The following is a 57,169-nucleotide window of genomic DNA, read 5'->3' on the forward strand; positions in this document are numbered from 1 at the left end:
CTTCGTATCGAAATAGACGAACAGGGATCCGTTGGAGACGCCTGCCTCCCTGGCGATCGTGGCTGTCGCAGCGCCCAGCCCTTGAGCGGCGATGACCCGCGTCGCCGCCGCCAGGATCGCGTTGCGACGGTCCGCGCTCCGTGGTCTCGGCATACACCGAGCTTATAAGAGAGTGTCTAGTCGGTCAACACAACGGCGGTCCGATGCCACCGAGGGTGTTGGCGTGCGCGACGGTGTCGTCCGAGCGATCCGCCAGTTGCCGTCTGAGCGCACGCGGGACTTAGCTCGGGCGCGGGACGCGTGCCGGCCGGCTTTCGGCATCCCGCCGATCAGCGGTGCACTGTGGCGCCGAACTCCCTGGATGCGCCGGAACCATCGGCCCATCGCCACTCGGAGGTACGGGCGGCCATCCGGACGACTCGGTCGGACCGTTTCGAACACTTGACCGACTGGACACTCTTTATTATATTGGCGGTATGGCGAGACCGAGAAGCCAGGACCGGCGCAATGCGATCCTTTCGGCGGCGACTCACGTCATCGCCAGCCGGGGCCTTGGGGCGCCCACGGCGGCGATCGCCGAGGCGGCCGGGGTCTCGAACGGGTCATTGTTCGTGTACTTCGACACCAAGTCCGCGCTCCTCAATGAGCTTTTCATTGAGTTGAAGGCGGAAATGGGAACTGCCGCCGTCCGTGATTTGCCCACGGACGCGGCCCCGTACGAGCAGGTCTTTCACATGTGGACACGGTGGCTTGGCTGGGCCACCGCCCATCCGGAGAAGCGTCGCGCGTTGGCCCAGCTCGAGGTCGCCGACGAGATCAGCGAAGAGAGCCATCAATTGGTTCGCGAGTCCCAGCGAGGGATGGCGCAAGTGCTCACCCGCAGTCTTGCCGAGGGTCCCATGCAAGACCAGCCGATGGGCTTCGTACTCACCCTCGTCACCGCAATGGCCGACGCCACCATCGACGCGATCATCCGAGAGCCGGCCGCGGCAGAGGCCCTCGGTGATGCCGCGTTCGAGGCGATCTGGCGGGTGCTGGGCGGGACCACCGGCTCACAGGCTTCCGCACGAGGTATCGCAACGTCGTCCCCTAGCGTCGCGTGATCCTGTTGGGTGTTACTTGGTGTTGTGCTCGACAAGTTGCTTGATGCCGGTCTGGACCCAGCGGACCTCGGCGAGGATCTCGTCGGCGGTAGCGGTCCAGGTGCACGGCCGCGCGTCGGTGTTCCAGGTGCGCGACGTAGTCACGGATGCTGGCGATCAGGGCGGTCACCGAGGTGAACGTGCCGCGGCCTCGAAGACCTGTCGTGCCTCGTGCTCGCTCATGACGAAGGGCTTCTCGACGAGCACGTGCTTGCCGGCTCGGAGCGCGGCGATGGCGTGCTCGGCGTGGAACGGGTTGGGCGTCGCGACGTAGACGACGTCGACGTGCGGGTCCTCGAGGAGGGCCTGGTAGCTACCGTGCGCCCGGCCGACGTCGAAGGTGACGCCGTGCGCGCCGCCGCTGGCGAATGACCGGGCCTTGTCGATGCTTCGTGAGCCGACGGCGGCCACCGGGAACCCCGCGAGCGTGAGGTCGCGGGTGAAGATCTGGGCGATGACCCCGGTGCCGAGGATGCCCCAGCGCAGATGATCGGTCATGGTCTCAGCGGTGCTCGTCGGGCCTGTGCAACCACACCGTGGTCTCGGGTGGGAGCACGCCGGATTCGGCGAGGTCGGCGCTGGCGAGCAGCACGGTGCCCTCGGGCAGCGGCAGCGGACGGGTCCCGAAGTTCGTCGCTGAGATCCATCGGTCGCCGCGAGTGAAGGCGACGAAGTCGTCATGCTCGCCCAGCCATTGCAGCGGTGCGGCGGTCTGCAGGCGGTGCCGGAGTTCGACGGCCCGGCGGTATAGGGACAGCGTGGAGCGGGTGTCGGCCTCCTCGGCTTGGACCGAGTAGGCCGCGAACCATGCCGGCTGGGGCAGGTGAGGGTCGGCCTCGCCGAATCCGAGCGAGATGCCGCTGGACGTCCATGGCAGTGGCACGCGGCTGCCGTCGCGGCCCGCTTCGGCGCCTCCGGTGCGGAAGAAGGCGGGGTCTTGGCGTCGGTCGGCGGGGATGTCGGCAACCTCGGGGAGGCCGAGTTCCTCGCCCTGGTAGAGATACATGCTCCCGGGAAGCGCGAGGGCGAGCATGATGGCGGCGCGGGCGCGGCGGAGGCCGCGTGCCCGGGCGTGATACTCCTCCTCGCCGCGCCAGGAACGGAGACCCTTGCTCAACCAACTATTGCGGTGGCTGTTCGTCTCAGGCGGCGCGGCGATGCTGATCCGATCGCTCGGTGCACGAGTCGATCGATTCAGTGACGGACGCCTCGCGCGGACCGGCTGGCTCCTGCTCGTCGGCAGCTGGGTCGTGGTGATCGCAGAGACGTTCTTCCCCGTCATGTCGATACCGCCGTGGGGAATCATCTCGTTCTTGCTCAGCCTCGCGGTCTCCATCGGGGCGCTTGCCGTCGCCGCCATGCTCGCGCTCGTGATCCTGTCGCGGCGCACACCCCCGGACCGCGGATCATCGACCAATTCGGCCGTCCCCGTCCTCCTCATCGCGATCGCCGTGGTCTCCTTCTTCGCGGAGCGAACCGCCGGAATCATCGCAGCCGTCGAAGGGTGAAACGCCGGTTGGCGAGCTTCCTCTCCCGGTGAACAGCGCTGATGCTTCGCCTACCGTCGCACCGCACTATCGTTGAAACCCTGCTCAAACCTTCTCGGTGTCTCCGCCATCCCCGACTCGTTCCCCTAGAGGTCCTAGCTACTTCGACCTGAAAAGGTAGATCGACGGTTGTCGGCGTGTACGGCCGTCTGGACGACGAGCGGTTCTTCGCCCCGTTCGTACCGCACTTCTCGCCACGGATGGGCCGCCCGAGCGTGCCGATGGAGACGTACCTGCGGCTGATGTTCCTCAAGCACCGCTACCGCCTCGGCTATGCGCGGAGGTGTCCGACTCGATCTCGTGGCGGCGGTTCTCCCGCAGCACCGACCGCGGTTCCCGGGGAGATCGCCGCCATGGCCTCTGGCTAGTTTACGCCGTTCCTGCTGCTGATCCAGGCCATCTGGCTGCTGGCGCCAGGCCTCGTCATCGGTGCCGAACTCGCGCGGCGGGACCTCATCGCCCGATACCTCGTGGTGCCCGTCGCCGGCGGCGTGTTCAGCTACGCCGCCGTCTGGATCTACCTCGCCAACCGCGCCGCCGGCGAAATCTACAGCTACCTCACCGCCGTGGGCGCCGTCGCCCTGCTCGCGCTGCGACCGCCGGTCGCGGTCCTGCTCCAGGTGCTGTGCGTGCCTGCTGTGTGGGCGCTGCTGCGCGCCCTGCGGCTGACCGGCTACCGACTCATCGTCGTACTCACCATGTTCCTGTTCACCGGCTTCTTCGTGTACAACAGCGTCTTCGTCTGGCCCAAGCTCCTCGCCGCGAGCATGACGCTGACCGCGTTCGCGCTGCTGTTCTTCGGCCGACCGGCACGCTCCATGTGGGCGCTCGCCGGTGTGGCGGCCGGAGCCGGCATGGTGGCTCACGCCGGCGTGGCATTCACGCTGCTGCCGATGGGGCTCCTGCTGCTACGGCGCCGCTACCGCCCCTCCTGGCAGCACCTCGGGCTCACCGCCGCCGGCGGCGCCCTGCTGCAGGCGCCCTGGATGGCGTACCGGAAAATCATCGATCCACCCGGTGACCAACTGCTGAAATGGCACCTCGCCGGCGTGTGGCAGCCGGCCTTCGGCCCGGACCAGCGCTCGCTGACCGAGCTTGCCGGGGCGCGGTTCACGCCGCAGTGTGCGGCCCGGTGGCCACTACCCGGCGTTACTGGCGCAGTGCCGGATGGCGCACGCACGCGGGTCTGGTGATCCCACCGGTCATCGTCGCTCATACCGCCGAAGGACATCTCATCAGGCCGCACAGTGTCACCGGCAAACTCGTCACGGTTGCAGGGATCCGACAGCGATATCGCCTGCAGTACCTGATGCCGGGACACCGTGCCGACCGGCCAGAGGCGAACGTCCGAACGGAACCGACCCACGGCTCTATCAACCGCGACGGCTTTGACGCCGCCAATCGGCTGAACCGATGCCCTCGCTCCAACGACGCGCACGGCGGCGAAGTGGCGCAAGCAGCCTCCGATTCAGTGTCAGGTTGGGCGAACCATGCGTAGCCCGGCGGCCTCGGCTCCGCGCATGTTCACGTCGCCGGAGATGCGCTGCAGGATGCGGGCGTATCCGGTGCCGGGCGCGACGCCGTTGGCTGCCGCGGCGACATCGACCAGGCGGGCCTGCGGGTGGTACGCCATGAACATGGGGTGTACCTCGACGTCGGTGACCCGCCACGTTCCGGGGGTGACTTCGGTGAACGTGAACCGTGGCACGGCGGAGTCCTGTGTGTTCTCCGCTGTGCCGTCCGAGAAGCGACACAGGAGATTGCCCAGGCCGTATGCGACCCATTTGTCGCCGATCTTCTCGAACGGCTGCACGACGTGGACGTGCATGCCGATGATCAGGTCGACATCGGGGCTGGCGAGCAACTGCCTGGCCTGGCTGACCTGGTCGGCATCGGGCGCGTTCTGGTATTCGGTCCACCCCCAGTGCATGGACAGGATGACGATCTCCGCACCGGCCTGCTTCGCCGCGTGCGCGTCGTGGAGGATCTTCGGGACGTCAATGGGGTTGGCTATCCACGGCTTGCCCGGCGGCCGCTGGATACCGTTGAAGCTGAATGTGTACGCCAGCTGCGCGACCTTCACGCCGTGCACGCTGAAGACGTTGGGCGTGGCGGCTTCCGCCGCGGAGCGCGCCGATCCGCTGTGGTGCAGCCCCACCCGGTCGAGGTTGTCCAGCGTGCGCCGCACGCCCTCCTCTCCGTGGTCCAGCGTGTGGTTCGAGGCCGTGGAGCAGGTGTCGAAGCCGGCGCCGGCGGCCGCGTCGACCAGTTGCGGGGGCGCGCTGAAGGTCGGCCAGCCGGTGAACGGGCCCTCCGGTGGGGCGAGCGGCTGCTCCACGTGACAGACCGCCAGATCCGCCGACCGAACGATCGGGGCGACCGCGGCGAGGATCTGCGTGAAGTCGTGGCCGGGCTTGCCGGCCGCGCGTGCATCGGCGGCGGCCTGCGCGGTCAGGTCGGGCGGCACGAACAGGTCCCCCGCCGCGACGACGCTGAGCGTCCTGGGGCGGGCCAGGGAGGCGGCGGGTGGTGACACCGATCGCCCGACTGCGGCCGGCTCTGCGGCGTTCGTACAGGCACCGGCCCCGGCGACGAACGCGGCGGCAATGAGAGTCAGGCCGACCAAGGCAGCTTGCTTGATTCGCACGCACGGGATCGTGACAAGCTCCGCGTGTCCGGTACCCCTCGCCACAAACGATCCACCCGAAACACCACCCCGCGCATCGCTCGCCGAGCACACGGAAGGCAGCGACGGCGACCCGCCGCCCACGCCCGCCGTCACCGGCCCGCCCGGGGCACCGAGAGCCGACGGTGTCGCAGGCGGGGCGGCGCCGGCGAGCCCACGCCTGCGCGGAACGAGCAGGATGCCCCGTGGTGATTGTCCCAGAACCGGCTCCGGTCGCCGGCTGAGCGCCGCCGCCAGGAACCAACCGCTCGCCGAGACCCGGCATACCGGCCATGGCCGCAGGGTATGTCCCCCGCTCGGTGCGCCGGCGAGAGGGGTTCATGGTGAGCAGCGAACAAATGGTCGTCGTCGGGGTGGACGGCTCGGACAAGAGCCTCGCGGCCGTGCGATGGGCCGCCGTGGACGCCGCGGGCGGCTTCGAGGCGCTGCCGGTCGGCTCCGCGGGCGAACGGCTGGCCGCACACGCGCACTGCCCGGTGCTCGTCGTGCACGACGCGCGGCGCTGTGCCGGCCCCGCCGCCGGCATACGCCGGTGCCGGGTGCTCGGGTCCTTACAGATCGAGGATAAGTCGAGGGGTCTTCGCACGGGACACGCAGATCATCATGGTCTTCCCTGCCGCACGTTCGGCTTCGGTGAGTATGGAGTCGCGGTGGTCGGGCTGGCCGTCGATGACGGCGACCTCGCAGGACCCGCAGGTGCCTTCCTGGCAGGAGTAGACGACGGGGATCCCGGCTTCCTCCGCGACGTCGATGATCGACTCCTCCGGCGGGACCACGAGGGTGATGCCGGTTTGGGCGAACTCGACCTCGAAGCCGGAGTCGGTGCCATCGTTGCCTCTGGCGAGGGGTGCGAAGCGCTCCGCGTGCAGCGACCCGGCGGGCCAGACGCCGCACGCTTCCTCGGCGGCCTTGAGCAGCGGCTCGGGGCCGCAGCAGTACACCGCGGTCCCGGTCTCGGGCTGGGCGAGCAGGCCGGCCAGGTCGAGCAGTCCACATTCGTCTCGGGGCCGGACGTGGATCCGCTGGGCGTCGATGGCGGCGAGCTGTTCCGTGAAGGCCATCGAGGCTGCGGTACGCCCGCCGTAGAGGAGCGTCCAGTCCGCTCCGGCTCGGTTGGTGGCTTCGATCATCGGGATCATCGGGGTAATGCCGATTCCGCCGGCGATGAAGATGTAGCGCCTCGCGTCGACTAGGTCGAAGTTGTTGCGAGGGCCGCCGACGAGGACCTTGTCCCCGACGGCCAGGGAGTCGTGGACGAAAGCGGACCCTCCCCGGCTCTGCGGCTCGCGCAGCACCGCGACCTGGTAGGTGGTGCGGTCGGCGGGCGAGGAGCACAGTGAATACTGCCTGACCACCGCGGGGTCGCCGAGGTGGAGGTCGATGTGTGCTCCGGCCTGCCAGGCCGGCAACTGGCTGGCGTCCGGTGTGGCCAGGGTGAGGAGGACCACCTGGTCGGCCACGAGTTCCTTGCGGAGTAGGACGGTCTCGAAGGTGTCGGTGGTAGGCATGCCTCTCGGTCAGCTCCTCTCCCGGCGGGCCTCGCCGATGTGCCGGTAGAAGTCCAGGAGCTCGGGGCGGTCGACGGCGTGCGCCTGGGCGGCGGTGATGATGCCCCGCAGGATGGTCTTGACCGGGACCTCGAGCTTCTTGCCGGTGTGGGTGTGCGGAATGCCCGGGGCTTGGATCACCTCGTCGGGCACGTGCCGGGGCGAAACCCGGTTTCGCACGGCTGCCTTGATGGCGCTCGCCAGCGCCGCGTCGAGCGTGATCCCCTCGGCGAGCGTGACGAACATCGGCATCCAGTAGCCGCCGTCGGGTTCCTCCAGGCCGACGACCAGTGCCTCGCTGACCTCGGGCAGGTCCTCGGCGGCCTGGCAGATGTCGGCGCTACCCATGCGGATGCCGGCCCGGTTGAGGGTGGCGTCGGAGCGGCCATGGAGGATCACCGACCCGCGGCTGGTGAGAGTGACCCAGTCGCCGTGCCTCCACACGCCGGGGAATTCCTCGAAGTAGGCGGTGCGGTAGCGGCTGCCGTCGGGGTCGTTCCAGAACCGCAGCGGCATTGACGGCATGGGCGAGGTGACGACGAGCTCGCCGACCTCGTCCAGGAGCGGCTCCCCGGTGGCCGACCACGCGTGCAGGTCGGCGCCGAGGCAGCGCACCGCGATCTCACCTGCCCGGATCGGTTCAGTGGGAACCGACCCGGCGAAGCCGCTGACGACGTCGGTTCCCCCCGAGGTGGACCCGATCAGCACGCCCGGGCCGAGCTCGGCGGCGGCCCATTCGTGTACCGGGGCCGTCAGCACCGAGCCGGTGCAGCCCACGGAGCGCAGGGCGGAGAGGTCGAAGTCGGCCGCGGGGTGGACTCCGGCGTCGCGGGTGGCGTTCAGGAACCCCGGGCTGATCCCGAGGTGGGTGATTCCGGCGCGCTCGGCGAGCCCCCACAGGTTGGCGGGGGTGGGGGCGCCGTCGAAGCAGTGGACGGTGGCTCCCTGGAGCAGTCCAGCGGCCCGCAGGTTCCACATCATCCAGTTCAGCGTGGTGTACCAGAAGAACTGGTCGCCGGCACCGATGTCCAGGTGCAGGCTCAGGGTCTTGAGGTGCTCCACTACGACGCCGGCGTGGCCGTGAACGATACCCTTCGGGGGCCCTGTCGTCCCGGAGGTGAACAGGACCCACAGCGGATGGTCCGCCGGGAGCGGAAGAGGAGACAGTGCCGCGTCCGCCGAGGGAGCGGCGGCCTCAGCCCACGCGATGGTCTCGTCGTGACGCCCGGGCCCATCTCGGTGCCCGTTCCCGATGAGCACACTGGCCCGCAGGCTCGGCAGCCCCTCGCGCAGCTGTGCGACCTCGTGGGTCCGGTCGACCCAGCGGCCTCGGTGGTGGTGTCCGGCCGCAGCGACGAGCACCGAGGGGCCCATCTGGCAGAAGCGAGCACGCGCGGCCTCGGCGGCCAGGTCGGTGCCGCATCCGGCCCAGATCGCCCCGAGGCTGGCCGTGGCGAGGAAGGCGACGATCGCCTCGGGAATGTCAGGCAGGTATCCCACCACCCGGTCGCCCGCCCGGACTCCGAGGGCGGTGAGCGTGGCGGCAAGGGCGGCGACGTGGGCCTCCAGCTCGTCCCAGGTCAAGGTCCGGCTGGTCTCGGTCTCGTCGTGCCCGACGATCGCCACCCCGCTCCGCGGAGTCCGGAAGACCTGGGAGGCGTAGTTGAGACGCCCGCCGGGAAACCACTTGGTGTCCGGCATGGCAGCGTCGTCGACGATCCGGTCGGGCGGGGTTTCCCAGGCCACACCGCAGAACTCGGCGACGCTGCCCCAGAATCCCGGCAGGTCTCGCACCGACCATTGCCACAGGTCGTCGTAGGGGGCGCCGGGGGGCGGCCCACCGCGATCGGCGGCCAGCCGCGCGAACGACGTGATCGCCGCTCGGCTGGTGACTCCGTCCGAAGGAGCCCAGAGTTGGGCGGGCTGGAGGGTCGTCACGACTTCGCTCCCGCGTGCCAGGGGCGCGGTCGACGAGGCATTCCCACCCGCGCGCGTGGCACCGGAATCGGGTCGGCTCCGGCGACGACCTGGTTCGAGACCGAGCCGATGCCTTCGATGACCAGGGTGACGACGTCGCCGGGCTTCAGCGGTGGCGGATCCTCGACTCCGGTGCGGGCCCAGTGCTCCAGCAAGCAGCCACCGCCGCACGTGCCGGAGGCGAGCACCTCGCCGGTACGCAGTTCCACTCCACGTGACGCGAAGGCGACCATCTCCTCGAACGACCACGACATGTTGGCCGAGCTGTCTCCTCCCGCCGGCAGCGGGACGCCGTTGAGCTCGGCGTGCATCTCCAGGACGAGGCGGTCGCCGTGGCGGTAGGGCTCGAGCTCGTCGGCGGTGACGATCCACGGGCCGAGCGTGTTGGCGAAGTCCTTGCCCTTGACCGGCCCCATGCCGAAGGGGATCACCGGCGCCATCAGGTCACGCGCCGACCAGTCGTTGAAGAGGGTGTAGCCGGCGATGTGCCCGGCTGCCTGCTCGGGTGTCAGGTCCCTGCCGGGCTTGCCGATCACTGCGGCCAACTCCAGCTCGAAGTCGAGCTGCCGGCATCCCGGTGGCACCTCGACCGGGTCGTCGGGGCCGATCACCGCGTTCGCGTTGGAGAAGTAGAACAACGGCTGGTCGTACCAGGCGGGGTGGGGCCGTTGCGCTCCGAGCACGCCCAGGCTGCCTTCGAGGTGCTCCTCGAAGACGAGGAAGTCGCGCAGCGCCCCGGGTTGGACCGGGGCCAGCAACCGCACCTGCGACAGGGGTACCGGATCACCGTCCGTGGCCCCGGCCACCAGCTCGGCTCGCTCCTCCACGGAGACAGCCAGCACCTCGGACAGGTCGGTTCCCGCGGCGAGGGGCTGGACGTGGCCGTCCCCGACGATTCCCAGCCCTGTCATGCCGTCCAGCTCGATCCGGGCGATCTTCATGCGCGATCCCCCGACTGACGTTTGGCCGGCACCCTCGGCGCGGCGGCGCACAGGTGAACGGTGGCCATCAGGTCGAACTGCTCCAGGCGGCCGGCTCGCGGCCTCGTAGGGTCGAGTTCTTCGTAGACGTTGGTCACGTTGGCGGCGATGCGTTCGTGCTCGGACATCTCCGGGAAGCCGTCCAGGTCGATCGAGGAGATCGCCTCGGCGACGTCAAGTCCGGCCTCGAACCGCTTGGTCGCCTCCAGCTCGACGTACGCGAGATAGTCACGGACCCGCCCCACGCCGCTCTTGTCGGTGACCGGTCCATGGCCCGGGACGATGGCGGTGACGTCGAGGTCCAGGAGCAGGTCGCAGGCGGCGATGCAGCGGGACACCGGGCCGTCCCACACCAGCGGCGCCCCACCGATGAAGACGATGTCGCCCGTGTAGACGACTCTGGCGTCGGGAACATGAACGACCGTGTCGCCGGCGGTATGGGCCGGGCCGACCTCCACCAGCCTCACCCGGCGCCCGCCGACGTCGAGGTCGAGCTCACCGCTGAAGGTCCGGGTGGGCGGGGTGGGGGTGATCCCCGCCGGGTCGAAGGATCCGGCGACCGCGCGGACGAACTCCCCGATCCGGTCGTCACGAGCCCACAGGCTTGCCAGCTCGACGGCCGTGGCGGGCGTCATCGAGGCCGCGGCGGCCTGCGAGGCGATGATCTCGACCCCCGGTTCGGCGACCAACTGGTTGCCGAACCAATGGTCGCCATCGGAGTGGGTGTTGACCACTGTCCGGATCGGGTGGCGGTCGGTGAGCGGGGCGAGTCTCTGGAGCATCTGGGCGGTGTGGGGCAGGTCGAGGAGGGTGTCCACCAGCAGCGAGCTGCCCGTTCCGCGGACCAGGCCGGTGTTGCTCTGGCCCCATCCTCCCGCGCCGACCAGCCAGGCGTGGCAGTCCACGCCCAGGTCGTGCGGGCCGGAAGCGCCGCCGCTCATCACGCGGCGCCCTTGGCGGGGATCATCCGCACCGGCAGCGCGGCGAACTTGCGCACGGTCTGGCTCGGGTCGCGCACCGGCTCGCCCGCTCGTTCGAACCGCTCCACGCGGGTGGTGAGCTCGGTGAGCATGGCGGCCGCCTCCAGGCGCGCCAGCGGCTGCCCGAGGCACAAGTGCAGGCCGGTGCCGAAGGCGACATGGGTGCGGGCGTTCTCCCGGGTGATGTCGAGGCGGTCCGGCTCGGGAAACTGGCGGGGATCGCGGTTGGCCGACCCGTACAGCACGCCCACCGACGCTCCGGCCGGGATCGTGACTCCGCCGAGGTCGACCTCGGCCCGCGTGTGCCGGTAGAAGACCCGGAACGGCGCCTCGTACCGCAGGAGCTCGTCGACCGCGTTGGGGATCAGGTCCGGTCGCGACCGCAGCAGCTCCCACTGGTCGGGGTGCTCGATGAAGGCGTCGATGGCGTTGCCCAGCAGTGCCCCGGTCGAGTCGATGCCGGCCATCCAGATTGAGGCCAGCGTCATCAACCGTTCCGGGCCCTCGGGGTCCAGCCGGCCGTCGGTGCCGCCGTCGCTCATGATCAGGCGGCCCAGGCAGTGCGCCGGCATCGCGGCGATGCCCTCAGCGACCAGCCAGTTCAAGGCTTCGGTCAGCAGTTCGAAGTGATGCGGTGTTCCGGCGGGTTCCTCGGCGCGCGAGACCGCGTCGCTCCATTCGGCCAGGGTCTGGCGGCTCGGCGGGGTGAGCCCGGTCAGCAGTTGCATCGCGCGGTCGGGCATCGGCTGTGCCACCACCTGCACTGCGTCGAACTCGCCCAAGCCGGCGACCTCTGCAGCGATCCGCGCGGCGGCGGCTTCGATCTCTGGTCGCAGCGCCTCGATGGGGTCCTTCATGAACGCCGGCTGCAGCGACCGGCGGATGCGGTTGTGGTCCGGCGGGTCGCTCTCGATGAGCGGGTAGCGCTCGGTGCGCAGCGTGGCGGCCGCATAGGTCACCCCGTCGCCGGACACGAAGTCGTCATGGCTGCGCAGGACCTTGACCACTTCGGTGTAGCCGGGTACGAGCCAGATGTCACGGCCGGGGACGAAGACGACCGGGCCCTGCTCGCGGAGCCGCGCGTAGACCGGGTACGGGTCGGCCAGCGCAGCCGGCCGGTAGGGGTCGAGTTCGCTCGGCTGGATCGGCGCCTGTATCGATAGGTTGGTCATGGAGGAACCTCTTCCTCGAAAACTGCACCCGAGTGCAGAGTGATGTGAGTCACTCTGCACTCGGGTGCAGAACATGTCAAGGCATCACATCGAACGTGAGGGGTAGCGCATGACCGCAGCGGAGCCCGGACGGGTGCAGCGGCCGGGGCAGCAGCGCGCCGAAGCCACCCGCGACCTCCTCTACCAGGCGGCGGCTGCGCTGTTCGTCGAGCAGGGGTACGAGAACACCACCATGGCCGAGATCGCCCAACGGGCCAGAACCTCGCGACGTACGGCGTTCAACCACTTTCCCAGCAAAAGCGACATCCCCATGCGATGGGTACGGCGTATGGCTGACCTCGCCATCGACGTGACAGGTGCCCCCGAGTGCGACCAGGCCACCGAGCGGATCCGCGGCTACTTCCGGTTCATCAGTGAGATGGTTGAGGCCGAGCCGGAGTTGTCCGCGCAGATGCTGCTGGGCTGGACAGCTGCGGCTGGCCCCATCCGCTACGAGTCGCAACTCCTTGCCGACCTGACGCCGATGCTCCAGGAAGGGCAGGCTCGCGGCCAGATCGATGCGGCCGCTGACGCCGCCACGATCGCTCGCACGCTCAGTGACATCCTCATGGGCGCCTCCTTCCGATGGGTCCGCGAGGGCGACGACGGGCCGTCCCTTCAGGAACTCGTCGAGGCCGGGATCGACCTGGTCCTCCGTGCCATCCAGTCAGGCCGCCCGCAGCAGCCCAACCATCAACTTCGCTGATCAATTGCACCCATCCGCTTTCGTCCGTGAAAGCAGATCCATGCGCCGCGGCGTCGAGCCACTTTTCGACATGCGTCGGCCATACACCGCCGGCGGCGATCAATGCTGGCTCATGGGAAGCGTTACGGACAGTTCGGTGCCACAACCGGACGGGCTCATGACAGCGATGGTGCCGCCCAAGGCCTTGACCCGGTCCTCGAGACCGATCAGGCCCGAACCTCTGGCGGGGTCGGCACCTCCGACGCCGTTGTCACGGATCGACAGGGCGAGCGTGCCGTCCGAGTGCTTGACGCATACCTTCGCCACCGAAGCGCGGGCGTGTTTGACCACGTTGGCGAGCGCCTCCGACACGACGTAGTACGCCGCCACCTCGACGGCCTTGGGAAGGCGGCCATCGATGCGGATGTCGCCTTGGACGGGAACCACAGAACGGCGGATGAGTCCCCTGAGCGCAGGCTCAAGGCCACCTTCGGACAGGATCGCCGGATGAATGCCCCGCGCGAGCTCGCGGAGATCATCGGCCAGTTCCTTCAGGCCCTTCCTCATGTCCGACAACTCGGCCTTCAGCTTGGACAGCTCCGGCGGGGTTTCCGACTCGGCGTTCGCCATGCCGAGGGCCAGCGAGATGATCCGTTGCTGCACGCCGTTGTGCAGATCGCGGTCCAGCCGCCGCCGCGTCTCGTCCGCTGCGGCGACGATGCGTGCGCGGGAGGCGGTCAGCTCGGCCCTGCTCTCGGTGTTGGCGATGCTGCTGGCCAGCAACTCGGTGAACTCGCGGATGCGGTCCTCGGCGTCCGCCGGAAACGGAGCGCCGCGCGTCGACGCGGCGATCGCGACGCCCCACAGCCGCTGGTCGACGATGATCGGAGTACCGACGGCCGAGCGAACGCCCGCGTCTTGCGCGGCGACCCCGATAGAACTGGCTGCCTGGCTGTAGTCGTCGAGGCGCGACGGGCGGCGCGACCGGAAAACCAGTGTTGAGACGTCGTTGCCACCGAGCGGATAGTTGGCAGGCACCTGCAACAGGCCCGGGACACGGCGCCAGCGGGCGACCGTCGTCGCGGTGGCGTCCGTCTCGTAGCGTGCGACGAGCGCGATGTCGGCGTGCAGGATACCGCCGATCGCGGCGGCCACCGCGGCGAACACCTCGGCCGGCGGCGCGTTCCGCGCGACGAGCATCGCCACTCGCCGCAACGCTGTCTGCTCGCCGACGAGGACGCCGCGCATCGCCTCGGAGGCCACTTCACGGCTCTGGGCGACAGCGACGACTTCGCCGATGGCGGTCGCCAGGACGAGATACAACGCGGCCTCCGCCATGTCGGTGACACTCGTGCGCCCGGCCGGATGCGTCGAATCCAGGTAGTACCAGTCGAAGGCGAGGAAGCTCGCGAGCGCCACCGGGACACCGAACGCGGCGCCGGCGAAATACGTGATCGCCACGATGCCGGCGATACCAAGTACGACGACGACCGGGATCGTGAGATAGGGCCCGGCATAGGAGACCAGGACAGCGACGAGCGGGAATGCGACTGCAGCTGCCAGCAGGGCACGCGCCGGTCTGACACCTGCCCGGAACACACGGCCGAACGTCACCCTGGTCATACGCCGCACTCACGCGTTATCGAGTCGATCCCGCACGCGCTTCCCAGACCATTGTGCTCTCATTCCGCTACTGTTGCCTGCGCGTGACGCTACCGGCGGACGACCGCGACCGGGCATGGCGCGTGGTGCAGGACGGCCCGGCTGACGGAGCCCAGCCGCAGTTCCGCGAACCCGCCGTGGCCTCGGCTACCCACCACCACGGCCGCCGCGTGCCGCGACGCGGCAAGCAGCGCCGGCACTGGACGCCCGTCGACCGTCTCGCTGGTGATCACCAGGTCTACGCAGACATCGCGGGCCGGGCAGATCCTGGCCGCCGCCGTGCTGGGCGCCGTCATCGGGCTGGAGCGCGAGTTCAATGACGCCCGCCGGCGCAGGTCGTGCCGGCCCGGCGCCGGTCAGGGGCCTCAGTCGTGCGCCGTCGCGGCGGCTCGCTCCCCGGCCCCGCGCGGCGCGGCCGGGCCCCGATCCGTCGCCAGGGCCAAGCCCGTGCCAGGGTCGAAGTAGTACGCGGCGGCCATGTCAACACCCAGCGTCAGCCGGTCGCCGATGGTCGCGGGGCACCGTGGGTTCACCTTCGCCGTCCACAAACGCTCATCGCCCTCGACGCCTAGCGCCCGACCGGCCGCCGGGCCCGAGGCCGCACCCGGTGCTTCGAACACGATGTGCTTCTCGTTGCCCAGCGACTCGACCGCGAGCGCCGTCACCGTGATGGCTGGACCGTCATCGGTCGGCGGCCAGGCGAAGGCGTCCGGCCGGAGACCCACCACGATGCTCTGGCCTGCGTAGCCCGCCAGCGCCGGTACCTGCGCGAGCCCCTCGGCCGGCACCGGCCAGCGGTTCCCGCCGACCGCGAGCACCAGCCGGTCACCGCCGGATGCCTCGGCGGTGATCAGGTTCATGCTCGGCGAGCCCATGAAGCCGGCGACGAACACATTTGCCGGCCGGAAGTACAGCTCGTCGGGCGTGCCGACCTGCTGCAGGCGGCCGTGGTCCAGCACCGCGATCCGGTCGCCCAGCGTCATCGCCTCAACCTGATCGTGGGTGACGTAGATCGTGGTGGTCCGGTAGCGCTGGTGCAGCCGGGTCAGCTCGGCCCGCATCGACACACGCAGCTTGGCGTCGAGATTGGACAGCGGCTCATCCATCAGAAACACCCGAGGCTCCCGCACGATCGCCCGGCCCATCGCCACCCGCTGCCGCTGGCCGCCCGACAGCGCTTTCGGCTTCCGGCTGAGGTACTCCTCCAACCCCAGCACCTGTGCCGTCTCCAGTACGCGGCGCTGGGCGGCGGCGCGCGGCACGTGCCGGAGCCGCAGCGCGAATGACAGGTTGTCGTCGACGGTCATGTGCGGATACAGCGCGTAGTTCTGGAACACCATCGCGATGTCGCGGTCCTTGGGTGCCAGGTCGTTGACCACCTTGCCGTCGATGGACACCACGCCCTCGGTGGCATCCTCCAGGCCCGCGACGATACGCAGGACGGTGGACTTGCCGCAGCCGGATGGTCCCACCAGCACCAGGAACTCGCCGTCGGCGACCGCGAGGCTGACGTGGTCGACGGCCACCGTCTCGCCCGCGAACACCTTGCTGACGTCTTCCAGCTTCACCTCGGCCACGGCCGCTCACCTCCGAAATCCAGTGCGGGTGAGACGTCTCTCAACGTGTCACGTCCGCAACGGCGGCGACATGGCCGAATTCCCTGAGGCGCCGGGACTTTGAGCGCGCCGGTCGTGCCCTCTCGTGCCGTAGGCGGCGGACGTCCGGCCCTGCCACCGCGCAGCCAGCCGGTGGACGATGTCCAAGCGGCGGCGATGCCGCACGCCGGTCATCCTCCGGAGCCCTCCCCTGGCTCGCACGGCGGGCGCCGGCGCCGGACCAGCATGGCGATCCCCGCGCCCACGGCGAGCAGCAGAGCGACGCCGCCGCCGGCCAGCCACGGCCAGGCGACGGACCGGCGGACCGGCCCGGTGCCGGCGACGACGGGGCTGTCGCTCGTGGCGGCCGGGGGCGACGCTGGCGAGACAACGGTGCCTCCGCCTGCGCCGCCGCCGGTGCGGGCACTCGGCGACGGGCCAGGCGGGGCACCCAGCCGATACCTGGTGACCGTCGCGCCGGTCTTCGCGTCGGTGCGCAGCAGGTAGACCGCGGCGTCGGGGCCGACGCGCAGGTCGGTGGTGACCGCGCCGTACGTGTGCCGGGTCAGGGTGATCGGGGGCGCCGCGCCGGTGGGCACCAGCCGCAGCACCAGCACCTCGACCTTGGGCGGCTCGTTCTCGTCGTCCGGCCACCGCACGACGTTGAACGCGACGACCGGGTCGTCACCGCTGAGCCCCGGCACCATCCCGACGCCTTCCAGGTCGGTGACGCTGGTGATCCGCCAGGACCGGATCGGCTGCCCGGCGGGACCGCGCAGGGCCACGTCCAGCCGGTGTGGGGCCGTCCAGGTGACCAGCAGCGAACGGCCGCCCGGCAGGGGCTGGTCGGGCCGGGTGAGCCGGCGCTGGTCGTCGAGGCTCAGCGGCTCGCCCGCGCGGGTCGTCACCGGCTCCCAGCCGCCGTTGGACGGGTCCACGACGTAGAGCACGCCGTCGGGGCCAATACGGAGCGGGCCCATCACGGCCAGCGGCGCCACCCACCGGACGGTGCCGGAGACGGATCTCGAGTACAGCTTCGGGCCGAGCAGCGATCGGGTGTAGTAGATCGTGCCGCCGGTGACGGCGAAGTCGCACACGCCCGGCTCGAGCGCCACGGTGCGGCTCGGCGCATCCGGGTGGCCGCGGCTCCAGGCGAGCAGCCGATCGTTGACCTCGTCGAGCATCCAGATGGTACCGTCCGGGTCGATCTGGATCGACCAGGGACCGAAGATGTCGCCGTCGCCTGACGGCTTGGAGAAGCCTACCTGGGCGGTATTGGCCTGCACGACCATCGGCCCCGGAGGCGTGAGACGGCCGAACTCATGCGTGCCGAGCGGCACTTCGACGGGCGTTGCCGCGGCGACGCCCGCAACGGCAGGCAGGATGGCCACGGCGGCGGCCACGGTCGCGGCCATCAGGAGGCGCCCGAACGGGCGCCGGTATCGCGTCAGCATCTGATCCTCCTTCGGATCGGCCCACGCGGGGAACGGCATGCCAGCCCGGCGTTGCCGGTGCTCAGCGACGGGCCGCCGTCAACGGGCGGCGATGTCGATGGCGACGGTGTACTCGTAGCTGCCGCCGGCGACGGCGCGGACGACCTCATAGGCGCGCACCAGCGGCTGCGGGTTGCCCTGGCCGGCCCGGCCGACACCGATGCCGTACGTCAGCACGCCCTCGTAGTCCCCGGCCGGTGCGTAGTCGGCCATGACCGCCATTCCCAGGGGCCGCACCGGCTGCGTGACGACGGTGGAGGCGGTGCCGTCGGCGGTATGGGCCCGCGCCTGGCGGAAGGTGATCCGCAGTACCCCGTGGCCCGCGACCGGGATCGGCCGGCCGCTGCCGTCGCCGGCAAGCTCGTCGGCGAATTGGAAGGTGTACCCGGGCATCGCGGTGCTGAAGGTGAACGACATCCGGTTGAACGGCCGTTCGCCACGATCGCTCGGATGGTCCCCGGCACCGATGCGGATCAGGGCCGGCGTCGGCGGGACCCCGTACTCGTGCCGCACGACGCCGGGCCGGGCCGCGTCGTTCGGCCAGTGCCACTGGTACGCCACGCGCGCCGAGACCACCCGGGCGGGTGAGCCGGCGCCGGTGGCCGGGCCGGTGGTGGCCGGGCCGGTGGTGGCCGGGCCGGTGGTGGGCGACACGGTCACGGGGGGCTCCGTCGCAGGCGCCGCCGACGGGACGGGCCCAGCGGTGGCGGTGCCACTGACAGTTCCACCGCGGGCGCAGGCCGCCGGAGTGGCCACGACGAGCGCGGCGGCGGCGAGGACGGTCAGACTACGCAGGGAGATCATCACGCCCTCCAATCAATGTGGATGGATTCCTGCGACCGAACTCCACCACCGGACGGAGAGAAATCCCAGAGCCGTCCGTCCCGGCCGCGCGGAGACCTTCGTCCCTGTCGCGCGGCCGGGTGCGAGGCGTCGGAACAAGGGACGTTGAGGCGCCCGCGGCGGGACCTTCGGCCCGGCCGGAGCGCGGGCCACCACCGCACGATAGGCCCGACACGGACGAGAATGGAGAGGACCTCGTCGGCGCGGTGACGTCCGCCCGCTCGGCCTGACCGGATTCCGTTCGTGGTGATGCGACGGATGCCGGCACAGCGACGGCTGGCCGCGCTGGTCCGGGCCGGCGCACCGGTGGCGTCGCCCACGAGGTGATCCGCACGGACACGATCGCGGACGACGCGGCCGTCGGCCACCGCGACGGACACGTGCGGTGCGCGGCGGCCCAGCACCCGACGCAGGTGAGATCTGGTCGTGCTCAGCGCCCCGTTGTGTCCGGGCCGGTGGCACGTCGCGCCGAGACCTGTGTCACTGGCAAGCGATTGGCGACCGGGCGCGAAGTGCTCGGTCACCGCGGTTCGTAGCACCGTGTGCCGGTCGCTGCCGTGCGGGACTCAGTCGCGCCGCCGGTAGCTCACCCGCCACACGGCCGTCGAGGCGACGACCTGAACGATGGCGACATTCGGCACGACGATGTGGGCGAAGCCGCCGTCGAAGGCGACCCAACCGTCGCTTACAAGATCGATCTCGCGGCCGTCATGGTCGCGCACCGAGTAGCCGTCGACGAGTTGGATCGTGGCCTCGCGGATCCAATGCAACTCCATACCGCCATTGTCCGCCGCCACTACGCGATCGACGGCTCCACGACCTGGCCCGCGCCGACTGCAGCTGCACCGCGACGCTGCGGCCGGCCGAGATCCTGCACTGCGGATGCCGGACACGGACCATCCACGCTTTGAGCCCCACCCCGTCGCGCCGGCCCGACCGTTCCGTCGTCCACTCGGCCAGCTCGCGCCGCGGCCGGGCGCACACAGTCGCCGGCCGGTCCGGCCGGCCGGCGACGTGTGCGATGGTCACGCGGCCGGTGGCACCGCCGCGACCGCGCCGCTCGACACAATGGTCGCGACGGGCGCCCCGGCGATCCGCGCGGTGGCCGCCGCATTCTCGTGGGCAAGGAAGTTGCCGAGTTGCGTTACCACGGCCGGCGGACGGGACGCCGGGTGGCTCTACCGGTCCTGTATGCCAGATACGGCGAGCAGTTCGTGGTGATCGTCGGAGACGCGCCCCACAAGCGATGGTGGCGCAACTTCACCCAGCCCGCATCGGTCCAGGTCCGCCGCGGCGGCCAACTCCGCGCCGGGACCTGCCGGCTCGTCGCACCCGACGACCCGTCATACGAGCCGGCTTGGCGTGCCTACGACCAACGCCAACACGTCCAACGGGAGCAAACCGATCAACTCCTGCTGATCGAATTCGCCATCCAGTAAGCCCCGACCAGCGCTCAGGCCGCACCGTCAGCCGCCACGGGTGCGGCGGACTCGGGTGGAGGCGACGACGAGCAGGGCAGTGATCGCTTCGTCGCCGATCTTGCCCGAACCGGCCACGCGAACTGGAGGGTACCGATGCGCTGTGTCGGCGCCTGGCCGGGACGTTCGTTGCCCGCAACAGGTAGATCGCCTCCGACGCCACGCACCGGTTTGCCGCTGTCCCGTTTCCCGCTGGACCGCGCCCGAACGACCGTGGCCGGGAGCTTGCCGCGCTGAAAACAGGTCGACCGGCCCTGGCGAAGCCCCGGGGTTGGTGAACGCTTGAAGCATGTTCAGCGTGGCCGACATCGACGGCTCGGCCTCGCACTCGCCGCGGTCGACCTGGAGGCCGCGGAGTCCAGCTGCACGTCGTGCACGCGTTCCTCCGGCCTGCAGGCCCGCTCGGCCCCTTACCGCTCGGGCCGCCGGACGGCGGCCCGCGCAACGACGCCGCCCGGCTCGGCCGGCCAGGCCGTGCTCCACCACGCGGCCTGCCCGGTGGCCGTGGTGCCGGATCCCTGTTGACCGGACCCGAGGAGGCCCGTGATGGCCGCTGCCACTCCCCTGCTCATCGACATCGTGACCGTCGACAAGCCCGACGACACCAACGTCATCGTCGGGCAGGCCCACTTCATCAAGACCGTCGACGACCTCCACGAAGCCCTCGCCGGGGTGAGCCCGCACCTGCGCTTCGGCATCGCCTTCTGCGAGGCATCCGGCCCCTGCCTCGTGCGCCACTCCGGCAACGACGACGAGCTCACCAAGGCCGCCACGAACATCGCCCGATCCATCGGTGCCGGCCACAGCTTCGTCATCCTGCTCCGCGACGGATTCCCGCTCAACGTCCTCAACCCGGTCAAGGCAGTGCCCGAGGTGTGCGGCATCTACTGCGCCACCGCGAACCCGCTCGACGTGCTCGTCGCGGTGACCGAGCGCGGCCGGGGCATCGTCGGCGTCGTCGACGGCTCGCCACCCGCGGCCGTGGAATCCGACGACGACATCACCGAGCGCCGCAGCTTGCTGCGCACCATCGGGTACAAGCTGTGAGAGGAGCGCCGCCATGGCACCCACCGATCGGACCCGCCGGTTCGGCTACGCGATCGCCGTGTTCATCAACCTCGTGATCCTGTACGTACTCAATGTCCGACCCGAATGGCAAGCCGCACCGTTCTTGACCGACGCGACCCCGCGGGTACTCGTGCTGGTCAACCTGTCGCTGCTGGCCGGCATCATCGCCAACGCCATCTACATCGCGGCCGACGGCCCATGGGTGAAGACGCTCGGCGACCTCACCACGACGACGATTGGTCTGGCCGTGCTCATCCGGATCTGGCAGGTGTTCCCGTTCGACTTCACCGCGTGGACGTTCGACTGGGCGCTCGCTGCGCGAATCGTGCTGGTCGTGGCACTGATCGGGACCGGCATCGCGCTCTTCGCGCAGGCCGTGGCGCTGCTGCGCCTGGCGGTGGGGCGCCTCGGGCACCCCGGTGGTCACGCGCTGCCCTGAGCCGCGTATCAGGGCCGACCAGGTCATCCGAGGGTGGCCTCCGGCCCTGCCGTGCCGAACGGGGCCCAGCGCACGCTCGCATCGTGGGGCACCGCGTGGTGTCCGTCGCCGTCATCGCCCTTGTGACCGTGGCATCCGCCGGAGAGCGCGGCGCCACGCCGCGTGACAGCAGTGGCGACGCGCTGAGCGTGGCCGCCTCGTCGACCGTGCCGTCGGCAACGTGATGTGGCCTGCAGGTGTCGGCGACGCTCACCGGCCCGGGGGTTGATGGCCGATGCTGAAGTAGGCGGCGCGGCGGCGCTGGTGGCGGCGGGCCGGTACGGCTGCGGCTTTGGGCGGGCGGTGCGGTGCGCCGTAGAAGAGGCGTTTGCCGGTCTCAATAAGGGCCAGGTAGCAGACGATCATGCCGGCCAGGACGGGGAAGAGGATGCCGGGCAGCGGCTGGAAACCGAGCGTGGGTCCCAGTGGGCTGCCCGGCAGCAGGGCACCGGCGGTGACCACGCCGAAGGCGGTCAGGGTCAACGGCAAGCTGGGTTGGCTGCGCAGGAACGGGACACACCGGGTGCGGATCGCGAAGATGACCAGGGTCTGGGTGGCGAGGGACTCGACGAACCAGCCGGCGTGGAACAATTCCGGGCCGGCGTGGAAGACCCACAGCAGGATGGCGAAGGTGGCGAAGTCGAACACCGAACTGATCGGGCCGAAGTACAGCATGAACCGGCGGATGAACCGGATGTCCCAGTGCGACGGCCGGCGCAGCTGCTCCTCGTCGACATTGTCGGTGGGGATGGCCAGCTGGCTAATGTCGTAGAGCAGGTTGTTGAGCAGGATCTGCGAGGGCAGCATCGGCAGGAACGGCAGGAACAGCGACGCCCCGGCCGCGCTGAACATGTTGCCGAAGTTGCTGGACGTTCCCATCAGCACGTACTTGATGGTGTTGGCGAAGATCCGCCGGCCCTCGACCACGCCGTCGGCGAGCACGTCGAGGTCCTTCTCCAGCAGGATCACGTCGGCGGCGTCCTTGGCCACGTCGGTGGCCGAGTCGACCGAGATGCCCACGTCGGCCGCATGCAGAGCGAGGGCGTCGTTGACCCCGTCGCCGAGGAACGCCACCCCGCCAACCGCCGACCGCTGCAGCCGGACCAGCCGCGCCTTGTGCTCCGGGCTGACCCTGGCGAACACGGCGGTCGCCGGGATCGCGGCGGCAAGCGCGGCGTCGTCGAGGCGGTCAATGTCGGCGCCGGTAAGCGCACCGGTGACCGGCAGACCCAGGTCCTGGCACACCTTCACAGCGACGGTCGCGTTGTCCCCGGTAACGATCTTGGCAGCGATGCCGAGCCCGGCGAGACGTTGCAGGGCCTGCGCCGCATCCGGTTTGGGCGGGTCGAGGAAGACCAGCAGGCCGGACAGGCGCAGGTCCCGCTCGGCCTCGGCGGTCAGCGTGGACACGTCCCCGGCCGGCCGGGTGGCCACGGCCACCACCCGGTTGCCGGCGGCGAACTCGGCGGCCAGCACGTCACGAGCCCCATTGGGAACGTTCGCGCAGCGGGCCAGCACCGCTTCCGGCGCGCCCTTGGTGACCAGCACGCGGTGCCCGGCGCCGTCGGCGGCCAGGACGGAGACCAGCCGACGGTCGTGGTCGAACGGCAGCGTCGCCAACCGCCGGTACCTGTCCAGCCCGATGCGGTACGCCGCGGCGGCCGGTGATGCCCACAGCGCCAGGTCGAGCGGGTTGCCGCCAACCGCCTGGCCGTCGACGACATCGGCCTCGGTACATAGCAGCCCCCACCGCAGCGGGTCGTCACCCGAGCCGCCGGTCGGTACGGCGCGCATGAAACTGATCCGCCCCTGGGTCAGGGTGCCGGTCTTGTCGGTGAACAGCACGCTCACGTCGCCGAGATCCTCGATGCACACCAGCCGCTTGACCAGGACCTTGCGGCGCCGCATGCGCCGCGACCCCGCGGCCAGGCTGGTGGAGACCACCGCCGGCAGCAATTGCGGAGTGATCCCGACCGCGATGGCGAGGGAGAACAGCAACGCGTCCAGCAGCGGCTTGTCCAACACGACGTTGATAACGAAGATCGACGTCGTCAGCGCGCCCGCCACATAGACCAGCAGCATCGAGAACCGACGCAACCCGGCCTGGAACTCGGTCTCGGTCTGCCCGGTGCTCAGCCCGGCGGCGATACGGCCGAATGCCGTACGGCCGCCCGTGGCGACCACCACGCCACGGCCCTGCCCGCCGTGCACCACCGTGCCCATCAGCGCCGCACAGGACAGATCGGCCAGGGCGCCCCCGACAGCTACGGGCGGCACGGATTTCTCCACCGGCACCGGCTCACCGGTCAGCACCGACTCGTCGCACTCCAGCCCGGTGACCTCCAGCAGCCGGATGTCGGCCGGAACCACATCGCCCAGCCGCAACTCAACAAGATCACCCGGAACCAGGACCGTCACGTCCACCGGCTCCGGCCGACCATCACGGATCGCAATCGTGCGGTGGCGAATCTGCGAATGCAGGGCCTGGGCCGCCCGCTCCGCGCGAAACTCGTTGACGAACCCCAACCCCACCGACAACGCCACGATCACACCGATGATGATCGCGTCGGCACCCTCGCCGAGGAACGCCGAGGCCAGCGCCGCGGCCAGCAGCAGCCCCAACAGCGGTGAACGGACCTGATGCCACAACACCGGCAGCGCCCGAGCCCGGTGCGAAACGACGGCGTTCGGCCCGTACACGGCAAGCCGCGCCGCGGCGTCACCGGCCGTCAGCCCTGTTTCGTCCACCCGCAGCCGCGCCAGGACCTCGGTCCCTACCAGGCCCGCCGCCTCGGCGATCCCCAGGTCCCGCCGGTCCCGCACCACGACGCCCGGACGCCTCGCCCTCACCACAACCGTCCCCAAGCCGGCCGACGCCCGCCGTGTATCTCCACCAGCTCATCCCACACCCGCACGCAGGCCCGGCGAAGAGCCCTTCGGCCCGCGGCAACCGGGTCGACACCGTCGCCATGACCCGCCGTGTGCGGCCTGGTGCGCCGCATCACCGGCCCGGGGCGACCGCGCTCACCGGCCTCCCTCATCCTGACGACCCCGCTCCTACTCCCTCGACGGGACTGTCAAGATAACGGCTCCGGCGCCAACCGTCTTTGCGCCAGAGCCGATCTTTTTACAGTTCCCGAGCCCAAGGGGTACTGGACGGGTGAGGTACCGCTGATACGGGGCGTGGGCTCAAGCGATCAACGACCAAGGCGTGATCGCCGGCTACGCCACCGTCGACGACGACCCCGGCTCACTCCGGCCGATCCGGTGGGACACCAACGGCACGATCGCCGTACTCACCAGCCCGACCGGCGGTACCGCGCAGCCGATCGCCGTCAACAACCACGGCACCATCCTCGGCGTCTCGTCGGGTTCCCCGGTGCTCTGGGATGCCAGAGGTCATCTCACCGAGCTACGGACTCCCGGCTTCCCCGAGACCATCAACGACGACGGTGTGATCGTCGGCTACCGCAACCGCCTCGCCCCACCGACCTCTGACCTGCAAGCGATGCGCTGGGACACCAGCCGACACGCCTTCGCACTGCCCTACCCACCCGGCTACACGTCAGCTCGGGCTCAATTCCTCAACGACCACGGGATGATCGCCGGATACGGTCACAAGCCATACGACCAGGACCACGCGATCCTGTGGCGTACACAATAGTTCGACCATCCAAGAGCCGTCTGGCCGGTGTTGCGCCGCCCCACGATAAGCATGCAGGCAGTGTTGAGGACGACAACGACGGCCGTGGTCGGTCGTGCTCGCGGACGTTGAAAAATGGCTCTGTCGACGATCTTGTGATCGTGGGTGTGTGCGTGTCGCCGGGCCGTCCAACATGGACTGTGGTAGATGATCGCGGTGCGATATTGGGCTGACCGCACCGCATGCCCGGTACAGCCCGCCGTTGCGCTCGGCCCTGACCGCGATCGCGGTCGCCCTGGCCGGTCGTCCCGGCGCCCGGCTGGCCGCGGCGCTGGGCCCGCGAGCTGGCCGCGATACCTTGCTCGAGCTGCTGCGTGGCCTGCCAGACCCGGACGCCGGTGAGATCACCGTCCTCGGCGTCGATGATTTCGCCCTGCGCAAAGGCAGGATCTACGGATCGGTCCTACTGGACATGCTCACCCACCGCCCGGTGGACGTGCTGCCGGACCGGGAAGCCGCCGCCCCTGAGGTGAAGCGAGGGCTCTCCGTCAGGTCACGCTTCGGCGCAGGCTGATGCGGTAGGAGTAGTGCTCCGGCAGGAAATGGCTGATCGCCAGTTCCACCGGGCGATCTTCGGTGTCGAGGTACAGGCGATCGATCCGAAGCAGCGGGTGTCCTTCGTCGCAACCCAACGAGGCTGCGGTCGATGTATCGGCTACTTCAACGGTGATGCTTTGCTGTGCTTCGGCGATAGGAGCCTTCAGCTTGGCGTCGAGAAGCCCGATGATCGTCGCCTCGCTGGTCGATCCGGCGCTCAGAAGGCCCGGCATGGACGAAATCGTGGCCGCGACGTCCGGCGGCAGATGGACCGTGGTGAGGCAGAACGGTGTGGTGTTGTGCAGCCGTCTGAAAGTGATGCTGTGCACCGCGTCGGAGGCCAGCCTGAGCCGGCTCGCCGCGGTGACGTCGACGTGGCGGTGGAGCGGAACCGTCACCTCCAGATGTGTATCGGCCGACAGGCTCATCAGGTCCTCCACCGAGCCCATCTGGCGGATGTACCTGCCATCCTTCGGTGCCGCAAAAGTGCCACGGCCGGGAACCCGGTGCACCATTCCTTCGGCCACCAGGTCCTGGAAGGCGCGACGGACCGTTTGGCGACTCAACCGATAGTGCTCGGCCAGCTCGGCCTCGGTGGGCAGCCGTTGTCCGTCCGCGAAACGGCCCTGCAGAATCTGGCCGCGTAGCTCACGCGCCAGCGCCTGGTAACTGCTCTCCGGTCGACGGGTGCTCATGTACTGGTTTCGTCTCTATCGAGGACTGGCGCCGTGCCGTGCCAGCCGGACCGTTGATCGCCTGGCGCTCGGCAGGTGCAAGGACAGGACGGTCCGGCATTCTACGGCCTCGTTCGACGCGCACTTCCCAGGGCCTGCCGCGCCGCTGCGCGCGACGGCCGCCGGGCTAGGCGAGAACGGCCACGAATCGCCAGTCCAGGACGTCGTTCTCACCGCCGATGGCTACCGTCCGCACCCGGGAGCGAAGATGAGCCAGGCCGCCGCCCCGAGCCAAGGGCTCCAGGCCTCTGACGCAGGCCCACGACAGTCGTGGCCGTGGTCAACGTGTCGCCCAGGCAGGGTGCGCGCCGGAACACGACCCCCCCCCCCCCGGGTAGAACAGATTCGCCGTAACGGTGTGGGTGGCGATTGTGGACTGTCCGATGGCTACGTCCCAGACCAAGGCCGGGTAGGCGAGCGCCGATGCCGACCGTAGGACCCGTTGTGACAGCTCTCGATCGAGGGCGAGCGGCAGACGACAGCCGACCGTTGCCTGGTGTGCGGCCGCCAGACCTTCGGTGAGGGTAACGGAAGGACCGGCCAGGGCAGCACGCGCCGCCGGCTTCGCGGCTGGGGTCACCGGGTCCTCGAGGTCGTACACCACCTCGTCAGCACCCAGGCGGTGAGCCTTTGCAAGTTTTGCCGGTTCCGACGCCGGCACAGACAGGCACGACCGACGCGCCACACCCTCGCTCGACACAAAGGTCCTCTCTGCGAGGCAAGGCTGTGTGGCCTCTCTCAGGAACGTGCGGAGCAAATGTCCGGCCAAATATCACCAAGCGTGGTGCTGGTGTCAACCCCGCCGCTCGCGGACGTGACAGACACCGTACCCGCCGGTATGTGACGAGCCGCTCCCGGGCTTGACACCCGTCTTGGCGCGCAAGAATATGGCCGTACAAATGGTGAACCTCATGAAGGGCGTCCGCGCCGTTGACTCAGCATCGTAGGGCTGACCCTGCTGCCGGCGGACTCCTCGCCGGCATGCGGGTCGTCGAGGTGTCCACATTCGTCGCGGCGCCGCTCGGCGGGATGACGCTGGCCCAGCTCGGCGCCGACGTCATCAGGGTCGACCCGATCGGCGGCGCGCCGGACCACACGCGCTGGCCCCTGGCGCCGTCTGGGACCAGCCTTTACTGGGCGGGGCTGAACAAGGGAAAGCGGTCGTTGTGTGTGGACCTCCGCTCGCAGCAGGGGCAAGAGATCGTCACCCGACTGATCACAGACTCAGGCAGCGACGGTGGAATCGTGCTCACCAACGCGGTCGGCCGATCCTGGTTGTCCTACGATGCGCTGGTCAAGCACCGGGCTGACCTCATCCACCTGCAGATCAACGGCCACCACGACGGAACACCGGCGGTCGACTACACCGTCAATGCGGCGGTGGGCTTCCCGCTGGTGACCGGGCCTCAGGGGCACGCCGACCCGGTGAACCATGTCTTGCCGGCGTGGGACATCGCGTGCGGCCTGTATGCAGCGCTGGCGATCGTGAGTGCCGAGCGTCATCGGCGTCTGACCGGGCAATCCCAGCGTCTGAGTGTCGCGCTCTACGACGTCGCTCTGGCCATGGCCGGCAACCTCGGCTTTCTCGCCGAGGCCGAGGTCGGCAAGGCGGCGCGGCCACGTCTTGGAAACTACCTCTACGGCGGGTTCGGGCGCGACTTCACGACCCGAGACGGTGGCCGGGTCATGGTGGTGGCGTTGACCGGCCGTCACTGGCGAGACCTTGTCGCCGTCACGGACCTGGGCGAGGCGGTCTCGGCGCTGGAAGGTGCCCTCGGCGTGGACTTCTCTCGCGAGAACGACCGCTTCGCGTATCGCGAGGTTCTCGCCGGGCTCCTGCAACGTTGGTTCGGCGATCGAACGCTCGCGGTCGTCCAGCGACAATTGACGGCCACATCGCTGCTGTGGTCCACGTACCGCACGTTTTCAGAGCTCGTCGACGAGCACGTGGCAGGGATCCGGACCAATCCGATGATGGGGGTCATCGACCAACCCGGCGTTGGTCAGCACCTGGCACCCGGGTCCCCGCTCTCCACAGGTGGGCCAGAGCGGCCTCGGCCGGTGCGCGCTCCCGTGCTCGGTGAGCATACGAACGAGATTCTCCGCGATGAGCTGGGCCTGTCGGAGTCGGACATCGATGCTCTGCGAGCTCGCGGAACAGTGGCCTCAGGGAAGGTTCGACGTTGAGCACGAGCAGAGGCAGGGCCGCGGGCCACCTGCAGCAGACCGATGGATTGACCGAAGATCAGCAGGATCTGCTGAAACTGGTGCGCGAGTTCGTGAACGAGCAGATCATCCCCGTGGCCAACGAACTGGAGCACGCCGACGAGTACCCCACCCAGATCGTCGAGGGCATGAAGCAGATGGGCATCTTCGGCCTGATGATCCCTGAGGAGTACGGAGGGCTGGGTGAGTCGCTACTGACGTACGCGTTGACGGTCGAGGAGATCGCGCGCGGGTGGATGAGCGTCTCAGGCATCATCAACACGCACTTCATCGTTGCGTACATGCTCTTGCGGCACGGCACCGAGGAGCAGAAGCGGAAGTACCTCCCGCGCATGGCCGCCGGCGACGTGCGCGGCGCGTTCTCGATGAGCGAGCCGGGCTGCGGCTCGGACGTCTCGGGCATCAGGTCCAAGGCGGTGCGCGGCGACGACGGCACCTGGACGCTGACGGGGCAGAAGATGTGGCTCACCAACGGCGGTTCGGCCAACCTCGTGGCCGCACTGGTCAGGACGGAGACCGGCGCGGACTCGGTCTACCGGAACATGTCGACCTTCCTCATCGAGAAGCGGCCCGGTTTCGGCGAGACGGCCCAGGGGATCGTCGTTCCCGGCAAGATCGAAAAAATGGGCTACAAGGGGGTCGATACCACGGAACTCGTGCTGGACGGCCACCGGACGGACGACGGTCAGCTGCTTGGCGGCGAGCCTGGTCGCGGCTTCTATCAGATGATGGACGGCGTCGAGGTCGGGCGGGTGAATGTCGCGGCTCGGGCGTGCGGGGTCTCGATGCGGGCGTTCGAGCTTGGTATCGCATACGCCCAGCAACGCGAGACGTTCGGGAAGAAGATCGCCGACCACCAAGCGGTGCTGTTCCGGCTGGCCGAGATGGCGACGAAGGTCGAGGCCGCACACCAGATGATGGTCATGGCCGCCCGAAAGAAGGACGCGGGGCAGCGTAACGACCTCGAGGCCGGCATGGCCAAATATCTCGCCAGTGAGTACTGCACGGAAATCGTCGAGGATTCCTTCCGCATCCACGGCGGCTACGGCTACTCGAAGGAGTACGAGATCGAGCGCCTGTACCGCGAGGCGCCGATGCTGCTCATCGGTGAGGGTACCAGCGACATCCAGCGGATGATCATCGGACGCCGGCTGCTGGAGGACTACAAGCTTTCGCAATGACCTACTGCCTCGGCTGACACGCAGATCTTTCACGATCCCGGTATGCGACCAGCGCGTCCAGATCGCAATGGTCGTAGTGCTCGTGGGAGATCAGCACGCCGTCGTCCAGATGGTCACGAGTACTCCTTCATCGTCGCCGCGACCGGGGAGGCCGGCGGGCCCACGGTGCCGGCCCCGTGCGCGCGGGCGGCTACGCCGTCCAGCGTGGGCACGGCGGCAAGCAGGCGCTTGGTGTACTCGTGCCGTGGATGATGGAAGATCTGCTCGACGTCGCCCGACTCGACGACCTTGCCGTCCTTCATCACCAGCACCCGGTCGCTGACGTGGTAGATCACGCCGAGGTGGTGGGAGATGAAGACGTACGAGATCCCGAACTGTGCCTGCAGGTCGGCCAGCAGGTCCAGCACCTGGGCCTGGATGGACACGTCGAGCGCCGACACCGGCTCGTCGCACACGATGACTCTCGGCCGCGGCGCGAGCGCCCGGGCGATCGCGACGCGCTGCCGCTGCCCGCCGGACAACTGTGCGGGCCGGCGGTCCAGCACCTGCGCGTTGAGCCCCACCTGGTCGAGCAGCTCAAGCACGCGTGCCCGGCGCCCAGACCGGGGCAGCCCGGCCACCGCCAGCGGTTCGGCGATGATCCGGTGCACCGGATAACGGGGATCGAACGAGCTCAGCGGATCCTGGTACACCACTTGGATCCGCCTGCGGAGCGTGCGCTGCTCCCTGGCGTCGATCTCGCTCCAGATCGTGCCGTCGACGTCGACGGTGCCGGAGTCCGGGCGTTCGAGGTCCAGCAACAAGCGCGCGGTGGTGGTCTTTCCCGAGCCGGACTCGCCGACGATGCCCAGTGTCTCGCCCGCGTGCAGCCGCAGGGACACGTCGTCGACCGCGGTCAGCACGCCGTGACCGGCCACGCTGAACGTCTTGACCAGGTTCTTCGCCTCAAGCACGATCTCGGCGCCGATGATCGGCCGCGGCTGGGCGACGGAGCCGCCCGCGGTCGGCGACAGCCTGGTGCCGCGCGCGTGGGCGACCGGCACGGCGGCAAGCAGCTGGCGGGTGTACGGATGTCGCGGATCGTCGAGCACCTGCCGGGTCGGGCCGTGCTCGACGAACACGCCGTCCTTCATGACCAGCACGTGATCGGCCACCTGGGAGACCACGGCCAGGTCGTGGCTGATCAGCAGCAGCGCGGTCCCGGCGGCTTTGCGCTGCGCGAGCAGCCGCAGGATCTGCGCCTGGACGGTCACGTCGAGCGCGGTCGTGGGCTCGTCGGCGATGAGCAGCACGGGATCGGCCGCGATCGCCGACGCGAGGAGAGCCCGCTGGCGCAGCCCGCCGGACAGCTGGTGCGGATACTGACCGGCCCGGATCTCGGGCTCGGGCACGCCGACCTCGCGCAGCAGGTCGATCACCTTGTCATCGACCGCGGAGCGCGGCACCGTGCGGTGCGTGCGCAGCGTCTCGCCGACCTCGGCGCCCACCTTGCGGGCCGGGTCGAGGGATACCAGCGCGTCCTGCAGCACGAACCCGATGCGCCTCCCCCGCAGCCGGCGCCACCTGCCCTCGGGCAGGCGCCGCGTATCGATCCCGTCGATGTGCAGCCGGTCCGCCCGCACGGCCGAGTCGCGTCCCGCCAGGCCGATGAGGCTGCGCGCGGTGACGCTCTTGCCCGACCCCGACTCGCCGACCACGGCCACGCTCTGGCCGGCGGCGATGGTGAAGGAGATGCCGCGCACGGCGTGCACCGCCGAGCGGCCCGACCCGAACGTGACGCGCAGGTTCTCGACGTCGACGAGGACCGGCGCCGCGGGGCGCGGCTCGGCCGGGGTCGGCTCGGTCGTGTTCATCGCGGGGTACGCCCTTCGACTCGTAGCTGCAGGAACTGGCCCGCGACCGTGATCGCCAGCACCGTGCCGGTGATGGTCAGCCCCGGGAAGATCGCCGGCCACCAGGCGACGGTGAAGTACGCCCGGCTGCTGGACAACATCGCGCCCCACTCGGCGGTCGGTGCCTGCGGGCCCAGGCCGAGGAAGCTCAGCGAGGAGCCGGTGCCGATGGCCGCGCCGACGCCGATGGTGGCCAGCACCAGCACCGGCCCGAGCGCGTTGGGCACCAGGTGCCGCAGCACGACCTGCGGGCGCGACCAGCCCAAGGCCCGAGCGGCCTCGAGGTAGACGGCGCCGCGGATTCGGATCACCTCGCCGCGCACCACCCGCGCGTAGCCGGGCGTGGTGATGAGCGCCAGGCCGATGATCGAGTTGCGCACACCAGGACCGAGCACGGCGATGACCAGCAACACCAGCAACAGCCCCGGTATCGACAGGAAGATGTCGAGCAGCCGGTTCACGACCGCGTTCACCACCCGTCCGCCCTGCGCGGCCAGGACGCCGATCACCGCGCCGCCGGCGAGGGCGAGCGCGGATGCGCTCAGCCCGATCAGCAGGGACAGCCGCGCGCCGGTGACCAGGCGGGCGTAGATGTCGCGCCCGTTCTGGTCCGTGCCGAACCAGTGCTGGGCGCTGGGCGGGTTGAGCGTGTGCTCGATGTCCGCGGCGTTGGGGTCCGTCGAGGAGAGCAGGTGCGGCCAGGTCGCGGCGAGGACCAGCACCAGGATGAAGGCGAAACTCAGGGCGACGCCGGGCCGCCACCTGGCGAGGGCGGTCATCGCTCGTCCCGTTCTCGGGGCTCGGCCGCCGCCGGCACCCGCAGCCGCGGATCCAGCAGCGGATAGAGCGCGTCGACGGCGAAGTTGACGACGACGTACACCGCGGCCGAGATCAGCACGACGGCCGATACCACCGGGAAGTCGCGCTGGGTGATCGCCGCGACCGTCAACTGCCCGAGCCCCTGCCGGGAGAAGACGCTCTCGACCACCACCGCTCCGCTGACGAACGCGCCGATGAGCCAGCCCGTCAACGTGATGACCGGCAGCACCGCGTGCCGTAGCGCGTGCCGCAGCAGCACCGCCGTCGATCTGAGGCCCCGGGCCCGGGCCGTAGCGATGAACGGCTCGTCGAGCACCCGTTCCAGCCCTTGGCGCAGCACCTGGCTGAGCATCGCCGCCGGCGCGAGGCCGAGCGCGATCGCCGGGAGCACCAGGCCGGCGAGACCGTTGGCGCCGATCGCCGGGAACCAGTGCAGCTGGAACGAGAAGACGGTCAGCAGCAGGATGCCGAGCCAGAAGGAGGGCACCGCGACGCTGACGACCTCGGCCGTGGCGAACGGGCCGCGGATCCACCGCGGCCGGTTGGCCGTGGCCACCGCCACCACCACCGAGCCGATCACCGCGAAGCCGACACCGCTGAGCAGCAGTGCGAACGTGGACCCGAGCTGCTCGCCGATCGTGTCCGAGACGGGCATGCCCCGGTTGTAGGAGTGGCCCAGGTCGCCGTGCAGCAGCCGGTTCAGATACTCGAGATACTGCGTCCACAGCGGCTTGTCCAGCGCGTAGTCGTTGATGATCTGCGCGCGGATCTGCGGCGTGACCCGAGACTGCCCGATGATCGCGTCGACGATGCTGCCGGGGATGAGGTGCAGCGCCAGGAAGGTGACCGTGACCGCGCCCCAGAGCACGACCAGCGCGGAGCCGACCCGGCGGACGACAGCGGCGCCCACCGCGCGGGCAGAGGAGGCGCTCAGGCCTGCCCTGCCCCGCGCGTCGGCGACGAATGTGACGCTCACTCATGCTTCCAGGCGTCGTAGAACGTCGGGAACGCCTGTGGCTCGAACACCACGCCGTGGACCTTGCCGCTCGAACCGAGCAGGTAGTTGAATACGTATACTGGGAATACGGCGACCGCGCCGGTGATCCGGTGCTGGGCGTCGCCGTACAGCTCGGCCTGCTTCGCCAGGTCGGTCGTGCCCAGGGCGTCGATCAGGTCCTGCTCCACCGCCGGGTCGTTGAAGTTGGCGGCGTTGGTGCCGAAGCTGCCCTTCGGCAGGTTCTCGCTGCCGAACAGGGTCCGCAGCGCATCGGGTGACGACCGCTGCCAGCTGAAGTCGGCCAGGTCGTAGTTGCCGTTGGCGGCGTCGGTCATGAAGGTACCCAGGTCGGGATTGGTGTTGTTCACGTAGATCCCGATCTGCTTGGCGGCCGCCTGGATCTGGTCCGCCAACGTATCGCGCTGCTCCCGGGCGTACGCCTTGAGGAACGGGTGCACCACGGTGAGCCGGACGCCGTTGCGCGTGCGGTAACCCTCGCTGTCGCGGCCTGTCCAGCCGGCGGCGTCGAGCAGCTTGTTCGCGTCGTCGGCGTTGTACACGTACGCCGACTCGATCGACTTGTCGTAGCCGACGGTCGTCGGCGACAGCGGGCCCTTCGCGGGCTGGAACTGGCCGAAGTAGAGCTTGTTGACGATCGTCTGCCAGTCGATGCCTGCACGGAAGGCCTTGCGGACGTTGATATCGGCGAAGACTCCCCGGGAAACGTTCGGGTAGTAGTTGTAGTTGCCGCCCGGTGCGGCGGCGGACTGGATCTGGAATCCGGGGGTGCTCTTCAGCTGCGCCACGTCGACCGGCGGCACGCTGGCGATCGAGTCGATCTGCCCGCTGGTCAGGGCGCCGTAGCGCGACGCGTCCTCGGGCACGATCTTGATGGACAGATTGGCGAGGTACGCGGGGCCGTTGTGCGCGGCCGTTTCCGGCGCCCACTTGTAGGCGTCGTTGCGGACGTAGTCGATGCCCTTGCCCTTGCTGTAGCCGTCGACGCTGATGAACGGGCCGCTGCCGACCACGTGGGTGCACAGGTCCGCCGGCGACTTCTTCAGCGTGCCGGGCGCCTCGATACCCAGGTAGGCGGAGGCGAGGGTGGGCAGGAACGCCGAGTTCGGCGACTTGAAGTGCACCTGCACGTGCGTGGCGTCGACCACCGTCGTGCCGCTGTAGGTGGCTATCGTGCCGGCCGCGAGCTGCGACTTGGTGGCAGGATCGACGATGTGGTCGAGGTTGGCTTTCACCGCCGCGGCGTCGAACTTCTCGCCGTCGCTGAACGTCACGTCACCGCGCAGGGTGAACGAGTACGTCAACTGGTCGGCGGAGACCGACCAGTCGGTGGCCAGCCACGGATGGATCGTGCCGTCGGCGCTCAGCGACACCAGCGAGTCCAGGATCGGCCGGGCGAACAGCCCGTCCACGTCGGCTGGGCTCTGGTGCGGGTCGAGGCAGGAACCGTCGCCGTTGACCGCGAAAGTGAGGGTACCGCCGCTGACGGGCGTCCCGGCATCGGACGATCCGCCGGCGGCCGTTGCGGTGCAGGCCGACAGCGTCGCCAGCATCGGGACGGCCAGGGCCAGGGCTGCGGCGGTACCGCGGCGTGATGAAGTGCGGGGGGTGGGCATGAGGGGTGTCACTCCTTGCGAGTGTCCAGGGACGTCAGGGGGTGGTCGCCGGGCCGGCCGGTTCAAAGGTTCGGATGGTGCAGAGCACACCGAGTGCCTCGACCAAGCTGGATCGTTCGAGCTCGAGAAGGTCGCGGCGCAGGCGCAGCTCGACCAGTTCGGCCTTCACCTCGTCGGTCATGCCGACCGGAAAGGTCGCCCGATCCAGCTCCGGATGCGCCTCGAAGAACGACGTCAGGTATTCCTCGCATCGCTCCCGGATCACCGGCGTCCGCTCGACGATGACGCCCAGCTCCTTTTCCTCCCCGGTGCTGAACACGTAGGTGGGTATGTGGCTGCGTCCCTCGAACGGGTAGGCGTCCGCGACGTCGCGGGTGGTGTCGTCGCGGACAAGCACATGCAGCCGGATTTTGCCGGTCTCGTCCGCGATCCGGGCCAGGATCGGCAGGTTGGCCGCGACGTCGGGGCACCAGTCCTCGACGATCGCCAGCACGTCGATCGGCTCGTCGATTCGGTCCAGCACGACGCGGTCGCGGTCGTCGAGCTCGGTCGCCGCGTAGTTCTCCCGGAACGTGGCGGTGAACGTGCTGGACCTGGCGACAAATTGATCGAAGGTGATGGCTTGCGTGAAGGCTCGGGCGCGCCGGCCTGGTGAAATGGACATTTTGCGGTCCCTTCGGGTCCGTTAGTGTGCGGTGCGATCGCCCGGATGCGTCGAGTGCGGAGAAGCCGGAGCGGCTACTCCCGCAGCGGGTCGGCGAATGCGGCATGCAGCCGATGCAGGCCACGGTCCGCCGGACGCCGGAGGATCGGCGGACGGACCGTGACGGATGCGCTGTGGTTGGTCTTTGTACTCCCTCGGCCGAGGCCCAAGGTCAGGGCCGCGCGCTTACCGCCGGTCGTTGTGTGGTCGTGTCATCGCCCGGGGCCCGGCCAACAAGCCGGGGCTGAACGCTGGCGCTCGCAACACGGCCTGTCCGAGTCGGCCGCAAGGACCGACAGCCGCAACGATAGGGGCCCGCCGGGCAAATGTCTATCAAGCCCATAGGATTAACAACAGTCGTGCGGATCACAGGTCCAGCGGCCCCGGCCGGCCCGGCACGGCGTTCCCGAAGCCGCAGACGCAAGGTTGGCCAACCTCAGCCCGCTGGCGTTAGTTCCACAATGGACGGCTAGGCGCAGCGCACCCGCGCCGCCCCGGCTCCGGCGCGCCCCGGGCGGGCCGTCCCGCCACTGGACAACCGGGGTGGCACCCCATATCGTGTGCACGATAACCGGTGGCTTCCCCCATTTAGCCGGAGAGAGGATGCACGGGCCAATGCGCGCAGTTCAGTTCGACCGGTTCGGTCCCCCAGAAGTGCTGCACGTCAGAGAGGTGCCCGCGCCGACGGCGGGCGAGGGTGAAGTGCTCGTCGACGTCCACGCGGTGGGTGTGGGTGGTGGGGAAACCATGTTCCGTTCCGGCGCGCTGCGGCGCGTCCTGCCCTACCGCTTCCCGCAGGGCGTGGGCAACGATTTCGCCGGGCGCGTCGCGTCCGGCGGTGCAGACGGCCTGCGTGCGGGCGACGCGGTGTACGGCCTCATGCCGTACCGCACGTTCGGTAGCCTCGCCGATCGCATCGCCGTCCCCGCCGGCAAACTCGCCGCCGCCCCGCGCGACGTCGACCTCATCCACGCCGCGGCCCTGCCGTCGTCGGGCACCACCGCGGTCACCGCCCTGGTGGACAAGGCGGCGCTGCGCGCCGGCGAACGGCTGCTCGTCCGCGGTGCCGCCGGTGGTGTCGGCAGCATCGTCGTACAACTCGGCAAAGCCCTCGGCGCCCACGTCACGGCGCTCGTCAGCGCCCGCAACCTCGCGTGGATCCGCGAACTGGGCGCCGACGCCGCCTTCGACTACCGCGCCATCGCTCCCGGCGATCTGGGCAAGTTCGACGTCGTCGTCGACATCGTCGGCACCGACCTGGGCGCCTACCGGTCCCTGCTCACCCGGCGCGGACGCATGGTCCTGCTGGCCATGGACCCGAACCGGATCATCGCGTCGGCCGCTTACACAGTCTGGGCGAGCGCCACAGCACCCAAGCGGGTCAAGTCGTTCAGCAACAACCCGTCGGCCGAGATCATCGCCACACTGACCAGCTTCGTCGACTCGGGCGCGATCCGCCCGGTGGTCGATTCCGTCTTCCGCATGGAACAGACCGCAGAGGCCCACGCCCGCCTGGAGGCGGGCGGCGTGCGAGGCAAGTATGTGATCGCCCTGAAAGACCCGAAAGGGACGACCTCCGAGGCATGACACCCCGGCCCCGGCGAGGCCGGCCGGATGCCGGCCGCGGGGTGTTCGAGGTCGAGTCGGAGCCTGGCGTCGTCCACAGTCCAACTGCCCGTCGGAAGCGGTCATCTAGGCTGGACACACGTTGCAAGCGTCCCGCCCCGCTATCATCAGCGCCGCCAACGAGGTAGGCGACGCGAGAAATGGTGACCGATGACCAAGATCCGCAGCAAGCAACAACTCATCGAGGCTGCTGCCAAGGTGTTCACCGAAAAGGGCTACGAAGCGGCCCGCATCGAAGACATCGGAGCCGAGCTTGGCGTCTTGCAGGGAAGCCTGTACTACCACATCGGCAGCAAAGCCGGGTTGCTGCGGTTGGTGCTCAGACATCGCTTCAACGACATCACGGAGCGTATCGAGGGGATCTCACAGAGTTCCGACCAGCCTCCGGTGAAGCTGCGCCAGGCGATCGAGGCGCAGCTGCACTACGTCGACCCCCACCTGCCCGAATTCCCGCAATGGTTCAGCAGTCCCGCAGCGACCAAGGAGACCAAGGAGGAGGTGGAGCACGATCGGCAACTGATTGCCAGGTTTCGCGGGAGCTGGCAAAACATCCTTACCGAGGGCATCGAGTCCGGCGATGTGCGCGACACGGTCGACCCCTCCATCGCGGTGCTGTCGATCCTGGGGATGTGCAACACCGTCGCCCGCTGGCACGACTGGGCCGATGAGCGGTCGCCCGACGAGATCGCGGATCTCCAGTTCGACATGATCTGGGCCGGCATCGCGGCCGCCGGCCGTCAGGGCCGGTCCAGAAAACTTTCAAACCGTAGTAGAATCAAACGGAGTTCAGAGTAGACTCACCCGCATGACGCGTACGGGCGTGGCGAGGGCCAACGGCATCGAGATCTGCTACGAGACCTTTGGCGACCCCGCCCGTCCCGCGATGCTGCTCATCATGGGCCTCGGGGTTCAGCTCACGGCATGGGAACCGGAGTTCTGTCAGGCGTTCGCAGACCAGGGGTTCTACGTCATCCGATACGACAACCGCGACACCGGCCTCTCGACGAGGTGCGAGCCGGGAACCTCGGGCACCGAAGACGGGGCCTACACGCTTTATGACATGGCCGCGGACGGGATTGGCCTGCTCGCCACGCTCGGCATCGCGCGTGCACACGTCGTCGGCGCGTCCATGGGCGGCATGATCGCGCAGGCGATGGCGATCCGATATCCCGACCAGGTGCTCTCCTTATGCTCCATCATGTCCACGACCGGCGCGCCCGGCGTCAACGCGGCCGATCCCCGGGCGCTCGGCGCGGTGACCGCCACCGAGCCGGAGACACGCGATGACGCCGTGCGCAGCGCCGTCGCCCGCGCTCGTCTCCTGGCGGGCGGAGGCTTCTCCTTCGACGAGCCGCGGGTGCGCCGCCGCGCCGCCGCGGCCTTCGACCGGGCCAACTACCCGGCGGGCAAACAGCGCCACCGTGCCGCCATCGCTGCGACCGGCGACCGGACGGAAGCACTTCGGCAGCTGCGGTTGCCCACGGTCGTCATCCACGGAGACAGCGATCCGGTCATGACACCGAGTTGCGGGAAGGCGACCGCGGCCGCCATACCCGGCGCGAAGTTGGTCGTGATCGCCGGCATGGGACACGAGATTCCGCTCGGCGCGCAACCACAGATCATCGAGGCGGTCGTGCGCAACGCGAGGCGTACCTTGACATCGAGCGACCTCCACTAGCCCGGCCCGCACATGGACCGGCCCTCGATCCCGAAGTCGCCCGACGAGCTCACGGACACCTTTCGCGCTATCTGGAGCGCGCGTGGCGCGGCGATCTCGTGGACCTTCGACGTACCGCCCTGCCCCTACGACCCGGGCCATTTGGCGGATCTGACCGCGAGCCAGCGGTGGGTGAGCTACCTGCCGCCGGAGCTGGCCACCCCGGCCAACCGCCGGCTGCTGGCAGCCATCTTCCCGAGCATGCGCAGCTACGCCGCCCACCCGGACAACGCTTTCACCAACGACGGTGACCGCTCCGGCTGGTTCGACTACGACGCGGCCATCGACGCGCCTTACCGCGGCACCGAGGAGCCTCAGCTCGTCGAGCGGCTGGCGAAGGAGCAGCGGACCCTGCTGAGCCTGAACGAGTACATCGTGGCGAGTCAGGACAGCAAGGTGTTCACCGGGCGCTATCTGGACGAGCGGTCCACCTGGGCGCGCATCGGCAGCCGCCTGGACGGCCGGCTGGTCGCCGCACGGTTCGACGGCAGCGAGATAGCTGAGGGCTTAGGCAACGAGGAACCGGTGGACGGGTCGCTGCTCGTCGCCTATGACCTGGAGCCCGCGGATCATGGTTCGGTTCTTGGCGCCCGCTCGTCCGGCCGACCGGCCGCTCCCCGCCGGAGCGCCGCCGACGCCGGGGCCAGCATGCCGATCCGACCCGGCGCAGCAGCGCCTGCCAAGGCGCGGACGAAACCAGATCCCGCCGCCGCGTGGCGTTCGATCACCGCCACCTACCTCCGTCTGGGCTTCCACAACGAGCTCGGCATCAGCGCCGAGGCGTACGTCGCTTCGCTGCCGCGCTTTACCCGGCAGCCCCCCGGCTACCGCGATCGACTCGGCGTACCGCTCCTCATCGAGCCGCGGTTACCCTGGCAACGGCAGGCCCAGCTCGCCGGCATCGCCTTGTCGAACGGATCACGCACCAGCACCTACCGACCGTTCGACCATAGATCGGAGCTCCCCGACCGCCCATACGCGGCCTGGTTCAACGATTGGGCGCAGCGATTCGCCGAACCGATAGCGCCGGGCGACGCACGTCGACAACTGGCCGAGGACGAGATCGGTGCCAACGTGCATGAACTCGTTGCCATGGAACTCGCCCACCCGGAGCTGAGCCTCGCCGGGCGGTTCTTCGAGGCGATCGGCGCCGTCACGCATCGGATGCCCGACGTCAGCGTCGCCAGCGGTACCGGCCGCGACCGGTTCCCATGCATCTTCCACTGGCGCGGACGCGCCGAGGTCGGCGCCAACCTGAACCCGGTCGCTTTCTCCATCTTCTGCCCGCTCATCCGCGGTGCGCTCATCACAACCGCCTGATCGGCGGTCGCAGCATAGAGGAGGACCTCGTGCCGAGGGACTACATGCACGAAACGCTACAACGGCACGTCGCCCGGGGCGAGGCCGATTCGGGATACTGGTGGGACGAGGACCGCATCCCGCTGGACACCATCGACAAGCGGGTGCCGGAGCTGCTCGACCTGACCGGGAAGAAGGCCGTCGTCACCGGTGGCGCCGGGCTCAACCTGGGCCAGGCGTGTGTGAACCGGCTGGCCGGGCTCGGCGCCGACGTCGCCGTCGTCGACCTCGAGCCGGACGCTGCCCAACGCTCCGGCCGGCAACGGTGGGCGGCGCTACCGGACGCGGAGGGTGTCGCGCAGCAGGCGGCGAAGAAGTGGGGCGCCAACGTCTTCCCGGTCTATGGCGACGTCATGCACTGGGACAGCGTGCAGGACGTGCTCGCCCGATGCCATGACCGCCTGGGCGGTATCGACATTCTCGTGAACAACGCGGCGGACACGGCCAACGGCGACTTCGCCACGATGACGCGAGAGGACATCGACCGATCGGTCCAAGGCACGCTCGTCGGCACGCTCTACTGCTCCCGCGTCGTCCTGGACTACATGATCCCGCAGGCCAGCGGTCGCATCATCAACATCGGCTCGGAGGCGGGCCTGTCCGCGATGCCTCGTCTCACCCTGTACGGATCGCTGAAGGCGGGCCTCGCGACGTTCACGAGGTTTCTGGGCAAGGAGGTCGCCCACCACGGCATTCAGGTGCTAGGCGTGAACGCCGGATCCATGTGGGGCCCGAACCGGCCGGTGCCCACGGACGTGGCGGAGACGCTGTATCCCCGGGCTCGGACCGCCATCCAGCGCTACGAACTCCCGGAGGAGGTCGCCAACATGGTCGCCTTTCTCGCCTCGGACGCCGCGAGCTGCATGACCGGCACGATGGTCGACATGGGTGGCGGAATGTCGATCTAGGAGGCGGCCCGCTGCCGCCACAGGCGGTTGTCGGCAGCGGGCCGGTTCCTCAGGTCGGCCGGGTCTCCCCCGTGATCCCGTCCTCGATCTCGGAATCCAGCCGCAGCGCGATCCTCTTCATCCGCTGCAGCTCCGCGACCTGCTCGCGAATCGCTTCTGGCAGAGCCGCGAGATCCGCATCGGCTCGGCCGAGCCCGTACGCGTCGCACGCAGGGATGGCCCGGTGCCCGCGTTCGGCCCGCATCAACGCTTTCCGGCGCAGCGCGGCCGCTACGTATGGCTCCAGTTCCTGTTGCTTGCGACGTCGCTGCTCGACTGCCCGCGCCGCGAACCCGGGGAGCACGTCCCGGCCGAACAGCCGCAGCGATTCGCAGACCTGCTCGTGGTCCATCCGGCCGGCCTGGTGCGCGAAGATCGTCTGGTCGACGCCGGCCTCCTCGAACGCCCGAAGATGTGCGGCGATCTCTTCGGGGGTGCCGATGGCGTGCGAGCCGCGCAACGGCAACTCTCCGCCGAATCGCTCGCGTACCGCGAGATATCGCTCCCAGAGGTCCGACCGCCCCGGGCGGTGCCGGCCGAAGCTGTAGTAGTGCCGCACGGCAAACGTGAAGAAGCCTGCCGCCTCGGTCCCCCGTTGGGCAGCGATGTGTCCATCGGCATGGCAGTAGAACGGGTTGAGCATGGCGACATTCGGGTTGACGGCATGACCGATGGGGACGCACTCGCGTTTGAAGGTCTCGTAGTAGTCCTCGACCACCCTTGCCGCCTCGTCCGGGTCGTGGAACCCGTGCGCGAGCGCGCCGACGCCCAACCTGGCGGCGAGGCGGATTGACGCATCGTCCGAGCACGCCATCCACAGCGGCGGGTGGGGCCGCTGCGCCGGCTTCGGCACCACGTTGCGAGCGGGCATCGAGAAGTACTGGCCTTCGAAGCCCGGGTAGGGCTCCATCGTGAGCATGTCCGCGACCTGTTCCAACGCCTCGAGCGACATCGCTCGCCGATCGTCCGGCGTGATCCCGAAGCCTTCGATTTCCATCCGGGACTTCGAGTCGCCGACGCCGAACTCGACCCTGCCGTTCGATACCAGGTCCATCGTGGCGACCCGCTCGGCCACCCGCGCCGGGGCGTTGTAGCCGGGTGGCATCAGGATGACGCCGTGGCCCAGACGGATCCGTGAGGTCCGTTGACTGGCCGCGGCGAGAAAGACCTCGGGCGCCGACGAGTGCGAATACTCCTCGAGGAAGTGCTGCTCGGGCACCCACGCATAGTCGATACCGAGTCGGTCGGCGAGCTCGACCTGCGCGAGCCCTTCGTGGAACAGGTTCAGCTCGGCGCCGTCGGCCCAGGGCCGAGGCAGCTGGTGCACGAAGTACAGGCCGAACCGCATCGCTCGATCACCAAGCCGGGACGCGGACTCGCGTCGTTTCGATGACGGAGCTGTTGGTCCGCCGGCGGATGCTTTCCTCGTCCCCCACCGCGCTCAGGATGAACAACGTACGGCCGTCGGAGCCACCGAGGCAGCATGCGAGAGGCATCTTCGGCCCCACATGCACCCGGGCAGTCACGGTGCCGCCCTCGAGCACCCGGCGGCACTCGTGCTCGCGCGGCGACGCGACCCAGACGCCGTTTTCGACGTCGACCGAGATCCCGTCCGCGCTTCCCGGCCGCAGGTCGGCCCAGACCCGGCGATTCGTGAGTGATCCGTCGCCGGCACGGTCGAATCCGATGAGCCGGGAAGCGGGAAACTCCGCGACGATGTACTGGCTGCCGTCGGGCGTGATGCAGGGCCCGTTCGGCGCATCCATCTCCTCCGCCACCACTCGTGCGGCGCCGTGGGGTTCGACCAGGATGATGTTGCCGTCGCCGTGCAGCGGCCGGGGCGCATACGCGTTGTGGGTCCCGATGGAACCTACGTACGCACGGCCGAATCCGTCCACGACCATGTCGTTGAGGCCACCGACGGCGAACTCCGAGAGGTCGGCATGCACCCGGAGGGACCCGCCCCGGTCCAGCGCGAGGATCTCCGGATGGCCCATGTTCGCGACGAGCAGCGTTCCGTCCGGGAGAAAGCCGAGCCCGCACGGCAGGTCCTTGCCGCTGAGCTGCAGCACGACGTCCGCACGGCCGGCCTCGTCGACGGTCATCACTCGCTGGGCGAAGATGTCGGAGAACCACAGCCGGCCGTCGTGCCAGCGGGGCGCTTCCGCGAATCGCAACCCGTCGAGAAGCAGCCCGGGTGGGACGTCAGAGCCGCGCAAGGCGGTGCACTTCTTCGACGGCTCGCAGCGTGTCGGCGGCGGCCGGTGGATCGGCGGCGAGGCCGGCCATCCCCGCCTCGGCCCAGCGATCCATCGGCAGCGGCACACCCGGATGGTTGTAAAGCAGCACGATCAGCCGGTCGGCACCCGCGTCCTCGAAGACGTGCTGGATCGGCGGGCTCGCGTCCCGGACTCCGACCGAGATCTCGATGCTCGCCGGGTCGCGTCCGATGCGTTCGCACTCCGCGGTGATGGCGCGTCGCCCGGCGGCGACGTCTTCCGGGGTGACCCCCATCGCGATCCATCCGTCGCCCCAGGCGGCGATCCGTTTGAACGCGGCTTCGGATGGGCGCGCTCCGATGATCACCGGCGGATGCGGTCGCTGTACCGGCAAGGGGTCGCAGATGACATCGGGAAACTTGACGAGCTCACCGTCGTAGCCGGCGGATCCGTCGCGCCAGAGCCGCTTCATCGCCTCGACCGCTTCTCGCGTGTACCGCCAGGGCGTGTCGGCGGCGGTGTTGAAGAGTTCGGTGACCTCGCGCAGCCAGCCGGTGCCGATGCCGAAGAGGACCCGTCCGCCGGAGAAGTTGTCCAACGTGCTCACCGACTTGGCGAGGATGAGCGGGTGGTGTTCGGGGACGAGGCAGACGCCGGTGCCCAGCTTGAGTGTCGTGGTCGCGGCGCCGACGAAACTCAGCAGGACGAACGGATCGGCCATCTGGCCGTAGACGGCCGGAATCGCGCCACCGGTCATGGGGTACGGCGTCGCCGGCTTGGTGGGAAGCACGGTGTGCTCGGGTGCCCAGAACGACTCGAAACCGGCGTCCTCCAGCGCCCGTGCCAGGGTTGCCGCGTCGACCGTGTAGCCGGTGACGAAGAACTGAACTCCGATCTTCACGCGCTTCCCTCTCTCGGGCCCGGGCGAGCGCGCCGAGCCACCACCATTTTCTACTGACATTTGACTTTTGGCGATGCGCTCAAGCTAGGTCCACTCGCACGCCCCGTCAAGTCGCGGCGCCAGGGCCCGCTCGCCACCCTCCGCGATGACACGCGCGTCCCTCGACACTCACCATCCACCGTGCTAGCTTCGCGGTGCCGCCAGATTCAAGTCTCATTCGAATTTTCGAGGGAAGTGGTCCGATGCGCGTTGGCGTCCAGTTCAACTGGCAGAATTACACGGACTGGGAACGGTTCCTGGAGAAGAGGCCCGACCCGCCCAAGGTCAGCGATCAGCAGATCTACGAGGAGGAGATCCACCTCGCCGGCCTCGTCGAGCCGCTCGGCTTCGATTCCTATTGGGCGATCGATCACCACTTCACTCCGTACGTCATGACCGGCGGCGCGCTGCAGCACCTGACGTACTTCGCCGGGAAGACCAGCCGGATCGACTTCGGGACCATGATCGTCGTGCTGCCCTGGTACGACCCGCTCGTGATCGCCGACCAGGTCAGCGTGCTGGACAACCTCCTGCAGGGCCGCCGGCTCACACTCGGCGTGGGGCGGGGCGCCGCGATCCGCGAGTTCGATGCCTTCCGGGTGCCGATGGGCGAGGCGCGCGGCAGGTTCAACGAGTCGCTCGAGGTGCTGCGCCGGGCGCTCCAGCAGGAGTGGTTCTCCTACGACGGCGAGTACTACAAGATTCCCCAGACGACCATCCGGCCGACCTTCCGCAACCCGCAGGCGATCATCGACGGCATGCGGATCGCATGGAGCAGTCCCGAGACGCTGCCGGTGGCGGCCAACGCCGGCCTCGGCATGCTGATGACGAACCAGAAGAGCTGGGACGACTACGGACAGGACGTCGCCGCCTTCAACAGCGTCCGCGCCGAACGCGGATGGGCGCCGGTACAGCCGGTCGTCGTCGTCCGGGCGGCGTGCTTCGAGACCGAGCACGAGGCATGGGATGCGATGTCCCGGCACTCGCTCGAGTCGTCGCGAAGCAGCCGGCTGCACTACCAGTTCGACGACGTCGAGCGCTTCCGCAACACCAAGGGGTACGAGCAGTACGCGAAGCTTGGCGAAACCGTGGCCAGCGACGACGTGATCGTCGAGAAGAGCGCGCGGCCGCAAGCCTGGGGAACGCCGGAGCAGGTGTTCGACAAGCTCCAGACGATCCAGCGCATGACCAGTGCCGAGGAGTTCGTGCTCAACTTCAAGTTCGGCACCATGCCGGCCGAGCAGGCGGAGCGGTCGATGCGGTTGTTCGCGACCGAGGTGCTGCCGCGTCTGCAGGCCATACCCGCTTCGCTGGACCCCAGCATGCGCGGCGCGGCGACCGGCCCGGGGCACGCCGCGTTCGTCGCGGACGAGACGCCCACCCGGCTGGGCTTCTGAACCACCGTTCGCCGCGGGCGCTGCCGAACAACGATGTCGGCAGCGCCCGCGGCGCCGTGCTGACCGGCGACTCGCGGCGATCCCGCGGTCAGCGCAATTGCAGCGCCGCGCGGGCCTGCTCGACGGTCGCGATCTCAAGGTCGAGATCCTCGGCGAGCGTGCGGGCCCGGGACACCAGGCCGACGTTGCCGTTGGCCAATTCACCCTTGCGCAGGTAGAGCGCGTCTTCGAGGCCGGCGCGGCAGTTGCCGCCCAGCGCGAGCCCGATCGCGGTCAGTTCCAGGTTGGCCTTGCCGATGGCGATCACCTGCCAGGCGGCCCCGGGCGGCAACCGCCGGACCATCATCAGCAGGTTGTCCGCGGTGGCCGCCATCCCGCCCCGGACACCGAGGACGATGCTGAACTGCAACGGCTGGACCAGCAGCCCTTCGTCCAGCAACCGCAGGCATGCCTCCAGGTGACCGGTGTCGTAGATCTCCAGCTCCGGTTTGACGCCCAGCTCCCGCATCCGGGCCGCCAGCCGGCGAACGCCGAGTGGAGGATTGCGGAACTCGCCGTCGGCGAAGCTCATGCTGCATGGATTCAGGGTGGCCATCGTGGGGCGCAGCTCGACCAACGCCTCGCGCTCCTCGAACGGCACCGACAGGCCGACGCCGGTTGACAGCTGGATGAGAATCGGGCACCGCTGGGCAATGAGGTCCATGGTGCGCCGCGCCACGTCAAGGTCGGCTGTCGGCTTGTCCTGTTCGTCGCGCAGGTGGATGTGCGCGACCGCGGCCCCGGCGTCGTAGGCGGCCGCGACCTGATCGGCGATCTCCTGCGGCTGGGTCGGCAGGTACGGATTGTCGGCCTTCGAGGCGATCGGCCCGGTCGGCGCGACGGTGATGATGACGCTCATCGGCTGGTTCGCTCCTCCATCCACTCGCGGCCGGCGCGGCGGTCCCGCTTTCAGGCCGCTCGCCGACGCCGCTTCACACGTACGATATCTGGAGTATGATATCTCAACATTGCCACCCACAGAGAGTTGCCAACCGTGGCCGACCCGATCACCGTCTCCGTCGTCACGCACCGCCTCGAGGCCATCGTCCAGGAGATGGGGGAGGCGATGCTGCGCACCGCCTACTCCCAGATCCTCAACTCCAGCCGCGACTTCTCCACGGCCATCGTGGACAGCCGTTGCCGGCTCGTCGCGCAGGCCGAACACGTGCCGATCCACGTGGGGTCGATGCCGTGGGCGGTGCGCGCGGTCGCCGAGTTCTTCACCGACCGCGTCCGGCCCGGGGATGTCTACCTGCTCAACGATCCCTACCACGGCGGCAACCACCTGCCGGACCTCACCGCGTTCGTGCCGGTCTTCTTCGAGGACCGGCTGATGTTCTGGTCGATCAACCGCTCACACCAGAGCGACATCGGCGGCTCGACGCATGGCGCCTACAACCCGGCGGCGACCGAGATCTGGCAGGAAGGCATCCGCATCACCCCCCTGAAGCTGTACGACGCGGGGGAAATCCGCGACGACGTCATGCAGATGATCGCGACGAACGTCCGGCACGCCGACGATTTCCTCGGCGACCTGCGCGCGATGATCGGCTCCGCGCACGTCGGGGAGCGCCGGATGCTGCAGCTGCTCGCGGAATACGGCACCGAGACGGTGACGGAGTCGATCGAGCAGATCCTCGACAGCGCCGAGCGGGAGACCCGCGCCTGCATCAGCACCTGGCAGGACGGTGTCTTCCACGGCGAGGCGATCCTGGACGACGACGGTCACGGCACGAGCGACATCCACATCCGCGCCGAGGTGACGGTGCGCGGCGACGCGCTTACCGTCGACCTCAGCGACTCCCATCCGCAGGTGACGGGATTCATCAACTCGTCGTACCCGAACATGATGTCGGCCGTACACATGGCGGTCGCCTTCCTCATCGAGCCCCGCACGCCCAAGAACTCGGGAACCTTTCGAGCGGTCGATGTCATCGCCAAGCAAGGCACGGTGGTCTGGGCCGCCCCGCCGGCGCCGGTCACGCTCGCGACGAACCACTGCGCCCAGGAGATCGCCGAGTCGGTCATCAAGGCCATCGCGCAGTCCTGCCCCGACCGCGTCTTCGCCGGCTGGGGCCGGCGTTTCCGCATCGCCATCAAGGGCGTGAACCCGCGCACGCAGCGGCAGTTCATCTGGCACCTCTTCCACGCGCGCCCGGGCGCCGGTGCATCGCCGGCCGGCGACGGCTGGGAAACCGCGGGCGAGGGCCAGGCGATGGGCGGCTCCAAGTTCGGCTCGGTGGAAGTGGCCGAGACCCGCTTCCCGCTCTTCTTCGAGCACCATGAGTTCCGCCCGGACTCGTTCGGCGACGGCAAGTATCGCGGCGGCGCCGGGTCGGTGCTGCGGCTTCGCATGGAGACGACCGAACCCGCCGTCGCCAACACCGCAGGCGACGGGATCCGGCACCCCTCCTACGGCATCCTCGGCGGACACGACGGGCAGCCGCACCGGTACCGCCTCTTCTCCGGCGGCACCGTCCGCACGCTCAAGACCAAGGAGGTCGACATCCCGGTGCTGCCCGACGACGTCTTCCTCGTCGAAGCGGCGGGCGGCGGCGGTTACGGGGAACCCGCCGAGCGATCGGCGGGTTCCCGCGACGCGGATCTCGCCAACGGCTTTGTCACCGAACAACCGGCCGCGAGGGGTTGACCTATGTACCGCATCGGCATTGACATCGGCGGCACCTTCACCGACCTCGCCGCCGTCGACGACCAGGGGCGCATCGCCATCGCCAAGTCGTCGTCCACGCCGCACGATCCCGCGGCAGGCCTGCTTGAGGGGCTCACCGTACTCGCCGGCGAGCTCGGCCTGGACCGGGCCGAGTTGCTCGCACGAACCGAACGCATCGTGCACGGCACGACCGTGGCGACCAACGCCCTGCTGGAGAGCAAGGGCGCGAAAGTCGCCCTGCTCACGACCGAGGGACATCGCGACGTCATCGAGATGCGGGAGGGGCTGAAGGACGACCGCTACAACGTGCGGATGGCTCCCCCGGCACCGCTCGTGCCGCGCGCCCGGCGCATCGGCGTCAAGGAACGCATGCGCTACGACGGCACGGCGGCCACCCCGCTCACCGCCGAGTCCCTCGCCGAAGCGGTCCAGGCGGCGGCGAAGCTCGGCGTCGACGCCATCGCGGTCTGCTATCTGCACTCGTATCGCAACGCCGAGCACGAGGCACGGACGGGTCAAGCCCTCGCCGAGCAGCTGCCCGGAACATATGTGTCGCTCTCGTCCGAGGTCCTGCCGCAGATCAAGGAGTACGAGCGGGTCTGGACCACCGTCGTGAACGCCTACGTCGGGCCCGTCCTCGCCACATACCTGTCGCGGCTGGCCGGGCAGCTGCGCGAAGCCGGCTACGCCGGCGAGGTAATGATCATGCATTCGCACGGCGGCCTCGCCACCATCGACGACTCGAGCCGTCTCGCCGCCGGTGCGGTGCTGTCGGGGCCGGCCGGCGGCATCGCCGCGGCGACCCGCGCGGCCCGGCTCCTCGGTGAGGGCAACCTGATCACCTTCGACATGGGCGGTACGAGCACCGACATCGCGCTCCTGCAGGACGCGGAGGCGCAGCTGACCGACCAGAAACAGGTCGGTATCGCGAAGGTCTCACTGCCCACCCTCGACATCCACACCCTCGGTGCGGGCGGCGGCTCGATCGCACGCGTGGCCGGCCGCATCCTGCACGTCGGACCGGAGAGCGCCGGAGCGGCACCGGGCCCCGCGTGTTACGGCCGGGGCGGCACGGCCGCGACCGTCACCGACGCCAACGTCGTGCTCGGCTTCCTCGACCCCGGCAACTTCCTCGGCGGACGGATGAAGCTCGACGTGGCCGCCGCCGAGGCCGCCGTCGCGGCGGTGGGCAGGGAGCTGGGGACCACCCCGATCGAGACGGCCGAGGGAATCTCGAGGGTGGTGAACACCGCGATGGCGGAGGGGATCCGCATCGTGTCCGTGCGCCGCGGTGTGGATCCTCGTCGCTTCGCCCTGGTCTCGTTCGGCGGGGCGGCCGGGCTGCACGTGACCCAGGTGGCTCGGCTGCTGGAGATCGAGCGAGTGATCGTTCCCAACGTCGCGTCTGTGCTGTCGGCCTGGGGCATGCTCGCGACGGACCTCCGCTACGAGATGGTGCGGTCGCACGTGAACGAGGCGTCCTCGATGACGCCGGAAGCGCTGCGCCAGGTCCTGGACCGCCTGGAGCTGGAGGGGCGCACCCGGCTCAATGGCTTCCCGGGTGAGATCGAAGTGCGCCGGGCGCTGGACATGCGATACGGGGAACAGATCTACGAGATCACCGTGCCGATCGACGGCATCGACCTCGACGCGGCCGATGTCGTCGACCGCATCGTCGAGCGGTTCCACAAACGTCACGCGGAGCTCTACGCGTACAACGCCCCCGGGCAGGAGGTCGTCGTCGTGAACGCCCGGACGGCGGTGGTCGGCAAGCTGCCCGAGCTGCGCGCCGAGCCGCTGCGCCGGACGGCGCCGACGCCGGCGGAACCGAAGCGGCGACGGGTGTACCTCGGCGAATGGAGCGAGGTCCCGGTGCATGCGCTGGACGAGCTGCCGCCCGGGATGCGGGTCGAAGGCCCGGCGCTCCTGGAATCTCCGACGACCACGGTACTCATCCGGCCGGGCGAGCGTGCGGTCGTGACTCCGCACGGTTGGCTCGACGTGGATCTGAGCTGACCACGGAAAGGAATCAAATGCTGCAGACGGACGCGGACCCGGCGCTGGCAACGGCACTGCGCCGGGTGGAGCAAGCCTTCGCCGCGGCGAACCCCAACAGCGAGCGCCGCCATCGAGCGGCGGCCACCGCGATGCCCGGGGGCAACACCCGGACGTCGCTGTACTACAGCCCATTCCCCGTCGCGTTCGCCTCAGGGCAGGGGCAGCGACTGACGGACATCGACAACCACACGTACCTCGATTTCCTGGGTGAGTACTCGGCGGGGCTGTACGGCCACTCGCACCCGGCCATCATGGCGGCCGCACGCCATGCGCTCGACGCCGGCATCGCCTTCGGCGGCCCGAACGAGCACGAGGCCGAGCTGGCGTCCCTGATCAAGGTGCGTTTTCCGGCCGTGGAACTGCTGCGCTTCACCAACTCCGGCACCGAGGCGAACCTGATGGCGATCGCGACCGCCCGCGCGATCACCGGACGGACCCATGTCCTCGTCTTCAACGGCGGCTATCACGGCAGCGTGTTGAGCTTCCGAGGTGCCTCGCCGGTCAACGTACCGTTTCCGTTCGTGGTCGGTGCGTTCAACGATGCCGAGGGCGCCGTCTCGCTCATCGACCGGCATCGGCACGAGCTGGCCGGCGTCCTCGTCGAACCGATGCTCGGCGGGGCCGGCGCGATCCCGGGCACGCCCGAATTCCTCCGGGCGCTTCGGGATGCCACCGAGCAGGCGGGCGTCCTGCTGATGTTCGACGAGGTGATGACCTCCCGGCTGTCGCCCGGCGGCCTGCAGCAGGTCCACGGGATCCGGCCCGACATCACGACCTTCGGCAAGTATCTGGGCGGCGGGTTCAGCTTCGGCGCCTTCGGTGGCGCGCAGCACCTGATGGAACGCTACGACCCCGGGCGAAGCGGCGGCCTCGCTCACCCGGGAACCTTCAACAACAACACGCTGACCATGGCGGCCGGGGCGGCCGGACTCCGCGAGGTGTTCACGCCTGAGGTCGCGGTCGCGCACAACCGGCGCGGGGACGAACTGCGCGACCGCTTGAATTCCCTGTTCGCCAGCAAGGGCGTCGCGATGCAGGCCACCGGAATCGGTTCCATCATCGGGATCCACTTCCGGCGTACGCCCGTCACAGCGCCGGGCGACCCGGGCCCCGCCGAGCCGAAACGGGCCCTGCTCCACCTCGAGATGATGGCGCGCGGGTTCTACTTCGCTCGCCGTGGCTACCTGGCGCTGTCCGTCGCGCTCGAGCCGGCGGACCACGACGCCTTCGTGTCGGCGCTCGACGAGGTCGTCACGGTGCACGCCGGCCTCTTGACCGGCGAGTAGCCATCGAGGGCCGGGCGGGGAAGCGTGAGCCGCTCCCCTGCCCGGCCGCTCAGGTCAGGACCCGGAGACCGCGGCCGCCTGCGGCGACTCGTGACGGTCGCGATCGAGATCGAGGTCGAAGAGCCGGATGGCGTTGCCTCGCAGGATCCGATAGGTGGTCTCGGGGTCGATCCCCTCGAACTGCTGGCTGATGTGCTCGTACGTATGCGGATACGGCCCGTCGGCGTGCGGGAAGTCGACCTCGAACATCAGGTTGTGCACACCGATCTTGGACGCCTGCTCGATGGCGTGGCGGTCGGCGAAGATGCAGCCGAAGACGTTGCGACGGATGTAGGCGGACGGCAGCTCGGGCATCGGTTCCTCACCGTGTCCCCAGGTGTGGTGCAGGTACGCGTGGTCCATCCGTTCCATCGCGTAGGGCAGCCAGCCGGCCTGGCCTTCGGAGTACGCCAGCTTGAGCGCGGGGAACCGCGCGAGGATGCCGGCGAACACGAAGTCAGCGATGGAGGCGTACGAGTTGGAGAACTGCAGAGTCGTGGCGACGACGTCGGGGGCGCCGGGGGGCATCGGCATCATCTTCGACGACGAGCCGATGTGCATGCAGATCACGGTGCCGGTCTCTTCACAGGCCGCGAAGAAGGGGTCCCAGTTGCTGTCGTGGATGCTGTCGAAGCCGAGGTGCCCGACGATCTCGCTGAAGGCGACCGCACGGACGCCGCGCGCCGCGTTGCGCCGCACCTCCTGTGCGGCAAGGCCCGCATCCCACAGCGGCACGACGGGCAGGGGAATGAGCCGGCCGCCCGAGTCGCCGCACCACTCCTCCACCATGAAGTCGTTGTAGGCCCGCACGCAGGCCAGCCCGAACTCGCGGTCGTCGGTCGTCTGCTCGCTCAGGGCCTGCCCGCAGAAGCGCGGGAAGGTCGGGAACGCGAGGGAAGCCTCGACGTGCTGGCTCGTCATCACCTCCAGCCGTGCGCTGGGGTCGTAGCAGGCCGGGTGCATCTCGTCGTACGTGGCCGGCTCGTTGCCACGCATGGCGGCCGTGGTCTCGACGTCCTTGAGGATGAGGATCGGCCGCCGCAGGACGTACGCGGAGGAGCCGAACAGCCACACGTCACCCGGAATGCCGTCGGGGTCCTCGACGAGACCGTTGAACAGCTTCGACTCCCGGCTGATCAGGCGCCGCTCGACGCGAGGGGCGCGTTCGTGGTACTTGCGCGGCAACCACCGTTCGAACAGCCCCGGCGGCTCGATGATGTGATCGTCAACGCTGATGATCATGGGCAGGTCAGCGGCGGTCATGCGGAACCTCTCTCGGTCGCGGGTCGGTCGTCCACGATCGGCACGCCGCGGAAGTCGACGCGACGGAGCGGGACACCCTGAGCTACTGACGTATGATATACCGATATCTCATACGTCGAAAGCGCGAGCGCGTGCCGCAGGGCCGATCGACGCGATGCCGGGGTGCCTCATGCACCGAGCAGCACGATGTCGCCGAGCGCCGCGACGAGCGCCACGCGCGCGTCCGCGACCTGGTTCGCCGCGCTCGTCCCGCGAAGCTGGCGCACGGCCTGCACGACCCGCTGGTGCCGTTGCGACTCTCCCGTGTGCGAATGCGACATCGTTCCCCCGTCGGTCACGATCGGGTAGTCGCCGCCGATTTCGATCGCGCCGTCCGCGACAAACGCCGCGCCTTCGCCGACCTCGCAGTACCGCAGCGCCTCGAAGTACCGGATGATCTCCCAGGAGAAGTTGTCGTACAGCTCGAAAACGTCCACATCGGACCGGGCCAGCCCGGCCTGCGCGAACGCCCGGTCCCCCGCGCGGCGCCCCAGCATTCCGACCCGTTCGTAGGTGGGCGGATGCGTGTACGACGGGCCCCAGCTCTCCGAGCCGCCGCCCAGGACGTGGACGCCCCGGCCGCTGAGGTCACGCGCCCGCTCGGCCGTGGTCATCACGAGGGCCGAACCGCCCTCGGCCGTCATCGCGCAGTCGAGCAGGTGGTAGGGCTCGGCAATCATCCGCGAGGCCAGGATGTCCTCCGCGGTGAACGGCCCTCGGCCGTGGTAGACCGCCTCCGGGTTGCGCGACCCGTTGTTGCGGATCACCGCGGCGATGTACGCGATCTGGACCGGGTCTACGGAGTACCGCCACATGTACTCCCGGGCCGACAGCGCGAACTCGGCCGGCGTCATCAAGCCCCAGCACTCGATGAACTCGTTGGACGGCCGGGTCCACGGCGCGACGGCGGCGCGGTCGGTGTGAATCCCGGCCTCCCCGGCCGCCAGCACGACCGTGTCACAGACTCCGGCCTCGATGGCGTGCGCGGCCTCGACGACCGAAGCCGGCCCCGGGGCGGCTCGCCCGACCCAGAAGTACGGAATGCCCAGGGCATACCCGAACACCCGCGAACCGTTGAGGTAGTCCAGGCCGGGAAGCACGTTGAGCCCGTCGACGTCGGCGACCCGCAGGCCCGCGTCGTCGAGCGCGCCGCGGATCGCGGTCAAGGTGATCGAATCGGAGGTCTCGCCTTCCAGGACACGCGCCTGCCGCGTGTTGAAGGCACCGACGATGACAGCCCGGCGGGCCGACGATGGCATGGCACAACCCTTCGGATGAGCACAGCCGGAGGGAAGCGGCGGATGCGTCGCCTACCGATCCAGCTCGAAACAGGGCAGGGTGATTTCCGGGGAGACGTCCATGAAGCTCACCCGGACTGGGGCGCCGAACCGGATCTCCTCCGGACCGGCGCCGACGATGTTGGTCAACATTTCGTGGCCCTCGTCCAGCCGGACGGCGGCGACGACGTACGGCGCGTCGAATGCGGGCGTCTGCGGCCGCCACACCACGGTGAAGGTGACGATGGCCCCGCGCCCCGAGCTCTCGACCCAGGCCAGATCGGTGCTCTGGCAGTGCGAGCAGAACGCCTGCGGCAGGAACACGTATCCCGTGCAGGCCGCGCAGCGCTGGACCAGCAGCCGGCGCTCCCGGCACGCGTCCCAGAACGGCTTGGTGAGCCTGGTCGGCCTGGGCACGGGCCGCCCGATCGCGGTGTCCACGGCGGCTCAGCCGGCCGCGCGGCGGCGCGGCGTCGCGCCCGCCGGGGTCGTGCCCGGGAAGGCATCCAGCAGCTGCGCCATGATGCGGAGGATGTGCTCGGCCAGCCGGGCGCTCGCCAGCTGCTGGTCACCGCCGCGGATCGCGTCCGCGATACCGACATGCTCCTCCGCGTCCGGGACGAAGTCACGCTCCAGGGCCACGTCTCGTTGCCTGAGCGCCTGCGTCAGCACGAATGAGTTCTCCGCCGTCTGGGCGAGCACATCGTTGCCGGCGGCGCCGGCGACGGCCATGTGGAAGTGACGATCACTCGCCAGAAAGCCGTCGGTGCGCCCCTCGTGAGCGGCGTCCAGCGACGCCTGCGCGGCCCGCTCGATCTCCTCCCGCGCGTCCACGCCCGAGCGGGCGGCGGCATATCGCCCCGCGATCGCCTCGACGTCCGCCCGGAACTCGAAGGCGTCGCGAATCAACTTGACCGACGGCTCGATCACGCGCAGACCGCGACTGGTGGGCTCGACGAGCCCGATGTGCCGCAGCCGCAGGAGCGCCTCGCGCACCGGCGTCTTGCTCACGTTCAGCTGCGCGGCGAGCGTGGCCTCGCTCACGGAGCTGCCGGGCGGCAATGACGCATCGACGATCTTGTCGCGGATCGCGGCGAAGACCAGCGAAGTGAGGTTGTCCGGCCGAGCGACCAACGGCGCGAACGCGACAGGAGACGCTCCCGAGCGGGCGTCAGACGGAGACATCAAGAGCGGACAACCTTTCCAACCTTGCGCGGCGTCGCCGGGAAGACTTCGCAATATACCAGATATCACATGGCGGCCATGCGGCCCGGCCCGCGGCTTCGGCGCAGTGATCACGGCGCCGGAGGCACTAGGCCCGAACGAACATCTCATGTACGGTATCTCATACGTCGGATTGGTGCGATGCCGAGGCGCGAAGTGAACGGCACGGCAGGTTGCGAGGAGCGGATGAGCGGTACGGAGTTCGACGGGTTCCTCGGCGGCGTCCGGGTGCTCGAAATCGGTGCCGAGCTCGGCGAGTACTGCGGCAAGGTGCTCGCCGGCCTGGGCGCCGACGTCGTGCGGGTGGAGCCGCCCGGTGGCGAGGTGACGCGCGGCTACGGCCCCTTCTACAAGGACGTGCCGCATCCCGACCGCAGCCTGTACTTCTGGCACTACAACCTCGCGAAGCGGTCGGTGACGCTGGACCTCGACGACCCCGCCGGGCAGGAGTCCTTCGCCCGGCTCGTCGCGGCGGCCGACGTGCTCATCGACAGTCGGCCCCGCACATACCTGGCGGACCGCGGCCTCGGCTACGACCGGCTCCGAGCGGACAACCCGCGCCTCATCTACACGCGGATCAGTCCGTTCGGCGACACAGGACCGTGGGCCGACTACGAAGGCAGCGATCTCGTCCACCTCGCCCTGGGCGGGGTGATGATGAACTGCGGCTACGACCCGGATCCGGCCGGCTTCTACGAGACCCCGCCCGTGGCACCGCAGATGTGGCAGGCGTATCACCTCGCCGGCGAGATGACCGCCATGTCGATCCTCGCGGCGCTGACCTACCGGCTGCGCAGCGGACACGGCCAGGCTTTGTCGACCAGCGTGCACGAGGCGGTCAGCCAGAACACCGAGACCGACGTGCCCGACTGGATATTCCTGCGCCAGACCCACCGCCGGCTCACCTGCCGGCATTCGACCACGACCACCCGCAGCCCCGCGCTCGCCATCACCAAGGACGGCCGCTATCTGCTGCCCTACCGCACCTACGTCAGGTCGCAGAACGACGAGTGGGACAACACCGTCGCGCTGCTGCGCAAGTACGGCCTCGAGGGCGACCTGGACGAGCCCAGGTACGCCACCGACTACCGGGACACGACCGAGGCGCGGGACCACCTGGCGGCGACGGTCGACAAGCTGATCGGGCAGCTGTGCTTCGACCGCGATCTCTGGCGGGAGGCGCAGGCCCTCGACCTGCCATGGACGCCCATCCGCCGCCCGGAGGAGAACGCGGTCGATCCGCACTGGCTGCAACGCGGCGCATTCTTCG

At 69.3% G+C, this 57,169-nt stretch carries 54 protein-coding genes, 1 pseudogene and 1 riboswitch (2 of these 56 only partly in view); of the genes and pseudogenes, 23 read left to right on the forward strand and 32 right to left on the reverse strand.

The window, feature by feature from the left end; all coding sequences use genetic code 11:
• Window positions 1-153 carry the beginning of a TetR/AcrR family transcriptional regulator gene (locus tag ACQPXD_RS34435; protein WP_432825491.1) on the reverse strand. It extends 435 nt beyond the left edge of the window, so the window shows 153 of its 588 coding nt (coding positions 1-153); its start codon is at window positions 151-153; the stop codon falls past the left edge of the window.
• 323 nt (window positions 154-476) lie between these two features.
• On the opposite strand from ACQPXD_RS34435, the gene ACQPXD_RS34440 reads away from it, so the two are divergent.
• Entirely contained in the window at window positions 477-1,103 is a 627-nt protein-coding gene (locus ACQPXD_RS34440) for a TetR/AcrR family transcriptional regulator (protein WP_432825492.1), read from the forward strand.
• A gap of 12 nt (window positions 1,104-1,115) precedes the next feature.
• Here the strand turns inward: ACQPXD_RS34440 and ACQPXD_RS34445 are convergent, their stop codons facing one another.
• The 3 genes from ACQPXD_RS34445 to ACQPXD_RS34455 are packed head-to-tail and all read right to left on the reverse strand — an operon-like array spanning window position 1,116 to window position 2,259.
• Window positions 1,116-1,247: a hypothetical protein gene (locus ACQPXD_RS34445; RefSeq protein ID WP_432825493.1), complete on the reverse strand. Its 132-nt coding sequence runs from the start codon at window positions 1,245-1,247 to the stop codon at window positions 1,116-1,118.
• 21 nt (window positions 1,248-1,268) lie between these two features.
• Window positions 1,269-1,640, reverse strand: a complete 372-nt coding sequence (locus ACQPXD_RS34450) for a Gfo/Idh/MocA family protein (protein ID WP_432825494.1) — start codon at window positions 1,638-1,640, stop codon at window positions 1,269-1,271.
• 4 nt (window positions 1,641-1,644) lie between these two features.
• A complete protein-coding gene (locus ACQPXD_RS34455) occupies window positions 1,645-2,259 on the reverse strand; it encodes a hypothetical protein (RefSeq protein WP_432825495.1) in 615 nt (204 codons plus the stop codon).
• On the opposite strand from ACQPXD_RS34455, the gene ACQPXD_RS34460 reads away from it, so the two are divergent.
• The 3 genes and pseudogenes from ACQPXD_RS34460 (at window position 2,252) to ACQPXD_RS34470 (ending at window position 3,882) form a co-directional block, all read left to right on the forward strand.
• The gene (locus tag ACQPXD_RS34460; RefSeq protein WP_432825496.1) at window positions 2,252-2,650 is read left to right on the forward strand and encodes a hypothetical protein; all 399 of its coding nucleotides are present in this window, start codon (window positions 2,252-2,254) and stop codon (window positions 2,648-2,650) included. The genes ACQPXD_RS34455 and ACQPXD_RS34460 overlap by 8 nt on opposite strands.
• Window positions 2,651-2,838: 188 nt before the next feature.
• Window positions 2,839-3,008, forward strand: a pseudogene (locus ACQPXD_RS34465) (transposase); the annotation flags it as partial.
• Between the two features lie 151 nt (window positions 3,009-3,159).
• A complete protein-coding gene (locus ACQPXD_RS34470) occupies window positions 3,160-3,882 on the forward strand; it encodes a hypothetical protein (protein WP_432825497.1) in 723 nt (240 codons plus the stop codon).
• Window positions 3,883-4,163: 281 nt separating this feature from the next.
• Here the strand turns inward: ACQPXD_RS34470 and ACQPXD_RS34475 are convergent, their stop codons facing one another.
• The 6 genes from ACQPXD_RS34475 to ACQPXD_RS34500 form a co-directional block, all read right to left on the reverse strand.
• Window positions 4,164-5,336 carry a CapA family protein gene (locus tag ACQPXD_RS34475; protein WP_432825498.1) on the reverse strand — a complete coding sequence of 391 codons (1,173 nt, stop codon included), beginning with the start codon at window positions 5,334-5,336 and terminating at the stop codon, window positions 4,164-4,166.
• 590 nt (window positions 5,337-5,926) lie between these two features.
• The gene (locus ACQPXD_RS34480) at window positions 5,927-6,883 is read right to left on the reverse strand and encodes a PDR/VanB family oxidoreductase (protein WP_432825499.1); all 957 of its coding nucleotides are present in this window, start codon (window positions 6,881-6,883) and stop codon (window positions 5,927-5,929) included.
• Window positions 6,884-6,892: 9 nt separating this feature from the next.
• Entirely contained in the window at window positions 6,893-8,860 is a 1,968-nt protein-coding gene (locus ACQPXD_RS34485; protein ID WP_432825500.1) for an acetoacetate--CoA ligase, read from the reverse strand.
• Entirely contained in the window at window positions 8,857-9,840 is a 984-nt protein-coding gene (locus tag ACQPXD_RS34490) for a fumarylacetoacetate hydrolase family protein (protein WP_432825501.1), read from the reverse strand. Before ACQPXD_RS34490 ends, ACQPXD_RS34485 begins: the two co-directional genes overlap by 4 nt.
• Window positions 9,837-10,820, reverse strand: a complete 984-nt coding sequence (locus tag ACQPXD_RS34495; RefSeq protein WP_432825502.1) for an MBL fold metallo-hydrolase — start codon at window positions 10,818-10,820, stop codon at window positions 9,837-9,839. The genes ACQPXD_RS34490 and ACQPXD_RS34495 overlap by 4 nt, the downstream gene beginning before the upstream one ends.
• Window positions 10,820-12,031, reverse strand: coding sequence for a cytochrome P450 (locus ACQPXD_RS34500; RefSeq protein ID WP_432825503.1), 1,212 nt, complete (start codon window positions 12,029-12,031; stop codon window positions 10,820-10,822). Before ACQPXD_RS34500 ends, ACQPXD_RS34495 begins: the two co-directional genes overlap by 1 nt.
• A 109-nt stretch (window positions 12,032-12,140) precedes the next feature.
• On the opposite strand from ACQPXD_RS34500, the gene ACQPXD_RS34505 reads away from it, so the two are divergent.
• Entirely contained in the window at window positions 12,141-12,776 is a 636-nt protein-coding gene (locus ACQPXD_RS34505; RefSeq protein WP_432825504.1) for a TetR/AcrR family transcriptional regulator, read from the forward strand.
• 99 nt (window positions 12,777-12,875) lie between these two features.
• Here ACQPXD_RS34505 and ACQPXD_RS34510 read toward each other — a convergent pair whose 3' ends face one another.
• The 6 genes from ACQPXD_RS34510 to ACQPXD_RS34535 form a co-directional block, all read right to left on the reverse strand.
• Window positions 12,876-14,378, reverse strand: a complete 1,503-nt coding sequence (locus ACQPXD_RS34510) for a GAF domain-containing sensor histidine kinase (RefSeq protein ID WP_432825505.1) — start codon at window positions 14,376-14,378, stop codon at window positions 12,876-12,878.
• Window positions 14,379-14,467: 89 nt separating this feature from the next.
• Entirely contained in the window at window positions 14,468-14,713 is a 246-nt protein-coding gene (locus ACQPXD_RS34515) for a universal stress protein (protein ID WP_432825506.1), read from the reverse strand.
• Window positions 14,714-14,782: 69 nt separating this feature from the next.
• On the reverse strand, window positions 14,783-15,994 hold the full coding sequence (locus ACQPXD_RS34520) for an ABC transporter ATP-binding protein (RefSeq protein WP_432825507.1): 1,212 nt from the start codon (window positions 15,992-15,994) through the stop codon (window positions 14,783-14,785).
• 209 nt (window positions 15,995-16,203) lie between these two features.
• A complete protein-coding gene (locus tag ACQPXD_RS34525; RefSeq protein WP_432825508.1) occupies window positions 16,204-17,466 on the reverse strand; it encodes a hypothetical protein in 1,263 nt (420 codons plus the stop codon).
• A 78-nt stretch (window positions 17,467-17,544) separates the two neighbouring features.
• Window positions 17,545-18,165, reverse strand: coding sequence for an AMIN-like domain-containing (lipo)protein (locus tag ACQPXD_RS34530; RefSeq protein ID WP_432825509.1), 621 nt, complete (start codon window positions 18,163-18,165; stop codon window positions 17,545-17,547).
• A gap of 749 nt (window positions 18,166-18,914) precedes the next feature.
• Window positions 18,915-19,124, reverse strand: coding sequence for a hypothetical protein (locus ACQPXD_RS34535; protein ID WP_432825510.1), 210 nt, complete (start codon window positions 19,122-19,124; stop codon window positions 18,915-18,917).
• Between the two features lie 342 nt (window positions 19,125-19,466).
• Between ACQPXD_RS34535 and ACQPXD_RS34540 the strand changes: the two genes are divergently transcribed.
• The 4 genes from ACQPXD_RS34540 to ACQPXD_RS34555 all read left to right on the forward strand — a co-directional run bounded on the left by ACQPXD_RS34540 (window position 19,467) and on the right by ACQPXD_RS34555 (window position 21,557).
• Complete coding sequence (locus ACQPXD_RS34540) at window positions 19,467-19,787, forward strand: nitroreductase/quinone reductase family protein (protein WP_432825511.1); 321 nt, start codon at window positions 19,467-19,469, stop codon at window positions 19,785-19,787.
• 585 nt (window positions 19,788-20,372) lie between these two features.
• A complete protein-coding gene (locus ACQPXD_RS34545) occupies window positions 20,373-20,873 on the forward strand; it encodes an adenosine-specific kinase (protein WP_432825512.1) in 501 nt (166 codons plus the stop codon).
• Between the two features lie 13 nt (window positions 20,874-20,886).
• Window positions 20,887-21,333 (forward strand): hypothetical protein, encoded by a 447-nt coding sequence (locus tag ACQPXD_RS34550; RefSeq protein ID WP_432825513.1) that lies wholly within the window; start codon window positions 20,887-20,889, stop codon window positions 21,331-21,333.
• An 83-nt stretch (window positions 21,334-21,416) separates the two neighbouring features.
• The gene (locus tag ACQPXD_RS34555; protein ID WP_432825514.1) at window positions 21,417-21,557 is read left to right on the forward strand and encodes a hypothetical protein; all 141 of its coding nucleotides are present in this window, start codon (window positions 21,417-21,419) and stop codon (window positions 21,555-21,557) included.
• A 25-nt stretch (window positions 21,558-21,582) separates the two neighbouring features.
• Here the strand turns inward: ACQPXD_RS34555 and mgtA are convergent, their stop codons facing one another.
• Window positions 21,583-24,198, reverse strand: a complete 2,616-nt coding sequence (gene mgtA / locus ACQPXD_RS34560) for a magnesium-translocating P-type ATPase (protein WP_432825515.1) — start codon at window positions 24,196-24,198, stop codon at window positions 21,583-21,585.
• 385 nt (window positions 24,199-24,583) lie between these two features.
• Here mgtA and ACQPXD_RS34565 point away from each other — a divergent pair, with 385 nt between their 5' ends.
• Together ACQPXD_RS34565 and ACQPXD_RS34570 are read left to right on the forward strand one after the other, a co-directional pair.
• Window positions 24,584-25,036, forward strand: a complete 453-nt coding sequence (locus tag ACQPXD_RS34565; protein WP_432825516.1) for a hypothetical protein — start codon at window positions 24,584-24,586, stop codon at window positions 25,034-25,036.
• Window positions 25,037-25,277: 241 nt separating this feature from the next.
• On the forward strand, window positions 25,278-25,589 hold the full coding sequence (locus ACQPXD_RS34570; protein ID WP_432825517.1) for a hypothetical protein: 312 nt from the start codon (window positions 25,278-25,280) through the stop codon (window positions 25,587-25,589).
• Here the strand turns inward: ACQPXD_RS34570 and ACQPXD_RS34575 are convergent.
• Together ACQPXD_RS34575 and ACQPXD_RS34580 are read right to left on the reverse strand one after the other, a co-directional pair.
• Complete coding sequence (locus ACQPXD_RS34575; protein ID WP_432825518.1) at window positions 25,564-26,307, reverse strand: GntR family transcriptional regulator; 744 nt, start codon at window positions 26,305-26,307, stop codon at window positions 25,564-25,566. The genes ACQPXD_RS34570 and ACQPXD_RS34575 overlap by 26 nt on opposite strands.
• 319 nt (window positions 26,308-26,626) lie before the next feature.
• On the reverse strand, window positions 26,627-27,046 hold the full coding sequence (locus ACQPXD_RS34580) for an aldolase/citrate lyase family protein (RefSeq protein WP_432825519.1): 420 nt from the start codon (window positions 27,044-27,046) through the stop codon (window positions 26,627-26,629).
• Between the two features lie 281 nt (window positions 27,047-27,327).
• Between ACQPXD_RS34580 and ACQPXD_RS34585 the strand changes: the two genes are divergently transcribed.
• Window positions 27,328-28,533 (forward strand): CoA transferase, encoded by a 1,206-nt coding sequence (locus ACQPXD_RS34585; protein ID WP_432825520.1) that lies wholly within the window; start codon window positions 27,328-27,330, stop codon window positions 28,531-28,533.
• Window positions 28,530-29,753, forward strand: a complete 1,224-nt coding sequence (locus tag ACQPXD_RS34590) for an acyl-CoA dehydrogenase family protein (protein WP_432825521.1) — start codon at window positions 28,530-28,532, stop codon at window positions 29,751-29,753. The genes ACQPXD_RS34585 and ACQPXD_RS34590 overlap by 4 nt, the downstream gene beginning before the upstream one ends.
• A gap of 113 nt (window positions 29,754-29,866) precedes the next feature.
• Here the strand turns inward: ACQPXD_RS34590 and ACQPXD_RS34595 are convergent, their stop codons facing one another.
• The 5 genes from ACQPXD_RS34595 to ACQPXD_RS34615 are packed head-to-tail and all read right to left on the reverse strand — an operon-like array spanning window position 29,867 to window position 35,759.
• Complete coding sequence (locus ACQPXD_RS34595; RefSeq protein WP_432825522.1) at window positions 29,867-31,606, reverse strand: dipeptide ABC transporter ATP-binding protein; 1,740 nt, start codon at window positions 31,604-31,606, stop codon at window positions 29,867-29,869.
• Entirely contained in the window at window positions 31,603-32,424 is an 822-nt protein-coding gene (locus ACQPXD_RS34600) for an ABC transporter permease (protein ID WP_432825523.1), read from the reverse strand. Before ACQPXD_RS34600 ends, ACQPXD_RS34595 begins: the two co-directional genes overlap by 4 nt.
• Entirely contained in the window at window positions 32,421-33,440 is a 1,020-nt protein-coding gene (locus ACQPXD_RS34605; RefSeq protein ID WP_432825524.1) for an ABC transporter permease, read from the reverse strand. Before ACQPXD_RS34605 ends, ACQPXD_RS34600 begins: the two co-directional genes overlap by 4 nt.
• Window positions 33,437-35,095 (reverse strand): ABC transporter substrate-binding protein, encoded by a 1,659-nt coding sequence (locus ACQPXD_RS34610; protein WP_432825525.1) that lies wholly within the window; start codon window positions 35,093-35,095, stop codon window positions 33,437-33,439. The genes ACQPXD_RS34605 and ACQPXD_RS34610 overlap by 4 nt, the downstream gene beginning before the upstream one ends.
• A 34-nt stretch (window positions 35,096-35,129) precedes the next feature.
• Complete coding sequence (locus ACQPXD_RS34615; protein WP_432825526.1) at window positions 35,130-35,759, reverse strand: thioredoxin family protein; 630 nt, start codon at window positions 35,757-35,759, stop codon at window positions 35,130-35,132.
• A 216-nt stretch (window positions 35,760-35,975) separates the two neighbouring features.
• Window positions 35,976-36,064: riboswitch (SAM riboswitch) on the reverse strand.
• 406 nt (window positions 36,065-36,470) lie between these two features.
• Here ACQPXD_RS34615 and ACQPXD_RS34620 point away from each other — a divergent pair.
• The 5 genes from ACQPXD_RS34620 to ACQPXD_RS34640 all read left to right on the forward strand — a co-directional run bounded on the left by ACQPXD_RS34620 (window position 36,471) and on the right by ACQPXD_RS34640 (window position 41,408).
• Complete coding sequence (locus tag ACQPXD_RS34620; protein WP_432825527.1) at window positions 36,471-37,385, forward strand: NAD(P)-dependent alcohol dehydrogenase; 915 nt, start codon at window positions 36,471-36,473, stop codon at window positions 37,383-37,385.
• A 189-nt stretch (window positions 37,386-37,574) separates the two neighbouring features.
• Window positions 37,575-38,219, forward strand: coding sequence for a TetR/AcrR family transcriptional regulator (locus tag ACQPXD_RS34625; protein ID WP_432825528.1), 645 nt, complete (start codon window positions 37,575-37,577; stop codon window positions 38,217-38,219).
• A 10-nt stretch (window positions 38,220-38,229) separates the two neighbouring features.
• Window positions 38,230-39,102 (forward strand): alpha/beta fold hydrolase, encoded by an 873-nt coding sequence (locus ACQPXD_RS34630; protein ID WP_432825529.1) that lies wholly within the window; start codon window positions 38,230-38,232, stop codon window positions 39,100-39,102.
• A 12-nt stretch (window positions 39,103-39,114) separates the two neighbouring features.
• A complete protein-coding gene (locus ACQPXD_RS34635) occupies window positions 39,115-40,461 on the forward strand; it encodes a hypothetical protein (protein ID WP_432825530.1) in 1,347 nt (448 codons plus the stop codon).
• Window positions 40,462-40,490: 29 nt separating this feature from the next.
• Complete coding sequence (locus ACQPXD_RS34640) at window positions 40,491-41,408, forward strand: SDR family NAD(P)-dependent oxidoreductase (RefSeq protein WP_432825531.1); 918 nt, start codon at window positions 40,491-40,493, stop codon at window positions 41,406-41,408.
• A 49-nt stretch (window positions 41,409-41,457) separates the two neighbouring features.
• Here ACQPXD_RS34640 and ACQPXD_RS34645 read toward each other — a convergent pair whose 3' ends face one another.
• Genes ACQPXD_RS34645 through ACQPXD_RS34655 form a run of 3 tightly spaced genes read right to left on the reverse strand, consistent with a single transcriptional unit; the run spans window position 41,458 to window position 44,567 of the window.
• Window positions 41,458-42,795 carry an LLM class flavin-dependent oxidoreductase gene (locus ACQPXD_RS34645; RefSeq protein ID WP_432825532.1) on the reverse strand — a complete coding sequence of 446 codons (1,338 nt, stop codon included), beginning with the start codon at window positions 42,793-42,795 and terminating at the stop codon, window positions 41,458-41,460.
• Between the two features lie 7 nt (window positions 42,796-42,802).
• Window positions 42,803-43,666 (reverse strand): SMP-30/gluconolactonase/LRE family protein, encoded by an 864-nt coding sequence (locus tag ACQPXD_RS34650; RefSeq protein ID WP_432825533.1) that lies wholly within the window; start codon window positions 43,664-43,666, stop codon window positions 42,803-42,805.
• Entirely contained in the window at window positions 43,653-44,567 is a 915-nt protein-coding gene (locus ACQPXD_RS34655) for an LLM class F420-dependent oxidoreductase (protein ID WP_432825534.1), read from the reverse strand. The genes ACQPXD_RS34650 and ACQPXD_RS34655 overlap by 14 nt, the downstream gene beginning before the upstream one ends.
• 242 nt (window positions 44,568-44,809) lie before the next feature.
• Between ACQPXD_RS34655 and ACQPXD_RS34660 the strand changes: the two genes are divergently transcribed.
• Entirely contained in the window at window positions 44,810-46,003 is a 1,194-nt protein-coding gene (locus ACQPXD_RS34660; protein WP_432825535.1) for an LLM class flavin-dependent oxidoreductase, read from the forward strand.
• 88 nt (window positions 46,004-46,091) lie between these two features.
• Here the strand turns inward: ACQPXD_RS34660 and ACQPXD_RS34665 are convergent, their stop codons facing one another.
• Window positions 46,092-46,901 (reverse strand): 3-keto-5-aminohexanoate cleavage protein, encoded by an 810-nt coding sequence (locus tag ACQPXD_RS34665; protein ID WP_432825536.1) that lies wholly within the window; start codon window positions 46,899-46,901, stop codon window positions 46,092-46,094.
• 135 nt (window positions 46,902-47,036) lie between these two features.
• On the opposite strand from ACQPXD_RS34665, the gene ACQPXD_RS34670 reads away from it, so the two are divergent.
• From ACQPXD_RS34670 to ACQPXD_RS34680, 3 genes are read left to right on the forward strand one after another with little or no spacing between them, the layout of a single operon-like run.
• Entirely contained in the window at window positions 47,037-48,692 is a 1,656-nt protein-coding gene (locus tag ACQPXD_RS34670; RefSeq protein WP_432825537.1) for a hydantoinase B/oxoprolinase family protein, read from the forward strand.
• 3 nt (window positions 48,693-48,695) lie between these two features.
• Complete coding sequence (locus ACQPXD_RS34675) at window positions 48,696-50,729, forward strand: hydantoinase/oxoprolinase family protein (protein ID WP_432825538.1); 2,034 nt, start codon at window positions 48,696-48,698, stop codon at window positions 50,727-50,729.
• Window positions 50,730-50,746: 17 nt separating this feature from the next.
• Complete coding sequence (locus tag ACQPXD_RS34680; protein WP_432825539.1) at window positions 50,747-52,057, forward strand: aspartate aminotransferase family protein; 1,311 nt, start codon at window positions 50,747-50,749, stop codon at window positions 52,055-52,057.
• A gap of 54 nt (window positions 52,058-52,111) precedes the next feature.
• Here ACQPXD_RS34680 and ACQPXD_RS34685 read toward each other — a convergent pair whose 3' ends face one another.
• From ACQPXD_RS34685 to ACQPXD_RS34700, 4 genes are all read right to left on the reverse strand, one after another.
• Window positions 52,112-53,359 carry an amidohydrolase family protein gene (locus tag ACQPXD_RS34685; RefSeq protein WP_432825540.1) on the reverse strand — a complete coding sequence of 416 codons (1,248 nt, stop codon included), beginning with the start codon at window positions 53,357-53,359 and terminating at the stop codon, window positions 52,112-52,114.
• A 167-nt stretch (window positions 53,360-53,526) separates the two neighbouring features.
• Window positions 53,527-54,657, reverse strand: coding sequence for a thiolase family protein (locus ACQPXD_RS34690; RefSeq protein ID WP_432825541.1), 1,131 nt, complete (start codon window positions 54,655-54,657; stop codon window positions 53,527-53,529).
• A gap of 51 nt (window positions 54,658-54,708) precedes the next feature.
• Complete coding sequence (locus tag ACQPXD_RS34695) at window positions 54,709-55,116, reverse strand: Zn-ribbon domain-containing OB-fold protein (protein ID WP_432825542.1); 408 nt, start codon at window positions 55,114-55,116, stop codon at window positions 54,709-54,711.
• A gap of 6 nt (window positions 55,117-55,122) precedes the next feature.
• On the reverse strand, window positions 55,123-56,010 hold the full coding sequence (locus tag ACQPXD_RS34700; protein ID WP_432825543.1) for a GntR family transcriptional regulator: 888 nt from the start codon (window positions 56,008-56,010) through the stop codon (window positions 55,123-55,125).
• A 75-nt stretch (window positions 56,011-56,085) separates the two neighbouring features.
• Between ACQPXD_RS34700 and ACQPXD_RS34705 the strand changes: the two genes are divergently transcribed.
• Window positions 56,086-57,169, forward strand: the 5' end (the start) of a protein-coding gene (locus tag ACQPXD_RS34705; RefSeq protein WP_432825544.1) for a CaiB/BaiF CoA transferase family protein. It continues 1,511 nt past the right edge of the window; only the first 1,084 of its 2,595 coding nucleotides appear in the window; the start codon lies at window positions 56,086-56,088; the stop codon falls past the right edge of the window.

It is taken from the genome of Dactylosporangium sp. CA-092794, from assembly GCF_050948465.1.
In the GTDB taxonomy this organism is placed as follows: Bacteria; Actinomycetota; Actinomycetes; order Mycobacteriales; family Micromonosporaceae; genus Dactylosporangium.

Coding starts and splice junctions, on each gene's coding strand:
- ACQPXD_RS34440 (WP_432825492.1), top strand. CDS start 477: ATGGCGAGACCGAGAAGCCAGGACCGGCGCAATGCGATCCTTTCGGCG.
- ACQPXD_RS34450 (WP_432825494.1), bottom strand. CDS start 1,640: ATGACCGATCATCTGCGCTGGGGCATCCTCGGCACCGGGGTCATCGCC.
- ACQPXD_RS34480 (WP_432825499.1), bottom strand. CDS start 6,883: ATGCCTACCACCGACACCTTCGAGACCGTCCTACTCCGCAAGGAACTC.
- ACQPXD_RS34490 (WP_432825501.1), bottom strand. CDS start 9,840: ATGAAGATCGCCCGGATCGAGCTGGACGGCATGACAGGGCTGGGAATC.
- ACQPXD_RS34495 (WP_432825502.1), bottom strand. CDS start 10,820: ATGAGCGGCGGCGCTTCCGGCCCGCACGACCTGGGCGTGGACTGCCAC.
- ACQPXD_RS34500 (WP_432825503.1), bottom strand. CDS start 12,031: ATGACCAACCTATCGATACAGGCGCCGATCCAGCCGAGCGAACTCGAC.
- ACQPXD_RS34505 (WP_432825504.1), top strand. CDS start 12,141: ATGACCGCAGCGGAGCCCGGACGGGTGCAGCGGCCGGGGCAGCAGCGC.
- ACQPXD_RS34510 (WP_432825505.1), bottom strand. CDS start 14,378: ATGACCAGGGTGACGTTCGGCCGTGTGTTCCGGGCAGGTGTCAGACCG.
- ACQPXD_RS34515 (WP_432825506.1), bottom strand. CDS start 14,713: ATGACGGCGCCCAGCACGGCGGCGGCCAGGATCTGCCCGGCCCGCGAT.
- ACQPXD_RS34525 (WP_432825508.1), bottom strand. CDS start 17,466: ATGCTGACGCGATACCGGCGCCCGTTCGGGCGCCTCCTGATGGCCGCG.
- ACQPXD_RS34535 (WP_432825510.1), bottom strand. CDS start 19,124: ATGGAGTTGCATTGGATCCGCGAGGCCACGATCCAACTCGTCGACGGC.
- ACQPXD_RS34545 (WP_432825512.1), top strand. CDS start 20,373: ATGGCCGCTGCCACTCCCCTGCTCATCGACATCGTGACCGTCGACAAG.
- ACQPXD_RS34550 (WP_432825513.1), top strand. CDS start 20,887: ATGGCACCCACCGATCGGACCCGCCGGTTCGGCTACGCGATCGCCGTG.
- ACQPXD_RS34575 (WP_432825518.1), bottom strand. CDS start 26,307: ATGAGCACCCGTCGACCGGAGAGCAGTTACCAGGCGCTGGCGCGTGAG.
- ACQPXD_RS34585 (WP_432825520.1), top strand. CDS start 27,328: ATGCGGGTCGTCGAGGTGTCCACATTCGTCGCGGCGCCGCTCGGCGGG.
- ACQPXD_RS34595 (WP_432825522.1), bottom strand. CDS start 31,606: ATGAACACGACCGAGCCGACCCCGGCCGAGCCGCGCCCCGCGGCGCCG.
- ACQPXD_RS34600 (WP_432825523.1), bottom strand. CDS start 32,424: ATGACCGCCCTCGCCAGGTGGCGGCCCGGCGTCGCCCTGAGTTTCGCC.
- ACQPXD_RS34610 (WP_432825525.1), bottom strand. CDS start 35,095: ATGCCCACCCCCCGCACTTCATCACGCCGCGGTACCGCCGCAGCCCTG.
- ACQPXD_RS34615 (WP_432825526.1), bottom strand. CDS start 35,759: ATGTCCATTTCACCAGGCCGGCGCGCCCGAGCCTTCACGCAAGCCATC.
- ACQPXD_RS34625 (WP_432825528.1), top strand. CDS start 37,575: ATGACCAAGATCCGCAGCAAGCAACAACTCATCGAGGCTGCTGCCAAG.
- ACQPXD_RS34630 (WP_432825529.1), top strand. CDS start 38,230: ATGACGCGTACGGGCGTGGCGAGGGCCAACGGCATCGAGATCTGCTAC.
- ACQPXD_RS34635 (WP_432825530.1), top strand. CDS start 39,115: ATGGACCGGCCCTCGATCCCGAAGTCGCCCGACGAGCTCACGGACACC.
- ACQPXD_RS34645 (WP_432825532.1), bottom strand. CDS start 42,795: ATGCGGTTCGGCCTGTACTTCGTGCACCAGCTGCCTCGGCCCTGGGCC.
- ACQPXD_RS34660 (WP_432825535.1), top strand. CDS start 44,810: ATGCGCGTTGGCGTCCAGTTCAACTGGCAGAATTACACGGACTGGGAA.
- ACQPXD_RS34665 (WP_432825536.1), bottom strand. CDS start 46,901: ATGAGCGTCATCATCACCGTCGCGCCGACCGGGCCGATCGCCTCGAAG.
- ACQPXD_RS34675 (WP_432825538.1), top strand. CDS start 48,696: ATGTACCGCATCGGCATTGACATCGGCGGCACCTTCACCGACCTCGCC.
- ACQPXD_RS34680 (WP_432825539.1), top strand. CDS start 50,747: ATGCTGCAGACGGACGCGGACCCGGCGCTGGCAACGGCACTGCGCCGG.
- ACQPXD_RS34685 (WP_432825540.1), bottom strand. CDS start 53,359: ATGACCGCCGCTGACCTGCCCATGATCATCAGCGTTGACGATCACATC.
- ACQPXD_RS34690 (WP_432825541.1), bottom strand. CDS start 54,657: ATGCCATCGTCGGCCCGCCGGGCTGTCATCGTCGGTGCCTTCAACACG.
- ACQPXD_RS34700 (WP_432825543.1), bottom strand. CDS start 56,010: ATGAGATGTTCGTTCGGGCCTAGTGCCTCCGGCGCCGTGATCACTGCG.